The following is a 56501-nucleotide window of genomic DNA, read 5'->3' as shown; positions in this document are numbered from 1 at the left end:
ACGACGCGGGCGCCGGTGGCGAGGGCGGGCCAGAGCTCCTCGGCGTGGGTGTCGAAGCCGATCGAGGCGAACTGGACGATCCGGTCCCCGGGCGTGAGGGCGTAGCCGTCCGGGCCGGCCATCCAGTCGACGCGGGCGGCCAGCGCGGCGTGGTCGACGGCGACGGCCTTGGGGGTGCCGGTGGAACCGGAGGTGTAGAGGACGTAGGCGAGGCCGGCGCGGTCGTCGCCGGGAGCCGGGTCCGCGCCGGGAAGGACGCGCAGGCCCTCGCCGTCCTCGCTGCCCTCGCCGCCCTCGTCCGTCAGCAGCAGGACGGCGCCGGACTCGCGGACCATCAGCCGCCGCCGCTCCTCCGGGTGGGCCGGATCGAGCGGCAGGTAGCCGGCGCCGGCCTTCCAGATCGCCAGCAGGGCCGTCACCAGTGCGAAGGACGGGGCCAGCCGGACGGCCACCAGCTGCCCGGCGACCGGGCCGAGCCGTGCGGCCAGCTCGGTGGAGCGGCGGTCGAGTTCACCGTAGGAGAGGACCTCGCCGTCGCACTCCAGCGCCGGGGCGTCCGGCGTGGCGGCGGCCCGCCCGGCGAAGCGGGCGAGCACCGGGCGGGCGTCGGAAGGGGCCGCGGGACCGGTGCCCAGGGCCAGCAGCTCCGCGCGCTCCTCGGCCCCGATCAGCCAGTCGCCGTGCAGCGGCACCGTGGCGTCCTCGACGGCGGCGGCGAGCAGTGCGCGGCAGCGGGTGCCGAGCGCGGCCACCGTCTGCGGGTCCAGCACCTCCCGGTCGAAGCAGAAGGAGAGCGTCAGACCGCCGTCGGGGGTGCGCCAGCTGTCCAGCAGCAGATCGGTCTTGGCGCGCTCGAAGCCGGAGTCCATGGAGGCCGTGCGCACCCTGGCGGGCAGCGGGGCGCCGCCGCCCTCGCCGGCCAGGTCGTACTGGCTCTGGTGGACGAACACCGCCTGGTAGAGCGGCGCCGCCCCGGCCTCGGCGGGCAGGTCCAGGTGGACGGCGAGCCGTTCCAGCGGGACGTCCTGGTGGCCGAGCGCGCCGAGGGTGGCGGTGCGCACGCGGTGCAGCACGGTGCGGAAGCCGGGCTCGCCGGTGAGGTCGGCGCGGAGCACGCCGGTGCGGGCGAAGTAGCCGGCCAGCGCCTCGTGCGCCGCCTCGGTGCGGCCGGCGAGCGGGGTGCCGACCACGAAGTCGTGGCTGCCGGTCCAGCGGGCGAGCACGCACTGGTAGGCGGCGAGCAGCACCATGAACGGGGTGCAGCGCTCGCGCCGGGCCAGCGCGTCCAGGGCTGCCGTCAGCTCCGGGTCCAGCGCCACCGTGGCGAAGCCCGCCGGGTGCTGCGGCTCGGCCGGGCGGGGGCGGTCCAGCGGCAGCCGCAGCCGGCCGGTGCCGGCCAGCTTCTCCGCCCAGTAGCGGAACGCGGCCTCGGCGCCGCCCGCCGCCGCGCGCTCCTGCTCGGCGCGCGCGACGTCGCCGTAGCTCAGGGCGAGCGGCGCGAGATCGGCCGGGGCCTCGCCGGTCACCTCCCGGTACAGCGCGAGCAGCTCGCGCCAGAGGATCCCGAACGACCAGCCGTCCGAGACGATGTGGTGCACCACCAGCGCGAACGCGTGCTCGTCGGGGCCGGCGGAGACCAGGACGGCGCGCAGCGGCGGGCGCCCGGCGAGCTCGAACGGCGCGTTGACGGCCGGGCGGCAGGCCTCGGTGAAGTCCTGCTCCGCGGCGCCGGGGGCGAGCGCGAGCAGGTCGAGCGGGACGGGCGCGGGCGGTTCGACCAGCTGCACCGGGGCCTCGCCGTCCAGGGCGAAGCGGGTGCGCAGCGGCTCGTGCCGGGCCGTCAGCCGCTCCAGCGCGGTGCGCAGCGCGGCGACGTCCAGCGGGCCGCTCCACCGGCGGCACAGGTACATGTTGAAGCCGGCGTCGGCGGGGTGGAGCTGCTGGAGGAACCAGAGCCGGCGCTGTTCCTCGGTGAGCGGGTGGACGGCCTCGGCGGGGCGGGCGCCGCCCGCGGTCCGGTCGGTGGTGGTCATCGGGCGGCGGCCTCGGTTCCGGTACGGCGCGCGGATGCGGCGGATGCGGCGGATGCGGCGGGTTCGGCAGGTGAAGCGGGGACGGCGGGCACGGACACGGGCGCGGACGCCGAAGCGGGCACGGCGGGCACGGGCGCGGGCGCCGGCGCGGCCCCGGTGCGGGCCGAGAGGGTGGCCAGGCCGACCAGGTCGTCGGGCTCGGCGTCGGGCACGTCGCGGTCGAAGTGGCGCAGCGCCGGGACGGCCAGGCAGACGGCCACCAGCAGCGCCATGGCGAGGCCGAACAGCAGGTAGAGCAGGCCGATGCCGCGGCCCTCGCCGGTGCCGATCAGCCGGCCGACGGTACCGGCCAGCGCGCCGTTCTCCTCGATCCACGGCTGGACCAGGCGCGGCCCGAGCGGTGCGACCACGGCGAAACCGATCGGAAGGGTGGACCAGGCCACCATGGTGTTGACGGCGATCACCCGGCCGTGGAAGCGCAACGGCACCTTGGTCTGCACGATCGTCGCGTAGACGCCGTTGACCAGCCCCAGCCCGTACGCCATGCCGAAGGCGCCGAGCGCCACCGGCCAGACGCTCGGGCGCAGGCCGGTCACCAGGCAGGCGGCCGCCAGGCCGAGGGTGGCGAACAGCACGCCGCGCAGCCGCAGCCGGCGCGGCCCGCCCCAGACCAGCAGGGTCAGCCCGCCGAGCACGGCGCCGAGCCCGGCCGCGACCGAGACCCAGCCGGCCGCCGCCAGCGGGGCGAAGGAGAGCACCAGCGGGGTGGTGAGCAGGAACAGCGGCGACAGGAAGATGTTGAGGGCGGCGAAGAACAGCAGCATCGCCCGGAAGTGCCGGCTGCCGAGCGCCCGCCGGAACCCGGCCCGGATCTCGGCGGCGACGCTCTCGCGCCGCCGCGCGGCCATCACGTCGGGGAAGCGCACGGCCAGGGTGACACCGGTGGCGACCACGTAGCTGGCGACGTCCATCACGAGGATGCCGCCGAGGCCGATCGCCGACAGCAGGCCGACGGCGAACAGCGGGACCAGGAACTGGGCGAGGCCGAAGGCCATCTGCACGACGCCGTTGGCTCGGCCGAGGAAACGTTTCGGGACCAGCTGGGGCACCGCCGAGTTCCAGGCCAGCCGCTGGAAGGTCAGCGCCGTCGACAGCACCGCGATCAGGACGTAGGCGTGCCAGACCTGCAAGGAGTCGGTGAGGTAGAGGAGCAGCATCACCGCCTGGGTCAAACCCGCCGCCACGTCGCCGTACAGCATGATCCGGCGCCGGTCGCCGCGGTCCACCAGGGCGCCCGCGAGCGGCGCGGTGAGGATGCCGGGCACCAGGCCGCAGGCGGCCAGCAGGCCGAACTGGGCGAGCGAGCCGGTGGACAGGTAGATCCACACCGGCAGGGCGAACTCGGTGAGCGCCGAGCCGATCATCGAGATCTGCTGGCCCGCCGCGACGCCGAGGAAGCGGCGCATGGTCGGCCGCACGGGCCGCGCGGCCGGGGCCTGCTCGGGGGCGTCCCCGGGCCGGGAGAGCCCGGCCAGCCACCAGGTGGCGCCCTCGGCGCGCCGGTGCCGCTCCTCGGTGCCGTCCGCCACCGAGCGGTGCACGGTGGTGAGGATCTCGGCGAGCTCGGCGGCCCGGTACTTGAGGTAGAAGTGGCCGGCCTCGTCCAGCACCACCACGCCGGTGGTGTCGCTGAGCCGGTGCCACTCGCGGTACCGCTCCTCGTAGAACTCGGTGGCCGGGTCCCGGTCGCCGCAGACCGCGTACACCGGGGCGGAGATCCGGCCGTCCGCGATCCGGCCGTCCTCGATGCCCTCGAACAGCCGGGTGAAGTACTGCTCGGCCTCCCGGGTGCCGATCCGCCGGTTGGCGACCATCAGCCGCAGCTGCTCGGTGCCGACCTCGTCCGTCTCCAGGCCCGCCGCCGCCAGGGCGTTGATCATGCCCTGGTCGCTGCGCAGCCGGTCGGCGGTGCGGGCCCACCACTCGCCGACGGCGGCGCCGCGTCCGCGCGGCCGGGCGAAGGGGAAGATGCCGCCGAGGTGGACGGCCTCGATCTCGCGGCCCGCCGCCTCCACCCGCCGGGCGATCTCCACCGCCAGCCGGACGCCGACGCCGCAGTGGCCGTACAGGACGACGCGCCCCTCGACGTTGTCGAGGATCTCCTGGGCGCAGCCCGCGGCGACCTCGTCGACGTCCATCGCCTCCTCGCCCAGCTCGTGGCCGGGGACGGCGAGCGAGTGCAGCGCCCAGTCGTCGGGCAGGGCGTCGGCGAGCGGCTTGTAGATGAGCGCGCTGCCGCCGCCGTACGGCGCGCAGACCAGGCTCGCGGTGGCCTTGCGGCCGGGCGGGGTGAGCAGGTGCAGCAGGCTGCGCGGGCCGCGGTCGGCGTGCGGGTCGCTGACCAGGGCGGCCAGCCGGCGCACGGTGGGGTACTTGAAGAGGTCCATCACCCCGACGGGGGTGGGGAGGTCGGGGTAGGCGCGGCGCAGCTTGGCGACCACCTGGGTGGCCAGCAGGGAGTGCCCGCCGAGCTCGAAGAAGTCGTCCAGGGCGCCGACCCGCGGGACGCCCAGCAGCTCCGCCCACAGGTTGGCGACGAACTCCTCGGCCTCGCCCTCGGGTTCGACGAACTCGCCGCTCGCGGCGGGCTCCTCGGGCTCGGGCAGGTTGCGCCGGTCGACCTTGCCGTGGGCCAGCAGCGGCAGCCGCTCCAGCACCACGAAGCGGGCCGGGACCATGTAGTCCGGCAGCACCTCGGACAGGGCCTCGCGCAGCTCGGCCGCGGCCGGGGCGGGGCCGTCGCCCGGGTGCTCCAGGTAGCCGACCAGGGTCTGCCGCAGCCCCTCGCCGCGGGCCAGCACGACGGCCTGGGTGATGCCGGGCAGGGCGGTGAGGGCGGCCTCGACCTCGCCGGGCTCGACCCGGTAGCCGCGCACCTTGATCTGGTCGTCGGCCCGGCCCAGGTAGTCGAGCGTGCCGTCGGTGCGCCAGCGGGCCAGGTCGCCGGTGCGGTAGAGGCGGTCGCCGTCCGCGCCGAACGGGTCGTCGACGAAGCGCTCGGCGGTGAGGTCCGGGCGGCCCAGGTAGCCGCGGGCCAGCCGGTCGCCGCCCAGGTACAGCTCGCCGGTGACGCCCGGCGGCACCGGCTGCATCGCCTCGTCCAGGACGTGGCAGCGGGCCCCGGCGAGCGGGGTGCCGATCGGGGTGCTGCCGGGCCCGGCGGCCTCGGCGGTGACCTCGTGGACGGTCACGCCGACGGTGGCCTCGGTCGGCCCGTAGTGGTTGAAGACCGCGCACCGGCCGAGGGCGGCGAGTTCGGCGGCCCACGGCCAGGCCGAGGCCTCGCCGCCGAGCACCAGCGCCCGGCGGGGCAGCAGCCGCTCCATCGGGGCGTCGGCGCCGAGCGCCGCCAGGTGGGAGGGCGTCATCTTCAGGTAGTCGAGCCGCAACGCCTCGATGCGCTCGGCCAGTTCGGCTCCGGCGATGCGGCGCGGCAGCAGGTGGACCCGCCCGCCGGTGCTCAGCGCGAGGTAGAGCATGGTGATGCTGAAGTCGAAGGAGAGCGACTGCAGCAGCCCGTAGCCGGCGCCCGGCTCGATCCGCAGCCGTTCCCGCACCCCGGCCAGGTAGTTGAGGATCTGCCGGTGTTGGACGGCGACGCCCTTGGGGGTGCCGGTGGAGCCCGAGGTGTAGATGACGTAGGCCAGGTGGTCCGGCCCGGAGACCTCCTCCAGGGGCTCGGGGTCGCGCTGCGCCGGATCGACGTCCAGCAGCAGCGCGGCGCCCTCGTGGCCGGGGAAGCGCTCGCGCAGCGCCGAGTCGGTGAGCAGCACCCGCACACCGGCGTCGGCGACCAGCTGGGCGAGGCGGGCGGGCGGCTGCTCCGGGTCCAGCGGCAGGTAGGCGCCGCCGGCCTTGAGCACGCCGACCAGGGCGACCGCGAGTTCGGGCGACTGCTCCAGGCAGACCGCGACCCGGTCGTCCGGTCCGACGCCGAGCGCCCGCAGCCGCCGGGCGAGGCCGTTGGAACGCTCGTCCAGCTCCCGGTAGTCGACGGTGCGGCCCTCGAACTCCAGCGCCGGGCGGTCCGGGTGGGCGCGCGCGGTGCCGGTGAGCAGGGCGGTGAGGGTGGGCGGGCCGTCGGCCGGGTCGGGCAGCGCCGGGCCGGCGGCCCACCGCTCCAGGACGTCCTGCCGCTCGCCGGGGGTGAGCAGCGGCAGCCGGGAGACGGGCCGCTGCGGGTCGGCCACCGCGGCCGTGACCAGCAGCTCGAAGCGCTCGACCAGCTGTCGCACGGTGGCGGCGTCGAACAGGTCGGTGCGGTAGGTGAGCAGCCCGTACAGGCCGCCGTCGGACTTCTCGCGCAGGTAGAAGGCGAGGTCGGTGCGGGTGGTGGCGGCCTCGTGCCCGAAGCTCTCGGCGCTCGGCGCGCCGGGGGAGCCCGGGTCGCCGGCGGCGCCGCGGTCCCCGTAGTTCTGGAAGGCGAAGCTGACCTGGAAGACGGCGGAGCGGCTGACGTCGCGCTCGATGTCGAGGTCGGCCACCATCTGCTCGAACGGCACCTCCTGGTGGGTGTACGCGTCGAGCGTCGTGCCGCGCACCCGGCGGAGCAGTTCGCCGAAGGTCGGGTCGCCCTCCAGCCGCGCCCGGATCGGCAGCATGTTGACGAAGAGCCCGACCACGCCCTCCAGTTCGCGGTGCAGGCGGCCGGCGACGGCCGAGCCGATCGCGAAGTCCCGCTGACCGGCGTGGCGCCCGAGCAGGGCCTGCAGGGCGGCCATCAGCACCATGTAGCCGGAGGCGTTCGAGGCGCGCGCCAACGCGGCGACGCCCCGGCCGAGTTCGGGGCTCCAGTGGAACTCGGTGGCGGCCCCCTCGAAGGTCAGCACCGGCGGCCGGGGCCGGTCGGTGGGCAGCTCCAGGGCCGGGACGTCGCGCAGCTCCTCGCGCCAGTGCGCCCGGGAGGCGGACAGCGCCTCGCCGGCCAGGCGCTCGCGCTGCCAGCGGGCGTAGTCGCCGAACTGCACCGGGAGGTCGGGAAGCCGGTCCGGGGTGCCGTGGGCGTGCCGGGCGTACAGGGCGTCGAGCTCGCGGTGCAGCAGGTCGAGCGACCAGCCGTCGCTGACGATGTGGTGCATGACCAGGGCGAGCACGTGCTCGTCCGGGCCCGTGCGCACCAGCAGGGCGCGCAGCAGCGGCCCGGCGCCGAGGTCGAAGGGCTGCGCCACCCGGGCGCCGAGCTCCCGCGCGGCGCGGGCGGCCGGGTCGGGGTCGTCGGTGGCGTCGACGAACTCGGCCGCGCACGGCCCGGGTTCGGCGATCCGGACCGACGCGGTGCCCTCGGGGTCGGCGGGGAAGGACATCCGCAGGGCCTCGTGCCGGGCGATCAGGTCGGCGAGGGCGGCGTCCAGGGCGGTGCGGTCGAGCGGGCCGCGCAGCCGGCGGGCCGGGGCGAGCGCCCAGGCGGTGGAGCCGGGGGCGAACTGGTCCATGAACCAGAGCCGTTCCTGGCCGCTGGAGAGCGGCACCTCGGCGCCCGGGGGCCGGGCGGGGACGGTGTTCGCGGGGGCGGGGCCGGGGGCGTCCGCCGGGCCGGCCGCGGCGGCGCGCAGCCGCTGGGCGAGCAGGGCGCGTTTGGTCGCGGACAGCCCGGAGGCGGGGTCCTGGAGGTCGGTCATCGGGTGTTCCATTCGGCGCACGTCGGGGCGGTGGCGGGGCGGGCCCGGGGCGGGATCGCCGGGGCCGGGCCACCGCGGGGGAGGGGGGCGAGGGCGCAGGGAGGGAGGCGCGGGAGCGGGTGCGGGAGGCCCGGGCGGGCCTCCCGCGGGTCAGCGGAGTTCGCGGACGGCCGCGGCGATGCCGAGCGGGGTCGGGGTGGCGAAGAAGACGTCGAAGTCCAGCTCGACGCCGAGCAGGTCGCGGATCCTGGCGGTGATCTGAATGATCGTCAGGGAGTGTCCGCCGAGCTCGAAGAGGTCCTCCTCGGGGCCGAGGTCGGGCAGCCGCAGCACCTCGGACCAGACGCCGAGGACGGTGGTGAGCACCTCGTCGTGCTCCTGTCCGCCGGCCGGCCCGGCGGGCGCCTCGACGGGCACCGGCGGGACGGGCAGCGCGCGCCGGTCCAGCTTGCCGTTGGGCGTCAGCGGCAGCCGGTCGAGCACCAGGAAGCGCTGCGGGACGGCGGCGCCGGGCAGCGACTGCTGGAGGAAGGCCCGCAGGTCGGCGGGGGAGGGCACGGCGCTCCCGGCGGCGGTGCTTCCGGCGGTGCCGCTCCCGGTGGCCGGGACGAGGTAGCCGGCGACGAACGGCTCCCCGTCCTCCCCCTCCCGGTGCACCGCGGCGGCGGCCTCGGCGACGGCCGGGTGGGCGAGCAGCGCGGACTCGATCTCGCCCAGCTCGATCCGGTGGCCGCGGATCTTGACCTGGTCGTCGAGCCGGCCGAGGAACTCCAGGTCCCCCTCCGGGCTCCAGGCGACCAGGTCGCCGGTGCGGTAGAGGCGGTCGCCGTCCGCACCGAACGGGTCGGCGACGAAGCGCTCGGCGGTCAGTTCGGGCCGTCCGAGATAGCCCTCGGCGAGCCCGTCGCCGCCCAGGTACAGCTCGCCCGGCACCCCGACGGGCAGCGGCCGGCGCCGGGCGTCCAGCACGTACGCGCGGGTGTTGGCGATCGGCCGGCCGATCCGGACGGTCTCCGGGGCGGGCGGCAGTTCGGCGCAGGTGGACCAGATGGTGGTCTCGGTCGGCCCGTAGACGTTGAGCAGCCGGACGGTGGCGGCCCGCAGCTCGCGGGCCAGCGGCAGCGGCAGGGCCTCGCCGCCGACCAGGCCGGTGAGTCCGGCGGGCAGCGGCCCGGCGCCGAGCAGGACCCGCCAGCCCGAGGGGGTGGCCTGGACGTGGGTGACGCCCTCGCGCTCGACCAGGGCGCGCAGCCCGGGCCCGTCGACGGCCAGGCCGTCCGGGGCCAGCACCAGCCGGCCGCCGGTGGTCAGCGGCAGCAGCAGTTCGAGGGCGGAGATGTCGAAGGAGAGCGAGGTGAGGCCGAGCCAGACGTCCCGGGGGCCGGAGCCGAGCCGCTCGGCGAACGCGCCCAGCAGGTTGACCAGCGCCCGGTGGCCGATCTCCACGCCCTTGGGGCGGCCGGTGGAGCCGGAGGTGTAGAGCACGTAGGCGAGCGGGCCGGGGGCGTCCGCGGCGGGGGCGGCCGCGGCCGGTGCGGGGGCGTCGCCGTTCCCGGGGAGGCGGAGCACCGCCGGGGCGGCGGCGGCCACCTCGGGCGCCGGTTCGCGGTCGGCCAGCAGCAGGGCGGCGCCGGAGTCGGCGAGCACGAAGGCCAGCCGCTCGGCCGGGTAGCCGGGGTCCAGCGGCAGGTAGCCGGCGCCGACGGTGTGCACGGCGAGCAGCGCGGCCGGCAGGTCGGCGGTGCGGGTGAGGTGCAGGCCGACCAGGTCGCCCCGGCCGATGCCGGCCGCGCCGAGCGCGCCGGCCAGCCGCTCGGCGCGCCGCAGCAGCGCCCGGTAGGTCAGCCGCTGCTCGCCGGCGACCACGGCGAGGGCGTCCGGGGCGGCCTCGGCCTGCTCCCGGACCAGGTCGAGCACGGTCCGCTCCCGGGGGTAGGCCCGGGCGGTGGCGTTCCAGTCGGTGGTGACCTGCCGCTGCTCGGCCGCGTCCAGCAGCGGCAGGTCGCCGAGCGCCGTGCCGGGGTCGGCCGCGGCGGCGGCGAGCAGGGTGGCGTAGTGACCGGCGATCCGGCGGGCGGCGCCCGGGGCGAGGACGGCCGGGTCGTACTGGAGGGAGAACTCGACCGCCTGCGGGTCCGCCACGGCCTGGAGGTGCAGGGTGTTGCGGGCCGCGTGGTGGAAGACCGTCCAGTCGACCCGGGTGGTGCTGCCGGGGAAGACCGGGTCGGCGGTGGTGCGGCGGCGGTAGCCGAAGGAGACCGGGGCGAGCCCGGCGCGGGGGGTGAGCCCGGCCACGGCGGTGCCGAAGGGGACGGTGCGGTGCTCCGCGAGGTGCCGGACCTCGGCGCGCACGGCCCGGACCCACTGCGCGAACGGGGCGTCCGCGTCGGTGCCGGCCGGCGCGTACACGGGCAGCTCGTTGACGAACAGACCGATGGCGCCGCGCTGTTCGGGGCGGCGGGTGGAGACCGGGACGGAGACCGGGACGGCCTCGCCGCCGTAGCGGCGCAGCAGGCCGTGCAGGGCGGCGAGCAGGAACTCGAAGACGGTCACCCCGGTCTGCCGGGCGGCGGCGTCGAGGGCGGCCCGGGCGGGGCCGTCCAGTCGCCAGGTGACGGCCTCGCCGGGGCCGGCGTCGGTGGTGGCCCGGGCGCCGCCGGGCAGCACGGGGTCGGTGGCGGCGGCCCAGCGCGGGCCGTGGAACGCGGCGGCGGCCTCGGCCGCGGCGGGATCGGCGGGCCCGGCCGGCTGGGCGGGGTCGGTGACGGGCTGCGGTGCTTCCGCGGCGACGGCTCCGGCGGGCGTCCCGTCCGCGAGCGCGGCGGCGTACCCGGCGGCCAGGTCGGCGGCGAGCACGTCCTTCGAGGCGCCGTCGAACACCGCGTGGTGGGCCACCACCAGCAGTTCGGCGCCGCCGTCCGGCCGCTGGTGCAGGGTGAACCGGGCGAGCGGCCCGGCGGCCAGGTCGAAGGGGAGGGCGAGCTCCTCGGCGAGCCGCTTGGCGAGCGCCTCGCCGCTGTCGGCGGCCGTGTCGAGGACGGTGAGCGCGGGCGCCCGCCCGGCGGGGACCAGGTGGAGCGTGCCGCCCCGTTCCACCAGGGCCGAGGTGAGGGCGGGGTGCCGGGCGACGGTCGCGGTGACGGCGCGGGCCAGCGCGTCGGTGTCGATCCGGTCGAAGGCCAGCCGCAGCGCGAGGTGGAAGACCTCGGGCACGTGGGTGAGCCTGCTGGTCAGCCAGATCCCGTGCTGGGCGGGGGAGGCGGGCCCGGTGGCGTCCGTCGCTCTCGCGGGGTCCCCGGCGGCGGAGGAGGGGCCGGGCCGGTTGGGGGAGTCGGACATGCTGCGCTCGATTCGGGAGTCGGAGACGATGCTGCGGGGCACCCGTCCGAGCGGTGGCCGTGGCGGCGCGGACGCGGCACGGCGCGGTCGGACGGCGCGGCTGCCGAAGGGTGGCCGGCCCGCCCCGCGGACCGGTCGGCAGGACGCCGAGGCAGGGCCGGACCCGACTCCCAGGTGTCCCCCCTGATGCGTCGGACGCTCCGATCCTCTCCCCCGTTCGAAGATCATTGGCCTGGACCTGCCGTGAGATTTCCACAGACCACATGCCTCGTCAAGGGTTGTCCACGACCTGGCCGGAGCCTGCCGACGGTTCGTCAACTACCTTCCGTGTCCGGGCGGCTGGTCCGCCTTGAGGGGTCCCGGTCAAGGGTGGGGCGGACGGTCGCGGCGAGGGGTGCCGAGCGGGGCCAAGTTGTCTGTACAGCTCGGGGTTCACTGTCCGTCATCGACGCGCCATCGAACCCCCCCGTTCCCGTCCATCTGGGACCCGTACACATAACGGGTCTGGACCAAAGCGTCCGACCACCCCCGCTGTGTACAAGGAGCCACCCCCGATGAGTCCGAAGCCCGAACTGTCGCGCCGCACCCTGCTCGGCGGCGCGACGGCGGCCGCCGTGCTGTCCGCCCTCCCGCTCAGCGTGCGCGAGGCGCTCGCCGCGCCGGCCCGCCCCGGCCGGCTGGCGGACATCCAGCACGTCGTGGTGTTCATGCAGGAGAACCGCGCCTTCGACCACTACTTCGGCACCCTGCCCGGCGTCCGCGGCTTCGGCGACCGCGCGGCGGTGCGCGGCGTCAACGGCCGCTCGGTCTTCCACCAGCCCGACCCCAGCCGCAAGGAGGGCTACCTGCTGCCCTTCGCGATGAACGCCGCCCACACCAACGCCTACCAGCAGGGCGCCCCCGCGTTCGGCTTCGTCGACTCGATGAAGGCCTGGAACGACGGCCTCGCCGACGGCTCGGTCACCCGCCGCTCCGGCGGCTGGCTCGGCCAGGGCTACTACGAGAGCGCCGACATGCCCTTCTACCACGCGCTCGCCTCGGTGTTCACCGCCTGTGACGCCTACTACGCGTCGGTGCAGTGCAACACCAACACCAACCGCGACCACTTCATGACGGGCACCAGCGGCGGCACCGTCCGGGACACCCCGGTCACCGACAACACCGAGATCCCCGGCGGCTACGAGTGGACCACCTACGCCGAGCGCCTGGAGAAGGCGGGCGTCAGCTGGAAGACCTACCAGGCGCTGGACAACTTCGACGACAACGCGCTCGCCTGGTTCACCCCCTTCGTCAAGGCCAAGCCCGGTGAGCCGCTCCACGAGCGCGGCATGCGCGCCGTCGGCGACCCGGCCAAGAAGAACGACCCCTTCGCGATGGGCGACGCCCTGGTCGAGGCCTTCGCCGCCGACGTCCGGGCCGACACCCTCCCGCAGGTCTCCTGGATCGTCGCCCCCGCCGCGCTCTCCGAGCACGCCAACTACGCGCCGCCGAACGGCGAGCACCTCACCGCCCGGCTGCTGGCCGCCCTCGCGGCCAAGCCCGAGGTGTGGCAGAAGACCGTCTTCATCCTCAACTACGACGAGCACGGCGGCTTCTTCGACCACAACCTGCCGCCCGTCCCGCCGCTGGCCACCGGACGCGGCAAGTCCACCGTGCCGGTCGACGGCGAGGTGGTCGTGCGGGTCGGCAAGGGCGGCTCCGCCTACCACCGGGTGGTGAGCCAGGACGGCAGGTACCGGGTGAAGGCCGCCGACGGCTCGCTCACCTGGTCCGACACCCTGCCCGCCGGCGAGAGCGTGGTCTCCGGCCCCTACCCGATGGGCCTGGGCGTGCGGGTGCCGATGATCGTCGTCTCGCCGTGGACCCGCGGCGGCGTCATCGACTCCACCGTCTACGACCACACCTCGGTGCTGCGCTTCCTGGAGCAGCGCTTCGGCGTCCAGGAGCCCAACATCAGCCCCTGGCGGCGCTCGGTCTGCGGCGACCTCACCAACGTCTTCGACTTCTCCGGCCGCGACCCGCGCTGGCCCGAACTGCCGGACACCAGCGGCAACCGGCAGAAGGTCGTCGACACCGGCAAGCTGCCCGCGCCCACCGTGCCCGACCCGCAGGTCTTCCCGCAGCAGCAGCGCGGCACCCGCGCCGCCCGCCCGGCCCCGTACGACCTGATCGTCAAGCCGCGCCTCAAGGGCGACCAGCTGACCGTCGACCTCATCAACCAGGGCAAGCAGGGCGCCGTCCTCGCCGTCTACCCCGAGCCCGGCACCCCGCCGCGCCACTACACCGTCGGCGCCAAGTCCCGGCTCTCCGACGTCTGGACGGTCGGCCCGGACGGCTACGACCTGCGGGTGCACGGCCCCAACGGCGCGCTCTGGCACCTGCGCGGCACCGTGGACGCGCCCTACGAGATCTCGCTGTCCGAGGAGAAGAACGGCAAGGTGCTGGAGGTGGACGTGATCAACCGCTCGCGCACCGCCCAGACCTTCCTGGTCGGCGACCTCGCCTACGGCGACGGCCTGCGCGAGGTCCGGGTCGCGGCCGGCGACGACAGGACCGTCAACGTCAAGGTCGGCCCCGAGGGCTGGTACGACGTCGCCGTCGGCGTCCGCGGCGAACTGGGCTTCCGCCGCCGGATCGCCGGCCGCTTCCCCTGGGACGGCGAGCACCTGCTCACCGACCCGGCGATGGGCCTGGCCGACCCGCTGGCCGTGGACGTCGCGCTCAAGGCCGCCTCCACCACCATCGACGAGGCGATCCTGCTGCCCGGCCGCCCGGCCCGGGTGACCGCCCGCTTCACCGCCACCACCGCGCTCACCGCGCTGGAGGCGCAGCCGGTCGTCCCGGCCGGCTGGACGGTCACCGCCGTCACCGCCGCGCCCGCCTCGCTCGCCGCCGGGGCCACCGCCACCGCCGAGTGGGACGTCACCCCGCCCGCCCGGCTGCCGGACGGCGCGACCCACCGGGTGCTGGTCACCGCCCGGGCGCAGGCCGGCGACCGCTTCGCCGTCGCCGACGGCGAACTCGCCGCCCGCACCGCCCCGGTGATGGCCGGCCACCTGCTCGGCGAGGACTTCGAGTCGCTGGCCGGCGCGCTCCAGCCGGTCGGCGGGGTGCTCGGCTGGACGGCGCAGGCACCGCAGGGCTGGTCGGTGGTCAACGCCCCGGGCATGCCGCAGGGCACCACCCGCCTCCAGGGCTGGACCTTCCACACCAAGCGCGAGTGGTCCAACCCGGCCGGCCAGGACCGCGGCAACTTCACCCGGGGCCTGGGCATCCTGGCCGTCGCCGACCCGGACGACTGGGACGACACCGGCTCGCCGTCCAAGAAGGGCGTCTTCGACTCGACCCTGGTCTCGCCCGCCGTGCCCGTCCCGGCCGGCGCCACCACCCTGTACCTGGGCTTCGACTCGCACTACCGGCAGGAGGCCCCGCAGAAGGCCGCGGTCACCGCGGTCTTCGACAACGGCGCCGAGACCCGTCTGGTGTTCTACAGCTCCGACGCCACCGGCAACGACAACGCCGGCAAGGACGTCCAGAACACCTTCGTCGCCAAGCAGTTCGCCGTCCCGGCGGGCGCCCGCAGCGTGACGCTCAAGTTCCGGATGTACGACGCCGGGAACAACTGGTTCTGGGCCGTCGACCACATCCGCCTGGACGTCGCGCCGATCACCGGCTGACGCCCCGCCGCCCCGCCCGGCCCGCCCGCCCCGCCCGGCCCGCCCGTGTCCCCGGATCCCTGGGCGCGGGCGGGCCTTCGGTTGCCGCCGACGCGATGGGTGCCCCGGCGGCCGGACCGGAAAGTCACTGTCCGTGCCGATGGGTGCGCCGGTAGGAATGGGTGGCCGGCGCGGACCGTCCGCGCCGTGGAGAGGAGCCGCTCCGTGTCCCGTCTTCGTGCCGCCGCCCTGGCCGTCGGCTGCGCCGCCGCCGCGCTGACCCTGACCGCCACCACCGCGCACGCCGCGCCCGGCGACATCCAGACCGTGTGCGGCAGCCAGCTCACCCCCTCCGGCTGGGTCGACGTGCAGTGGTGGAACGACTTCAGCTGCGGCTCGACCTTCAGCCCCAACACGAAGAAGATCGAGCAGGTCGACGGCCTGCCGATCGGCACCACGCTCAACGTCTGCGCGTCGGCGCTGCCGCCGGCCGGCTGGGTGCAACTGTCCGAGTTCTACAGCAGCAGCTGCCGGTACTCGGTCAGCCCGAGCTTCAACAACAACTCCTGGCAGATCAAGCGCGTCGCCTGACGCCCCGCGGGCAGCGTGCCGACGGCCCACCGGCCCACCACCGGTGGGCCGTCGGCGTGTCCGGGCCCGGCCGGGGTGCCGACGGGTCGTGCATATGCCGCGAACAAGTGCGCCGGCGCACTGTCAACCGTCGCGAACGCGACGCGTGCGCGGGCGCACCGGGCCGGAAAGCCACTGCCCGTGTCATGTTCCCGCCGATAGGAATGGGTGGCCGGCGCGGACCGTCCGCGCCGTGGAGAGGAGCCGCTCCGTGTCCCGTCTTCGTGCCGCCGCCCTGGCCGTCGGCTGCGCCGCCGCCGCGCTGACCCTGACCGCCACCACCGCGCACGCCGCCCCCGGCGACACCCAGAACGTCTGCAGCAGCCAGCTCACCCCGACCGGCTGGGTGGACGTCCAGTGGTGGAACGACATCAGCTGCTCGTCGACCTTCAGCCCCAACAAGAAGCAGATCAAGCAGGCCGCCGGGCTGCCGATCGGCACCACCCTGAACGTCTGTTCCTCCACGCTCCCGCCGGCCGGCTGGGTGCAGCTGTCCGCGTTCTACAACAGCAGCTGCCAGTACTCCGCCGTCCCGAGCTTCAACAACAACTCCTGGCAGATCAAGCGCGTCTCCTGACGCCCCCGCCGCCTCCCGGGCGGCCGCCGACGGCCCGCCGGTTCCGCACCGGTGGGCCGTCGGCGCGTCCCGCGCCCCGGGTCGGCACACTGGTCGCACCCCGTCCGCCGCCCGTCCCGGGAGACCACCGCCATGCACCAGCGCCTGCTGCGCCTCACCGGCGCCGCCACCGCCGTCTACGGACTCGCCGTCGCCCGCCGGCCCGCCCTGCTCGCCCGCCCCTCCGGCCTCACCGCGCCCGACGGCTCGGTGCCGGCCGAGGTCGCCGCCTGCCTGCGCCCGCTCGCCCTGCGCGACGCCGCCTGCGGCCTCGCCATGGCCCTCGCCCCGAACGACGCCGCGCTGCGCACCGCCACCGCCGTCCGGATCGCCTCCGACCTCGGCGACGCCGCCCTGCTCGCCACCGCCCTCCCGGCCCGGCGGCACCGGGTGATGGCGGTCGCGGTCTCGGTCGGCTGGGGAGCGCTCTCGGTGGCCGGACTCCTGGCGCGGCCGCGAGGTCTCTCCGCCCGTCAAGTCTCTTGACGGTCGAGAGATATGATCCGGGCTGTCCGCCACCCCGCCGCATCCCGGAGGGCGCCCCGCCATGCCCGCTGACCGTCCCGCCGCCTCCGCCGACCCGGCCGCACCCCCCGCCCGGCCGCGCCGCGCCCGGCTGCTCGTCCCGCTCGCCCTGCTGATCGTCTGGCTCGGCCTCGGCGGCGCCTTCGGCTCCTACGCCGGCCGGCTCGGCGAGGTCGCCACCAACGACCGGGCCGCCTTCCTGCCCCGCAGCGCCGAATCCACCGAGGCCGCCCGGCTCGGCGCGGACTTCCGGGCCGGGGACGCCCTGCCCGTCATCGTCGTCTGGGAGAGCCGCACCGGCCCCCTCGACGACACCCGGCGCGCCGCCGCCGCCCAGGCCCTGCACGACGCCGCCGCGCTGCCCGGCGCCACCGGACGCGTCTCGCCCGCCCTCCCCTCCGCCGACGGCCTCGCCGTGCAGGGCGTCGTCCAGCTGCGCGCCGACCTCGGCCGCGAGACCGGTGACACCGTGCGCGCCGTCCGCGCACTCGCCGAACGCGTCCCCGGCACCACCGTCGGCGTGGCCGGACCCGCCGCCATCCTGGCCGACCTCGGCGGCGCCTTCGCCGGCATCGACGGCCTGCTGCTCGGGGTCGCGCTCGGCGTGGTCCTGCTGATCCTGCTCGCCGTCTACCGCGCCGTCCTGCTGCCCCTGCTGGTCATCCTCGGCGCCGTCTTCGCCCTCGGCATCGCCTGCGCGCTGGTCTACCTGCTCGCCGACCACGGCCTGGTCACCGTCGACGGCCAGGTCCAGGGCCTGCTGTCGATCCTGGTCATCGGCGCCGCCACCGACTACGGCCTGCTGCTCTCCGCCCGCTTCCGCGAGGAACTGCACCTGCACGGCGACCGGTTCGCCGCCATGCGCACCGCCTGGCGGCAGTCCGTCGAGCCGGTCACCGCCTCCGGCGCCACCGTCGCGCTCGGCCTGCTGGTACTGCTGCTCTCCGACCTCACCAACAACCGGGCGCTCGGCCCGGTCGGCGCCATCGGCATCGGCTGCGCCGTGCTCTCCGCGCTCACCTTCCTGCCCGCCGCCCTGGTGCTGGCCGGGCCCGCCGCCTACTGGCCGGCCCGCCCGGCCGCCGACGGCCGGGCCCCGGTGCACCCGGTCTGGACCCGGGTCGCGGCGCTGGTCGCCCGCCGCCCGCGCGCCCTGTGGGCGGCGAGCCTCGCCGTGCTGACGGCGCTGGCCGCCCTCGCCCCCACCCTGGACGCCGGCGGCGTGCCGCAGAGCAAACTCTTCGTCAAGGCCCAGCCCTCGGTGGCCGGCCAGCGGCTGCTCTCCGCACACTTCCCCGGCGGCAGCGGCAACCCGGCCGTGGTGATCGCCGCCGCCGACCGCGCGGAGGCCGTCACCGCCGCGGCCGCCGCCGTTCCCGGGGTGGCCGGCGTCCGCGCCACCACCGCCGGTGCGCCGGGCGGCGCACCGCTGGTCGTCGACGGCCGGGTCCGGCTGGAGGCCACGCTCACCGACCCGGCCGACAGCGACGAGGCGATCGCCACCGTGCACCGGCTGCGGCAGGCGGTGCACGCCGTCCCCGACGCGCGGGCGCTGGTCGGCGGCTACACCGCGCAGCAGGACGACACCCGCACCACCGCCGCGCACGACCGCACCCTCATCACCCCGGTCGTGCTGCTGTGCGTGCTCGCCGTCCTCGTCCTGCTGCTGCGCTCGCTGCTCGCGCCGGTGCTGCTGGCCGCGACGGTCGCGCTCTCCTACCTGGCGACGCTCGGCGTGAGCGCGGTGGTCTTCCCGCACGTGTTCGGGTTCTCCGCCGTGGACCCCTCGGTGCCGCTCTACGGGTACGTGTTCCTGGTCGCGCTCGGCGTCGACTACAACATCTTCCTGATGACCCGGGTCCGCGAGGAGGCGCTGCGCTCCGGCACCCGGGAGGGGGTGCTGCGCGGGCTCACCGCGACCGGCGGGGTGATCACCTCGGCGGGCGTGGTGCTGGCCGCGACCTTCGCCGCGCTCGGGGTGATCCCGCTGGCCTTCCTCGCCCAGATCGCCTTCATCGTGGCCTTCGGCGTGCTGCTGGACACCCTGCTGGTGCGCTCGCTGCTGGTGCCGGCCCTGGTCCGGGACCTCGGTGACCGGGTCTGGTGGCCGGCCCGTACCGGCCGCGCGGCGGCCGGCCCGGCGGCTCCCGCCCCGGCGGACCCGCGGCCGTCGGGTGAACGGGTCGGCCCGGGGGTGTGAGCCGCGCGCGCGACGAGGCGGGCCCCGGCACCCCGGGGGCCGCTCTCCGCGCCGCGGCGGCACCGTTAGGCTGAACGGGTCGGCCCGACGTCGTACGCAACCGGAGAACACGCCTTGGCGGAGCAGGGGGAGCAGCAGAGCTCGCACGGCACACCGGAGCTCGGCCGGCTGCTGCAGGACCTCGCCTCCGAGATGAACCTGCTCGGCCACGGTTTCGCCGCCGCCAGCGGCCTGCACACCACCGACGTGCAGGCCCTGCTCGCGATCATGCGGGCCGGGGACCCCACCGCGGCGTCCCCGGGCATCACCCCCGGGCGGCTCGGCGAGGAGCTCAACCTCTCCTCGGGCGCCGTCACCGCGGTGCTGGACCGCCTGGAGCGGGCCGGGCACATCCGCCGCACCCGTGACGCGGCGGACCGCCGGCTGGTCCTGGTGCACTACCTTCCCGGCGCCGGCCGGATGGCGGCCGAGTGGTTCGCCCCGGTCGCCCGCCGCACCGAGGCGGTCCGCGCCGAGTTCACGCCCGGTGAGCTCGCCGCCGTGGCCCGTTTCCTCGGCCGGATGACCGGCGAGCTGGAGGAGCTGCGCCACTCACGCTGAGCCGCCCGCCGGCCCGTCCCGGGGCTCGCGGAGGGCCTGCTCGGTGATCCGCCGGGCCATCCCGCCGAACACCACGGCGTGGAACGGCGCCACCGCCCACCAGTACGCGTGCCCGGCCAGCCCGCGCGGGTGGAACAGCGCCCGCTGCCGGTAGCGGCTGCCGCCCGCGCCGTCCGGCGCGACCGTGAGCTCCAGCCAGGCCGGCCCCGGCAGCCGCATCTCCGCGCGCAACCGCAGCAGCCGCCCCGGTTCGATCTCCTCCACCCGCCAGAAGTCGAGCGACTCGCCGACCCGCAGCCGCGCCGGGTCCCGCCGCCCCCGGCGCAGCCCCACCCCGCCGACCAGCCGGTCGACCCAGCCGCGCACGGCCCAGCCGAGCGGGAAGGAGTACCAGCCGTTCTCCCCGCCGATCCCCTCCACGACCCGCCACAGCGCCGCCGGAGCGGCGTCCACCCGCAGCTCCCTGACGTCCTGGTAGAGGCTTCCGCCGGCCCAGTCCGGGTCGGTCGGCAGCGGGTCGCTCGGGGCGCCGGGCAGCGAGGCGGAGGACCAGCGGGTGGCGACGTCCGCGTCCCGGATCCGGCGCAGCGCGAGCCCGACCGCCGCGTCGAAGCCGACCATGCCGCCCGGGGGCGGCGGCAGGTACCGGTCGAGGTCGTGCTCGCCGCGGACCACCTCGTGACGCAGCGACTCCACCAGCGGCCGGGCGATCGAGCTCGGCACCGGCGTCACCAGGCCGACCCAGAGGCTGGAGAGCCGGGGGGTGAGGACGGGGACGGCGAGGATCAGCCGGCGCGGCAGCCCGGCCACCGCCGCGTAGCGCTCCATCATCCGCCGGTAGGTCAGCACCTGGGGCCCGCCGATGTCGAAGGCGCGGTTCACCTCGGGCGGCAGCCCGGCGGCCCCGACCAGCAGCCGCAGCACGTCCCGCACGGCGATCGGCTGGATCCGGGTGTCCACCCAGCGCGGGGTCACCATCACCGGGAGGCGCTCGGTGAGGTACCGGAGCATCTCGAAGGAGGCCGAGCCCGAGCCGATGATCACCGCGGCCCGCAGTTCGGCGGTCGGCACGCCGCCGGCCCGCAGCACCCGCCCGACCTCGACCCGCGAGCGCAGGTGCGGCGAGAGCTTGCCGGCCGGCACCCCGGCGGGCGCGAGTCCGCCCAGGTAGACGATCCGCCGCACCCCGGCCGCGGCCGCCGCCCGCCCGAAGGCCTCGGCGGCGGCCCGGTCGGTGGCCTCGAAGCCGGGGCCGGTGCCGAGCGCGTGCACGAGGTAGTAGGCGACGTCGATCCCGGCGAACGCGCCGGCCAGGCTCTGCGGGCGGGTGACGTCCCCGGCGACGGCCTCGACCCGCCCGCGCCAGGGGTGGTCCCGCAGCCGGTCCGGGTCGCGGACCAGGCACCGCACGGTGTGCCCGGCGTCCAGCAGCTCCGGCACCAGCCGGCCGCCGATGTAGCCGGTGGCCCCGGTGACCAGGCAGTGCAGCGGGCCGGCGGGGACGAGGGGGGCGGGGTCGGTCACGGTGGCTCCCGGGCAGCGGTCTGCGGCTGGTCGCCACGATGATCTCCGCAGCGCGGCCGGCCCGCACCGGGGCGGCCGGGGACTCGCCCGTCCGGCCCAGGGCGGTCCGGGCCGCCGGGGGACCGGCGGCGGACCCTCGGCGGCTGCGCAGCGCGTCCACGGTCTCCGAGTCCGGGCCCGGCAACGGCGGGTTCGTCGCCCGGCGCGGCAACGTGGCCGTGGCGTGCGTCGTCGGGCCTCGGCCGGTCCGGCCCTCCTGAGGGCGGGCCGGGTGGTGCCTCTCCGCCGTCACGCGGGCCCACCGCACGGGGCCGCCCGCGCGTCGCCCGTTCGGCGCAACGCGGTCCGGCCTGGTGGCGGGGTGCGGTGGGGCGCGGGCGGGGTGGCCCGATGCCGTCCGGTGCCGTCCGGAGCTGTCCGGGGGAGGCGGCGGCCGGGTGGCGGGTAGGCGACGGGTAGGGCCGGAGGGGCCCTTGGTCCCGCCGGTTCAGCCCCTTGGCCCCTGGCGGAGCGCCCGGCCGGGGGAGATGCTCCTGGTACAGCCGATCGGACGACAGGGGTCCGGTCGGACCACGCCTGCGGACGAGGTGAACCGGCGTGCGGCATGCCACCGTCGAATCAGTGATGACCAGTCCCGTGGTCCAGGTCGCCCCCCAGACCGGCTTCCGGGAGATCGTCGCGCTGCTGGCCGAGTACGACATCACCGCCGTGCCGGTGGTGGACGGCGACGGCCGGCCGCTCGGCATCGTCTCGGAGGCGGACCTGCTGCTCACCCTGGCCGCCCAGGAGGACCAGGGGAGCCACATGCCGCCGCCGGAGCTCCCCCGGACCGGCCCGGGCGGCGCGGTGACCGCCGCGGACCTGATGACCGGCCCGGTGGTGTGCACCACCCCGGACGCCAGTGTGGTCGTGGCGGCCCGGATGATGAGCCGGCACGGCGTGAAGCGGCTGCCGGTGCTGGACCCGGACGGCCGGGTGTTCGGCATGGTCAGCCGGGGCGACCTGCTGCGGGTCTTCCTGCGGGAGGACCGGGTGATCCGCCGGGAGATCGTGGAGGAGGTGCTCGGCCGGATCGAGGGGGTGAGCCCCGCCGAGGTGGGCGTCGAGGTCGACCAGGGGCGGGTGGTGCTCAGCGGTACCGTGCCCGAGCCGTATCTCGTCCCGATCGTGCTGAACCTGTGCCGTTCGGTGGACGGCGTCGTCTCGGTGACCGACCGGATGAGCGCCGACAGCTTCGGTGACCTGGGCCCGGAGAGCGGTTCCCCGATCGGACCGGGGGAGGCGCGCGACGGCGACGCGCGCGACGGTGGCATACGCGAAGGTGATGCGCGCGACGGCGACGCGCGCGGGAACGACACGCCCGCGCCGATCGGCTGATCCCGCGCGCCGCGCGCGCCGCGCCGGCTCCCGCGCGTCGGGTCGGCGTCCGCGCCGTTCGGCCGGGTGTCCGGCCGGACTCGGAGCGTCCGCTTCGAATATTGCGCTGCGTACCGGGTATCTCACTCGGCGTGTGCGGCGGTAGCGGGCCGCCGCGCCGCCGGGTACCGGGGAGGCAGCCGTGGCCGTCGTGTTCGACGCGGACTTCACATCGACCAGCCAGTGGGTCGCGGGGCGCAGCAGCGCCTATCCGCGGATGGGGCCGACCAACCGGGGTGACCACAAACTCGACTTCCTCGGCCGCGCCTACTGCCCCGGCGGCCTGTTCACCGCGACCCGGCGGCAGGGCGGCGAGCTGTGGACGTGCAGCCTGCTCACCACCGAGGGCAGCCCGGAGGGCTTCCAGGTCCGCACCGGCGACACCCTCAGCGCACGGGTCACCCTGCCCGTCGAGGTGGGCGCCTGGCCGGCGATCTGGACGTGGCGGGACGGCGGCAACGAGATCGACGTGTTCGAGTACCACCCCGACAACCCGGACCTGCTGGAGATCTCCAACCACGTCCGGGGCGGCTACCGGTACTGGCACGGGGCCGACGCGGGCATAGCCCCCGGCGCCACCTTCGGCCTGCGGACCGTCTTCGGCGCGCACTCGGTGGACTGGTTCGTCGACGACACCCTCGTGCACGCCGACCGCCGCGGCGTCGGCAGCGGCTGGCACGCGTACCTGATCGTCAACCTCTCGGTCTCGGACGGCACCTACCACGCCCGGCCGCCGGCCTTCGGGCCGGACCGGCTCGGCTGGACCTGCCACAGCCTGCGGGTCGAGCGCGGCGGCGCGGGCACCGGGGCGCCGCGGCATCCGTGAGGCGGTGCTCGCTCGTGCGGCGCCCGTGATCAGGATTCGGGCGGGAACATCGCGGTGATCAGACGGCGCGGCCCCGAGCGCTGGAACCAGACCACCCGGCGGTACGGGCCGATGTGGGCGGGGTGCGTGACGTAGAGGTCGTCGCGCGGTGCGGACTCGTTGCCGGGCGCGAGCGCGGCGTCCAGGGCGTCGGCGGCGATGGAGCGCAGCAGCGCGTGCGCGGTCGCCGCCGCCGCGGCGGGCACGATGGCCAGTGCGGTGAGTTCGAACCAGAGCGCCGTGGAGACGTAGGCGATGGGGGAGTGGCCGAGGGCGGGGTGGGGGCGGTGGTCCTGGTAGCGGAGCAGTACCCCGGCCGCGACGAGGCGCTCGCGGTCGTCGGCCGGCGGGTGGTGGTTCATGGGGCGAACGCTACCCGGCCCGGTCCGGGTGGGGCCGGTGCCCGGGGGTTTCCCGGCCCGGCGGGCGTCGGGCGGCGTAGGCTCGCGGGTTCCGCGTGCCCTGCCGCGGCCCGCTTCGCGGCGGCGCCGGTTTCCCGGCGCTGCCGGCTGCCGGCTGCCGGTGCGGTTCGCTTCCTGACGCCGCTCCGACGGGCACGGGCGCACGATGGTGGTGGGGCGCCGATCGCCGCGGTGCGGGCCGGTCGTCACGGCCGTTGCCTGCTCGCCGGGGTGGTGAGGAGGTCGTGATGACGCACTGGAACGGCCATGGCTACGGCCATGGGTTCGGAGGGTGGGGCCTCGGGCTGATGGCGCTGGGGCTGCTGCTGGTGCTGCTGGCGCTGGTGGCCGTCGCGGTGGTCCTGGTCCGGCAGTCGCGGTCGGCCGCGCCGCCGTCCAGAGGCCCGTGGGCCGCCGGTCCGTCGGGCCCGGCCGGGCCGGTGGGCGGGGCGCCGCCGGTGCCGGTGCCCGAGCAGGTCCTCGCGGAGCGGTTCGCGCGCGGTGAGATCGACGCGGAGGAGTACCGGCACCGCCTGGCGGTCCTGCGGGAGGCTCACGGCGGGCCGGGCGGTGGGCCGGGCGGTGGGCCCGGTGGCGGTCCACCGCCGGTTCCGCCCGCGCCGCCCCAGCCGCCCGAGAGGCCGGCCGGCTGACGCCCGGGGCCCCGCCGCGCACCTGCGCGACGGGGCCCCGGCGGGCGCCCGAAGGTCGACAAGTCGACCAGTCGTCCCTCGACCGCCCGTTTGCGGCTTCCGCCTACTCGACGACGAGCTCGACCGGGATGTTGCCCCGGGTGGCGTTGGAGTACGGGCACACCTCGTGCGCCTTCTTGACCAGCAGCTCGCCGGTCTCGCCCGCGAGGGCGTCGGGCAGCTCCACCCGCAGCACCACGGCGAGGCCGAAGCCCTCGCCGTCCCGGCCGATGGACACCTCGGCGGTCACCGACACGTCGCCGGTGTCCACCTTCGCCTGTCGGCCGACCAGGCCCAGCGCGCTGGCGAAACAGGCGGCGTAGCCGGCCGCGAAGAGCTGCTCCGGGTTGGTGCCCTCCCCGCTGCCGCCGAGGCCGGGGGGCATCGCCAGGGCGAGGTCCAGCCGGCTGTCGGAGCTGACGGCCCGGCCCTCCCGGCCGTTGGCGGTGGCGACTGCGGTGTAGAGCGCGTCCATGTCCGTTCCCTTCCGTCCTGCGGTTCGACGTCTCGGTGCGGCGGTCCGGCGGGCCGCCTGCCGAGGACAAGTAGAGCACGCAATTCAATTGCGCACAACTCAATGGTGCGTGCGGCGTCGCTACCATGGAGCCATGAGCGCCACGACCGAGCTGCCCGAGCTGCCCGACCTGCCCGACGACGCCGATCTGCTCCGCCTGGACCGGCAGATCTGCTTCTCGCTGAACGCCGCCTCCCGCGCCTTCGGGAGCGTCTACCGGGTGCTGCTGAAGGACCTCGGCCTGACCTACCCGCAGTACCTGGTCATGCTGGTCCTCTGGGAGCACGGCGACCTGCCGGTCAAGCGGATCGGCGAGCACCTCCGGCTCGACTCGGGCACCCTTTCCCCGCTCCTCAAGCGGCTGGAGGCGGCCGGTCTGGTGCGCCGCGAGCGCAGCCCCGAGGACGAGCGCTCGGTCACCGTCAGCCTCACCGGCGAGGGCTCCGCCCTGCGCGAGCGGGCCGGCCGGGTGCCCCGCCGGCTGCTGGCTGCCACCGGTCTGCCCGTCGAGGAGATGGCCGCGCTGCGCGGCCTGCTGGACCAGGTCACCCTCGCGCTCGACACCGCCGTGCCCGGGCTCGCCGCGGAGGGCTGAGCGGCCGCGGGGGTCGGGGGGTCGCCGGACGGGTCCGGCCCCCGGCCGCCCGGGCGTGCGGTCCGCCGGTCACCGCTCGGCCCCGGCCCGCCGGTGGTTCAGTCCCCGGCCTGCCGGTCGCTCAGTCCCCGGCCTGCTGCCAGGGGCCGAAGGGGCTGTCGGCTCCGGGATCGGCCTGCCGCGCGGTGCGCAGGACGGCATCCGGCCCGAGCGCCAGGACGACGCGGCGGCCGGCGGCGTCGAGCGCCACGGCCGGCGCGCCGACGATCAGCCGGCCGAGGTCGGACCACTGCGTTCCCGAGCCCCGCTGGGCGGCCGGCCGTGACGCCAGGCTGACCCCGCCGGCGTCGTTGCGGATGACCACGGTCGTCCGGCCGTCGGTTCCGGTCACCGAGGCCACGCCCTCCAGGCCGGCCGGGCCGCCCATCGACTCGGGCGTGGTGGTCCAGGAACCGTTCGGCCGGACGGAGCGGGTGACGACCTGTCCGGTGCCGGCCTGGTGGAAGTAGAGCTCCAGCCGGCCGTCGGCGGTGCGGCCCGCGGTCACCGGCCCGGCCGGGGCCGGGCCGAGGAAGGCGGCGTCCCGGGCGAAGGGGCCGCCGGGCACCGACTGCCGCCAGTGCCCGATGCCGTCCGTGGTCGGCGCGAACAGCTCGACCCGGCCGTCGGCGGCGAGGACGGCGGCCAGGCCGTCCCGCACCCGGGTGCCGCCGAGGTCGGCCCAGTCGGCCGGCCAGCCGCCGTCCGGCAGCCGGGTCAGCGCGCTGACGCCGCCGCCCGCGTTGCGGACGAAGACGGTCAGCCGCCCGTCACCGCCGAGGACCGGGACGGGACTGCCGACGAATCCCGGGGTGGCGGGGTCCGGGTTGCCGAGCACCGTCCACTCGCCCCAGCTGCCCGGGGCGGTCTGGGCGACGGTGACGACCCGGTCGTCGTCCAGCCGGACGCCGAACAGGTGGAGCAGCCCTGCGGAGTCCCGCACCACGCCGAGCCCGGACGCGAGGCCCTCGCTGCCGGGGACGGGCACCGGCCCGCCCCACGCGCCGCCCGGCTCGGACTCGCGCCAGACCTGCACCCGGCTGTCGAGCACCGCGAAGGCGTTCAGCGCGCCGCTGCCGTCCTGCGCCGCCCAGGCGGTTCCGTTCGACCAGCGCGGATACTGACGGGCCGGGAAGTCCGCGTAGAAATGCGCCTCGTCCGGATCCGGCAGGGGATCGTGGGCGCCGGAATACCATCCGCCACCACTCGCGGGGCGCTTCGGGCCCAGATAGGCGAGAAAGGTCTTCTTCTTCTCCTTCGCGGTGCTCGCGGGGAGATTCGGCGGGTCCATCCGGACGTTGTAGTCGCGGTAGTTCCGGAGCATCACCCGGCCGTTTCCGTCCGGTCCGTGATATCCGAGTGCGGCCTTTCCGGCGAATCGCGCGGCGGCGATGTGATCATTGTGATCGGCCGGATTGAGCGGGTCCCGGCTGTACCCGTACGGCACGCGCGGGTCCTGGGCGCGCAGCACGGTCGGGCGGAACCGCTCCATCAGTTCGGTGAGCGTGGCGACGAGTTCGTCGTGGGTGTAGTCCTGGTTCGCGTACGCGGGGTCGCACGCCCCGTCCGCCGGGAGGCTGCCCAGCGTGGCCTGGTGGGACGGCCCGCCGGGGCCCTCGTTGAACAGGGTGTCCAGGGTGGCCCGGTTGCCGCCGGCGGGGTAGTTCGCATCGCCGCCCTCGTGCAGCCGGAGGAACACCAGCTTGATCTGCGGCGCCTGGTCCAGGGTGTCCACCTGGACGGTCTTTCCGCTGCTCAGCCGTAGTGCGGCGGTGTTCCAGGTGGGCTCGCTCACGCCGGCCAGCCGCGCGTGCGCGGCCCGGGCGCCGGTGTCCCGGCTCGCCGAGTAGGCGCACGGGCCGGGGAACGGGGTGCCCGTCGTCTCGCCGCCGGTCAGGTAGACGGTGACGGACGGCGCCGCGTACTGCCGGCTGAGGTCCGGGTTCATGAAGAGGATGTCGTCGTCCTGGTGCGCGACGATCTGCAGGAACGATTCGGCACCCGTTGCGGCGGGCGCGACGGCTGCGGCCGGTTCGACGAGTGCCCTCGGGGCGGCACCGATGTGCATCTGGGGCGCGGCCAGGGCGGCCGACAGGACCGCCCCCACGGCTTTCGGAAGTTGCATGCGCCCCCCGGTCTCCTCGCCCCCGAGCAGGAGATCGGTGGTATCGCCCGTCGGCCCGGAACGGACTATCCCCAAGGTGATCGGCCGACGTCAAATCCCTGCTCGCGACCCCCGCCGATCGTCGGGGGTACGGGTCGGGCGTGGGCCGACAAAAAGCCCCTCACTCATCAAACGATGCAGAGCGCCCAAGACGTGGAATACCGCCGCAATCCGGACATTCGATCAAGGGGTCATTCCGCCGGGAGATCCGTGTGCGGACATTCCCGTTCGACCGGGGCGGTGATGCGCGGTGGAGGGGAATCGCTTTCCGCGGCCGGGGCGGGGCCCGGTGATCGGGCGGCCGCGGGCGTGCCGACGCCCGGCCGGGTTCGTCCCGGCCGGGCGTTCGGAGGGTGGAGCCGGCGGTCGCCGGCGGGCGGTCGTCAGCCGGCGGCCCGCTCGTTCAGGCAGAGGATGTTGCCCTCGCTGTCCTTGAACCAGGCGGCGCGCATGCCCTCGGCCTCCGCGACGCCGTCGACGGTCTTCAGCCCGGGCACGTCGTAGTCCTCGAACACCACGCCTCTGCCGCGCAGCGCGGCCATCTCGGCGTCCAGGTCCGGGACCTTGAAACTGGCCAGGGTGTGGGCGGCCTGGCCTCCGCTGGGAGTCTCGTAGATGCCGAACTCGGTGCCTCCGCACTCGAAGGTCAGGTCACCCTCCGGGCCGGTCTCGGTGAGCTTGAGGCCGAGGGTGTCGGTGTAGAAGGTCTTCGCCCGGGCCAGGTCTGCGGCAGGGATGATCGCCACCAGGGGTGCGTCTCCAAGCATGCTGATCGCCTCCTTGTCCCTCCAGCCTAGGTACGTCCGGCCGGGGGTGGCCATGCGGGACGACCGGCGGACGCCGGGCATGGCCCGGTGTGTCCGGCGGGCGACGGGGCGTCACGCCGGGGTGACGTCGCCGCCGCCGGGCGGGCCGCACGGAGCGGGATCGGCGGCCGGTGCCGGCCGGTCCCGGGCGGTGGCGGTCGCTTTCGGCGCTGCCGGGCGCTGTCGGTCGGTGCCGGTCGGTGTCAGTCGGTATCGGTCGCGGCGAGCACGGCCAGGCGCCGACGGTCCGGGGCGAGCACGGCCAGACCGATGTCCCAGGCCACCTGCTCGAACCACCACGTGCCGGCGCCGAAGCCGCGCCAGACGCAGTCCAGTGCCCGTGCTTCGACCTCGGCGACGGTGGCGCCCGCCGGGCTTCCGGCCAGCGAGGCCAGCGACCGCCAGGCCGCCAGCCGGCCGTAGGCGCCGTAGGAGCCGTGGTTGTACGCCCCTCCCGTCGACGCCGCGGCGAAGAGCACGCGCCATGCCTGGGCGGGCGTCCGGACGGTCACCGACAGCGGGGCCTCCTTCCCCGCTCCGTGCAGACACTCCAGTCCCAGGGCCAGGAGCACGGTCGGGACCGACTCGGGGTCCAGGGGTTCGGCGAGGTCGAACACGCGCGCCTCGATGCACCCGTTGGACTCTTCGGCCCAGTTCGCCACGGCCGCGCCCATCGCCTCGGCAGTGGCCGGTGTCGTCGCCTCCTGGGCCGAGGGGACACGCACGTCGGTGATCACCGCCGGTTCGCGGTTCATCGAGGACCCGTACGGCATCGAGTGGCCGCTGCCGCGGACGGAGTAGCTCGGCAGATCCGCGTGCGCCTCCACCTCGGACAGCGTCAGGGGCAGCCGGCCCAGCGGGTGCTGACTCCAGTGCGGCGACGTCACCCAGCCCGCGATCCCCGGCGTGTCCTCGACGACCACGCCCCTGAGGACCAGCTCCTGGACCAGGCAGGCCCGCAACTCCTCCGAGGACCGGCCGGTGAACGCCACGGCCAGGTCGGCCGCCCCGTGGCTGGAGGCGAGCAACGAGGCCGTGTAGGGCTCCGGCTTCCTGCCGGCGACCTCGTCCGAGGAGATCAGCCGCACCGCCTGGGGGACGTGCCCGGGAGCGGTGGTGGTCAGCAGCCGGAGCAGGTGGTCGAAGACGTACCGGTACTGCGGCATCCGCCCGGTGCCGTACGTCCCGGCGAGGGCGATGCCGAGGTCCGCGGCGAAGGCGGCGTCCCCCTGTGCGACCCGGTCGTCGATCACCGCCTCCACCTCGGTGACGTCCCTCAGTCCCGGCAGCTCCGCGACGATCTTCGCTATCTGGTCAGCCATGGCCCAGAGCCTATGCGTCCGGCCGCCCCGGCCCCTTTCCCCGGCCCCTTTCCCTGGTTCTGCCGTCACCAGGCGCCGGGTACGCGCTCCAGGACGCCGCCCGCGAAGACGTCGTACAGCGGCAGGGTCTCCAGGTGGACGTAGCCGATGTGACAGTCGCAGACCGGCAGGGGACAGGGGCGCGGGCCGAGCCGGGGCCGGTAGGAGCCGTCGTAGAGGTTGCCGAGTTCCTCGCGGACGAAGTGGCAGCGGCGGACCGTGCCGTCGCCGTCGACCGACACCACCGACTCGCCGGTGCGGCACGGACGGCCGGCGCTGGGGTGGGCGTGGCGGCTGAAGCCGAAGTGCGGGTCGAGGGCGGTCCAGTCGGCCGCCTCCGCGTCGGTGTAGGTGCGGCCCTCGGCGGCGTTGATCCAGAGGTAGACCGCCGGGGACAGCTCGGTGCGCAGCCGCCGGGCCGCCGCCAGGTGCTCGGGCTGCCCGACCACCCCGATGCTGTACCGCACGCCCAGGACGTCGAGCTCGCGGCACTTGGCGAGGAAGCGGTCGTGGCCGACCTGGCCGGGGTGGTAGGTGACCCAGAGCGCCAGGGAGCCGAGGTCCGCCTCGGCCAGCCAGCCGGTGCGGCAGCTGAGGTTGGTCTGGACGGCGACCCGGCGGACGTGCGGCAGCCGGCTCAGCTCGACCATGGCGCGCCGGTACCAGGACCGCACCAGCCCCTCGCCCCAGGGGGTGAACAGCACCGAGAGGGTGTCGCCGGTGCCGGCGCGGCCGGCCACCCAGCCGGTGAACCGCTCCAGCGCGGCCCGGTCGGCGCGCAGCTGCCCGGGGGTGTCGCGCCGCTTGGCGAACGGGCAGTACGGGCAGTCGTAGTCGCAGGAGGCCAGCGGGCCCCGGTAGAGGATGCTGAGGTCGAGGGGCCGCTCGGGCGGAGGGCCGGAGGCGGTCGGTCGGTAGGTGGCCGGTCGGTGGGTGGCGGCCGGTGCGGCGGTGGGCATGCCGAGGAAGGTCATTTCGCCTCGTATTCGGCCATCAGCGTGCGCACCTCGGGCGAGAACAGCATCGGCCCGACGGCGTCCGAGTGCGCCAGCCCCTCGGGGGACAGCCGCAGCCGCCCGGCACCGTCCGAGCCGTCGGTGCCGTTCGTGCCGTTCGTGCCGTCCGCGAGCCAGCCGCGGGCCGTGAACGCCGCCAGTTCGGCCGGGAAGTCCTCGCCCGGCGTGCTGCCGAACCGGGCCCGGTACTCGGCGAGCGCCACCCCCTCGGCCTGGAGCAGCGACTGCACGAGGTGCCTCCGGCGCGCCTCGGCCGGGGTCATCGCCCGGCCGACCACCGCACGGTCGAACGTCTCGGTGGCCACGTAGTCGTCGATGATCCGGCGCACCTCGGTGGCGTCCACCGCGTAGTCGAAGGAGTAGTGCAGCCGGGAGGTGTAGGAACGGGCGCCGCAGCCGAGACCGACCATGCCGTCGGTCTGGCAGGCGTACTCGCTCACCCCGGCCTGCGGGGCGGCCGCCCGGCGGAACATCCGCATCGACACCTGCTCGTAGCCGTGGGCGAGCAGGTGGTCGCGCCCGCTCCGGTAGAGCGCGAGCCGGCGGGCGTCCCACTGGGCCGGGCCCTCCGCCTCCCCGCGCCGGGCGAGTCCGGTCAGCGGGCGCACGTAGAGCGGGTAGAGGTACAGCTCCTCGGGCTGCCAGGCCAGCGCGGCATCCAGCGAGTGCAGCCAACTGGCCTCGGTCTGGCCGTCGATGCCGTAGATGAGGTCGATGTTGAGGACCGGGAACCCGGCGGCACGGATCCGGTCCAGCGCGGCCTCGACGTCCGCGCGCTTCTGCGGGCGGACCGCCGAGCGGGCCTCCGCGTCGACGAAGGACTGCACGCCCAGGCTCAGCCGGGTGGTGCCGCGCTCGGCGAGCACCGCGAGCCGGTCGGCGGTGGCGGTGGCGGGGGAGGCCTCGACCGACAGCGGGACCGCCCGGAGGTCGGCGCCCATCCGGTGCTCGGCGATGTCGCAGAGCCGCTCCAGCTCGGCCGCGCCGAGGTAGGTGGGGGTGCCGCCGCCGAACGCGGCGAGCGCGAACCGGGCGCCCTCGTCGAGCGCCGCCCGCACGGCGTCCGCCTGCCGTTCGAGGGCGTCCAGGTAGGCCGTGGTCAGGCCGTCCGGGCCGCCGATCCGGGTGAACAGGTTGCAGAAGCCGCAGCGCACCTCGCAGAACGGGATGTGCAGGTAGAGCGAGAGCGCGTGCTGCGGCTCGCCCGCCCACAGCTCGCGCAGCGCCGGGCGGTCCGGCAGCTCGCGGTACGCGGTCTTGTGGGGGTAGGCGTAGACGTACGACTGGTACGGGGGCGCGTACGGCGGGTCGTCGGTCGGCTGTACGGACGCGGATCCGGGTGCGGGCGCGGGCGCCGGGGCGGTGGTCATGCGGACTCCTCGGCGGGCGTGGCGGCGGGTGCGGGTGCGGCGGCGGGTGCGGCGGACGGCGGGGTGCTCGCGGGGAGCGTGAAGTGGGCGTACGGCACCGTCCAGACCACCTCGTGGCCGATCCGGTGGCCGGTGTAGCCGTCCTCCCCGTAGGCCGTGCCGTGGTCCGAGCAGACGACGGCGAAGCACGGCCGGCGGGCGCTCATCGCCGCGAACAGCCGGCCGATGTGGGCGTCCACGTACTCCAGGGCGGCGGCGTGGCTGGCCCGGCTGTCGCCGTGCTCGCGGGTCGCGCCGGGCAGGTGGAACCAGTTCGGCTGGTGCAGCGCCGAGACGTTGACGAAGAGGAAGAGCGGTCGGCCGGCGGGCTGTTCGGCGGCGACCTGCTCGGCCCGGGCGACCTGCTCCTCGAAGGAGGTCGGCGAGGGCACGCCCATCTCCGGCGACCAGTGGCTCTCCTGGAAGAGCCCGGGCAGCACCGAGCCCAGCGGGCCCTGCTTGTTGAAGAAGCCGACGCCGCCGATGCAGACCGTGCGGTAGCCGACGGAGGCGAGCGCGCCCGGCAGGTCCGGGGCGTCGAACACCCAGGTGCGCGGTGCGGTGCTCTCCGAACCGGCGAACCGGGCGGCGAACAGGCGCGGGTGCGGCCCGTCGGGCGAGGCCGGGGTCGGCAGGAAGCCGGCCAGGATCGCCTGGTGGGCGGCGTAGGTGAAGCTGCCGGGGGAGTGCCGCCGCTCCCACCGCCCACCGGGCAGGTGGGCGGCCAGGTGGGGGATCCGTCCGGCGGCGGCCAGTTCCTCGGCGACGTCGAAGCGCAGGGTGTCGAGCGTGACGAGCAGCAGGTCGTGGCTGCCGATCACGGCGTTCATGTCGGGGGAGCCGGCCGGGGCGGCGGGCGCCGGGGCGGGGGTGCTGACGCGGTGGTTCATCGGGGCTGTTCCGTACGTGGGTGGATCGTCGGTTCGGGTGCCGGCCGGGGCGCGCGCCCGCCGGGGGCGGCGCCGAGGGCGGCGAGTTGGGCGGCATAGGTGTCGAGGCCCTCGGCGGGGCCGCCGGGCAGTCCGGTGAGGCCGGGCAGCAGGTCACCGAAGGCGTTGACCTCGCCGACCACCGTCCGCCGCCACGCGGCGGTCGGCAGCACGTCGACGCCGACCACCGGGGAGTTCGGGAAGCAGGCGGCCGCCCGCTCCGCCGTCTCCAGGAGGTCGGGCCAGGCCGGTCCGGCGGCCTCCCGGGCCAGCTCCAGGCTGCCCCGGGCGCCGCCGAGGTGCAGATTGGTCATCGGCTGGGCACTGGTGCGGACCACCGCGTGGGTGGCCCGCCCGGCGACCACGACGACCCGCAGGTCGGCGGAGCGGCCCGACTGGGAGGCCTTCGGCACCCACTGCTCGACGTGCAGGCCGTCCGGGGCGAGCCGGTCGACCAGCTCCGCGACCAGCCGCTCCTCCCGGTAGCGGCGGACGCGCAGCGAATTGTGCAGCCGCCCGTCGGCGAGCTCCACCGAGGTGGTGGCCCGCAGCTGGCCGCGCGGACCGAACTCCAGCGCCACCACCCCCGAGGCGGAGGAGCCGTGGCAGGGTTTGACGAACACCCGGCGCAGGCCCTCGGCGTCCAGCCGGGCGCGGAGGTCCTCCCAGCCCGTGACGGCGGCCCCGCCGAGCGCGCGCGGCACCGGCACGCCGGCGCGCGACAGCAGCGCGTGCGCCCGCCGCTTGTCGAACATCACGGCGATCTCCTCCGGGTCCCCGAGCAGCCGCACCCCGGGGGCGCCGGCCAGCGCGCGCAGCGCGGCCGTCACCCCGGCGTACCAGGCGGCGCCGCCCTCGACCCGGGTCGGCGCGTACTGCCCGCCGAGCGCCGGTCCGCGCAGCAGCGCATCCACCGCTTCGTCCTCGCCGGGCGACTCGATCCGCAGCACGGTGCCCTCGGGCAGCCGGTACGCGCCGCGCAGCAGGTCGAGCCAGGACAGGACGGCGGGCTCGGGCAGCCCGGCGGCCCGGGCGGCGGCCGCGAACAGCGTCACCCGGCGGTGGCCGGGGTTGCCGAGCACGGTCAGCCGCCCGTCCGGCGGGAGCCGGTGCTCCGGCCGGGCGGGGCGCTCCGGCCCGGCGGGCTGCGGGGCACGGGCGCGGTCGGCGCTCCGGGGGCCGGCGCTCCGGGGGGTGGTCGTCAGCATCGGTGCCCGCCTACTCGGCCACCGCGACGTAGCGCCACTCGTCCTCGTCGTCCTCCTCCGCGTCGGAGAGGTCGACGTCCACGCCCGGAAGGGCCTGGCGCACCCGCTCCTGCATGGCCTCGGTGAGGTAGTGGTGGTGCAGGTCGAGGGACGTGAGGTGGGTGAGCGGCTGCCCGTCGAGCAGCGCCGCGGCGCCGTCGTCGCTCAGCACGCCCATCGCCAGGCTGAGCGACTCCAGCTGCGCCACCACCGGCGCGTGCGCGACGGCGGCCGCGATCTCGTCCTGGAACTCGCTGTTCTCCAGGCCGAGGTGGCGCAGCGACGGGAGCCGGGTGCCGGCCAGGATCGGCGCGAGGTCGCCGATCGTGGCGTCACCGCCGTACTCGTCCGCGCCGAACCACAGCTCCAGGCGCTCCAGCGCGGGCAGTTCGCACGCCGCGACGGCCTGCACCACGTCGTCCGGCAGCCCGCCGCTCTCGAACCTCAGACCGGTCAGCCGGTCGTGGCGCACCGGGTCGAGGCGCAGGCCGTTGCCGCCGCGCACGACCAGCTCGGTGAGCCCCGGGAAGGCCTTCAGGACCGGGGTGACGTCCGACATCTCCAGCCAGGAGATCTCGCAGTCCTCGGAGGTCACATCGGCGATGAACAGCGCCTCCAGGGCGGGGAACCGTTCGGCGTCGGCGACGATCCGGGCGAGCGTGTCGGCCACCGGCCCGTAGTCCCGCATCCACCAGGGGCCGATGAGCAGGGCCCGGACGCCGGCCGGGTCGACCGCGCCGAGGAAGGCCGACCAGAGCTCGTCGAAGCCCTGCTCGGCGCCGTAGCCGACCGACAGCCGCCAGGCGGCGGCGTCCGCCGCGGGCAGCTCGTCGGTCAGCAGACGCCGCCGGTGCCTGTCGGGCTCGTTGAGCGAGAGGTTGACGACCGGCAGGTCGAGGAAGCGGTCGGCGTGGTTGGTGATGAACACGGGTGCCCCCCTGGGCGGCATGGCTGGTGCTGGTGCTGGGTGGATGCGGACGGCGGCGCTGGAGCGGACGGGAGGAGCGGGTCGACGGCGGGCCGGCCCGCGGGCTATTCGGCCACGGCGACGTAGCGCCACCGGTCGTCCGGCTTGCCGGCCTCGGAGAGGTCGATCGCCACGCCGGGCAGCGACTCGCGCAGCCGCTGCTGCATGGCCTCGGTGAGGTAGTGGTGGTGCAGGTCGAGGGACGTGAGGTGGGTGAGCGGCTGGCCCTCCAGCAGCGCCGTCGCGCCCTGGTCGGTGAACACGCCCATGGACAGGTTCAGCGACTCCAGCCGGGGCACCACCGGGGCGTGCGCGAGGGCGGCGGCGATCTCGTCCTGGATCTCGCTGTTCTGCAGGCCGAGGTGGCGCAGCGCGGGGAAGCGCGCGCCCTCCAGGAACGGCTGGAGGTCCTCCAGCCGGGTGGTGCCGCCGTAGTTCGCCACCCCGAGCCAGAACTCCAGCCGCTCCAGCGCGGGCAGTTCGCTCGCCGCGACCGCCTGCGGCACCGCGGCGGGCAGGCCGCCGGACTCGAACCGCAGTGCCCGCAGGTGCTCGTGCCGCACCGGCCGGAGCCCGACGCCGTCGCCCTCGACCGACTCCTCGGAGGCGCCGCGCACGACCAGCTCGGTGAGCAGCGGGAAGGTCGTCAGGACCGGCGTCACGTCGGTCATGTCGATCCAGGAGATCTCGTTCTCCTCGTACGTGATGTCGCCGATGAACAGGCCGCGCAGGGCGGGCAGCCGCTCGGCGGCGCCGAGGATCGCGGCCAGCGGCCCGGCGAAGCTCTCCGGTCCGTCCTGCGACCACTCGCCGACCACCACGGCGGTCACCCGGGTGCTGTCCACGCGGTCCAGGAACTGCCGCCAGCGCGCCGCCCAGTCCTCCTCGGCCTCGAACTCGACGGCGATCTTCCAGGCCGCGGCGGCCGGCTCGGGCAGCTCGGAGCCTCCGTCGACGGCCGCGACGAAGTCGAAGACGGGAAGGCCGTGGAACTCCTCGATGTGGTTGTTGACCGTCATGCGCTGCTCCTCGGAGGGTCGGTGCGGGCCGAACAAGTGTCTACCAGCCCCGACCGACAATCCGGTGCCGGGGGCCTCGCCCGGGCGCGTTGTACGCTCCCTCCCCGGCAGTCCCCGGGCGTCCCGCCGGCCCCGTGCGGCACCGCCGTCACCCGGGCACCGGGCGTCGTTGTCGGACCCCTGCCCTAGGGTCCGTGGCGTGGGATTGCGCTGCGTCGTCGAGTCGGTCAGGGAGGGCTGATGTTCCGTCAAGGAGATGTGCTGATGGTGCCGGTGGTGGAGGAGGCGGTGCCGGCCCGGGTGGGGTCGCTGGCCGCGCAGCCCCGGGACACCCGGGGGCGGCTGGTGCTGGCGCTGGGCGAGGTCACGGGCCACGCGCACGCCGTGGTCGGCCCGGGGGAGCTGCGGCGCGAGTCGGGGGAGCTCGGCACGGCGTGGCTGCACCTGCCGGAGGGCGGCCGGGTGGTGCACGAGGAACACGCGGCCATCCCGCTGCCCAAGGGCTGGTACCGGGTGGTCCGCCAGCGCGAGTACGTGCCGGGCGCGGTGCGGATGGTCGCGGACTGACGGACGGCGGCGCGCCGGGGCGCGCGGACGAGGGACATGGATCGGGGCGGGCGCGCGGCGCCCGCGGCACGGCCGGGCGGGGTGCCCGGGCGGGAACGGAGAGTGTGATGGTGACTGGACAGACGGCACCGGCCCCCGCGGCGGGCGGGGCGGCCGGGGTGACGGCCCGCTGGCGGGCGGCGGCGGCCGCCACCGGCCCGGCGGACCGGGCCGGCGTCGAGCGGGCGGTGCGGGCCGCGTACCGGGCCGTGGGCCTGGCCGAACCGGCCGCCGTCCGGTGGTTCGGCTCGCCGCTGGCGGCCGTGGAGGCGGCGCTGGAGCTGCGGGCGGCGGGCGCCGTGACGGTGCGCGAGGCGGTGCGGACCCTGCCGTGGGACGCGGTGCGCCGGCAGGCCGTCGAGCGGACCGGCGCGGTCGGCTGGGCGCCGTTGTGGGCGCTGACCGGCGCCGAGCTCGGCCCGGTGACCAACGCGCTGGCCGACCGGATCCGCGGGGCCGTCCTCGACCGGCTCGCGCCCGAGCCGGACACCGAGAACGACGAGGACGACGTGATCGAGGCCGCCCGCGAGCGCCGGACCACGGTCCGGATCGCGCTGCTCGACGCCGTGCGCGGTCAGCACGACGCGCCCTGGTTCGCCGCCTTCGAGGCGGCCGGGGTGCTGGGCACGGCGCCCGGCGCGCCGGGCGGCCCCGAGGGCGGGGCGATCGCCGCGCTGGCCGAGGTCGCGCGCGGCGCCGGCTGGTGGTGGCCGTACGCGGACGTGGTGCTGATCAGCGAGCGCCCGGTGGCGCTGCACCGCGACGAGGCGGGCCGGCTCGACCACGCCGACGGCCCGGCCCTGGCCTACTCCGACGGCTTCGACCTGCACGCCTGGCGTGGCATGCCGGTGCCCGCCGACTTCCTCGCCGGGCTCGGCGACGTCACCGTCGAGCGGATCCGTACCGAGGAGAACGCCGAGCTGCGCCGCGTCCTGCTGGAGCACTACGGCTACGAGCGCTACCTGTCCGACGCCGGAGCCGTCCCGGTGCACCAGGACGAGACCGGCCGGCTCTGGCGGATCGACCTGCCCGCCGACGAGTCGGTGGTGATGGTCGAGGTGGTCAACTCGACCGCCGAGCCCGACGGCACCTTCCGCACCTACTGGCTGCGGGTGCCGCCGACCACGATGACCGCCCGCGCCGGGGTGGCCTGGACCTTCGGCATAACCGAGGCGGAGTACCACCCGCAGCGCGAGACCTGAGCGCGTGGTGCTCCGCCGTACGGCCCGCTCCGGTCGGCGGCGCGGGACCGGGCCCGGTCACCGGAAGGCGGCGGCGTTCCGCCGGGCCCATCCGGCGAACGGGGTGGCCGGGCGCCCCGGCAGCCGTTCGGCGGCCGCGCCTGACGCCCGCCCGGGCGCGCGGCACCGCCCGCGCCTGGGACGGGCGCGGGCGGTGCGGGTTCGGTGCAGCGGTGGGATCAGTGGACGTCGATGCCGTCGAAGGAGCCGATGACGGCGTCGCCACCGACGTTGGTGATCTCGCCGCCGGCGAGCTGGTTGCCGGTGCCGATGACGGTGATGGTCGTGGTGTTGACCGTCACCTCGTCGGCGAAGGCCTGGGTGGGCAGGGAAACGGCGCCGACGGCGGCGAGGAGGACGGCGAACGTACGGACGGTGCGGTACATGATGGTTATCCCTTCGTGGACCAACGGTACTTCGAACCCTAGATACCGGCGCCGCGTCATAGAAAGGAATGTCACCCGAACGGGTTGCTGAACGTGTCGTCCGGGCCGAGCCCGTCGTTGAGCAGGGTTTGCATCGAATGGAGGGTCACTCGGCGATCGTTCTAGCGGATGATCATACGGCTGGCCTGGGGCGGAAATGACGAGTCCGTCACGCGGATGTCCCGATCGAGTGCATGCGGCCGCGATCCCACGCCACCGGCCCGGCGCATCGCCGATGATGCTGCCATGTCGGGAAGAGTGATGGCATGGGCGGGCGGAACCGTGGCGGTGGCTGCCGCGGGCGGCCTCATCGGGTACTTCGGCAGCGTGGGGTGGGAGAAGTCCAGCTGGGTGGCCGGCGTGACGGGACTGTTCGTCGCCGTGGCCGCCCTGGCGGTGACCGTCTGGGGGTTGGTGCTCCAGCACCGGGCCGGAGGTGGGGCCGGGGCCGGCGGTCAGCACGTCGCGGCGAACGTGCGAGGGTCCGTGAACCTGGTGCGGGGAGCGGACGGCAACGTCAGGATCAAGAGCGGTTCGCCGGGCGCTCCACCCCCTCCGGGCACCACCCCGGCCGCGTACGCGGCTCCCGTCGGGAACCAGTCGGTGACCGGTGACATCTCCGGCCCGGTCAACCTGATCGACGGTGCGCAGGACGTCGAGCTGGAGTGATGCCCTGGAACGCGCCGGACGGTGCCGGCCGGCCGGGCGGGTGCTGGACCCTGTGCGCGATCGCGTCAGCCGGTGCCGACGGGCCGTCCGGCGCGGGCGAGCAGGACCGGCTGGAAGAAGCCGGTGGCGGCGGGCGGCTGCCACTCCACGGCGGTGAAGCCCGCCTCGGCGGCGAACCGGGCGAGCCGGTCCCGGGTGAGCGCCCAGTACGTGGCGCGGTGCACGCTCACCGGGCCCCAGTCCTGGTCGTTCCCGTCCGGCGGCCCGGTGAGCCGGAAGAGTTCCAGGTCGTACCGCTCGCCGTCCTCGTGCCAGTGCCACAGCTGGAAGGAGACGACCCGCCGGCCGTCGCCGTCCACCGACACCCGGGGCTCCGTCGCCGTCGGCCGGTCCCGCCGGAGGTCGTCGTAGGGGCGGGTGGAGAGCATCAGCAGTCCGCCGGGGCGCAGCACCCGGCGCAGTTCGGCGAGAGCGGCGCGCACGTCCGTGGCGGTGAGCAGGTGCGGCAGCGCGTTGTCGGCGCACACCACGGCGTCGAAACGGCCGTCCGGGCAGGGCAGCCGGCGCATGTCGGCGGCCGCGGTGGGCAGGCGCAGCCCGCGCGCCGCCGCCTCGCGCGCGGCCCGCGCGGCGGACACCGGGCTGAGGTCGGTGCCGGTGACCCGGTGACCGCGCGCGGCCAGCCCGAGCGCCTGGGTGCCGATGCCGCAGGCGCAGTCGAGCACGTCCGCGGGGGCGTCGCCGAGCCGGGCGCGCAGGAGCGCGTCGAGACTCGCGCCCTGCTCGGCGACGCTCGCCTCCCAGTCGGCGTACACCAGGTGGTAGCCGGCGGCCAGCCGGTCGTAGAAGCGGGTGAGGGAGCGGAGCGGGGCGACGGAGGGACCGGTCGGACCGGTCGGTTCGTCGTCGCGGCCAGGATCACTCATGCGGCCACGGTACCGGTGCCCCGGTCAGTCCCTCCCGGGCCGGTAGACGGTCAGGGCCCGGTGGGCCTTGGCCAGCCGGAGGGCGCCGGCGGCCGGAACGGACTCGCCGTCGACGGCGATCCGGTCGGCGTCGCCCAGGGCTTCGAGGTCGAGGGCCCGGATCCGGGCGGCGTGGTACACCCGGGAGCGGGCGAGCGTCCCCGACAGGAACGCGGCGGCGAGCCGGGTCCGGGCGAACGGCCGTCCGCCGTCGACCACCCGGACGTCCAACAGGCCGTCGGCGAGGCCGGTCCGGTGAGTGGGGGCGAAGCCCGGCGGGTCGTAGGCGCCGTTGCCGGCGAACAGCAGCCAGAGCCGGCGCTCGCGCCCGCCGGCCCGGACGGTGACCGGTTCGGCGCTCGCCAGCACCCGGGCGGTGGCGACCGCGAGCGCCGGCCACTTGCCCAGCCGGTCCTCGAACGCCTCGCGCACCCGGACCAGTTCGGGGTAGACGCCCAGGCTGAACGTGTTGAGGAAGTGGCGGCGCTCGGTGTCGTCGGCGGCCAGGCCGAGGTCCACCCCGCACGCCCGCCCGGCGGTCACGGCGGCGGCGGTCGCCTCGATGCCGTCGATGCCGAGGTCCAGCGCGAAGTGGTTGAGGGTCCCGCCGGGGAAGACGGCGAGCGGCAGGTTCCGTTCGACGGCCAGCCCGGCGGCCAGGTTGACGCTGCCGTCGCCCCCGCAGACGCCGAGCGCTCCGCCGGCCTCCGCGGCCCGGTCGGCGGCCTCGGCGAGCAGCGTGGGCAGGTCGTCCCCGGGCCCGCAGAGCCGGACGTCGGCCCGGGGAAGCAGCGCGCGCAGGGCGGCAGCCGTCTCCTCGGGGCCGTCGGAGGTCAGCGCGCCGTTGCCGGAACCGGAGTTGACCACCACCGACAGGCCCGCCCCCTCGGGCAGCGCCGGGGCCGGCCGGCGCGGCGGCGCGGCCGACGGCGGCACGTCGCTGGAGCGGGGCCACCAGCGCAGGGTGAGCGCCGCGAGCGAGGAGCCGAGCGCGAACCCCGCCAGGACGTCGCCCGGGTAGTGCGCTCCCGTGTACACCCGGGAGGCCCCGACCGCGAGCGCCACCGGGGCCACCACGGCGGCCGCCACCGGCGATTCGATCGCGACGGCCGTGGCGAAGGCCGCGGCGGAGGCCGAGTGACCGGAGGGGAAGGAGGTGGTGACCGGCTGGCGGAGCAGCCGCCGGGCGGCCGGCACCGGGTCGAGCAGCGGACGCGGCCGGCGGGTGAGCTGTTTGGCCGCCACATTGGCCACCGACGACGCGAGGGCCAGCGAACCCACCCCGCGCAGGGCCGCCCGCCGCCCGGACCGCCCGCCGACGGCCCCGAGCACCGCGGCCGCGCCGAACCACAGCACCCCGTGGTCGGCGGCCCGGCTCAGTCCGCGCAGCCACGGCCCGAGCCGCGACCCGGCGCCGAACGGGCGGCGGGCCACGGCGATCCGCTGGAACAGGGTCTGATCGATCACGTCCAGTCGCCTCATCCGCCCTACCCTAGGCCAACTCCCCCCGATCACGCCGGGCGAGCGGCGCCGGAGCACGGCCCCGGCCCGGACGTCGCGGTCACCGCACAGGTCCTCGGGGCGCGGTGGACCACCCGTGAGGGCATCGGCCGGTGCGCGGACCGACCGTACCGGGGACGCGTGGGGCCAGCGGCTTCCGGCTGGAGTACGACGGCTTCCGGCTGGTGCCGGACCTCGGCCACGCGACGTTCCCGCGACTGCCGGAGCACTGCCCCGGCGGACACGTGGACGCGGTCGTGATCACGCACGAGCACCCCGACCACTGAGCGGACGTCGGTCCGCTGTGCCGCGCGCGCCTGCCCCTGTACTGCGCGCCCGGCGTGATCGGAGGACCTGCTCGACGTCCCCGACGTGCACCCGCTTCCGTCGAGCCACCGGGTGGGACCGTTCCGGCTCGACACCGCGCTGTTGCCGTATCACGTTCCGCACGCCGGAGTGCGGCTGACCGCGCCGGGTCCGACCCTCGCCTGCAGCGGCGACGCGGGACCGGACCCCGCCCTCGCCCGGCCGGCCGCGGAAGCGGACCTGTTCATCGCCGGCGCCACGCTCCAGGGACCGTCCGCCGACGGTGGCGACCCCCACCCGACGAGTGCCGTGGAGGCCGGGGCAGGGGCGACCCGTCGCGGGGCCCGGCGGCGACCGCACGCGCTCGACCGCAGACGCCCGGAGCGCCTTTCCGGGCGAGGTGATCGCGGCCGAGGAGGGGATGGTGCTCCCGCTGCAGGCCCGACCCGGGGTACTGTCCGCACCGGGCTGAGTACGGGTACTCAGGCGCCGTCCGGCGGGCCCGCGCAGACTGGCCGACAGGACCCCCGCACCCGTCACCGAGGACCGACGTCACCGCCATGCTGAGCCGCGCCTCCGCCCTTCTCCTGCCCGCCTTCGGCCGCCTGCAGATCACGGCCGAGACCGCCGACGGCGCCCACGTCGCGGCTGGTGCCGACTCCGCCGACTCCGCCGGCCCCGCGCCGGGCAGCATCGTCGCCGCCAACCACACCTCGCTCGCCGACCCCGCCGTCGTGCTCGCCGCCCTGCACCGGCTCGGCGCCCGGCCGGTGGTCCTGGCCACCGCCGGGCTGTGGCGGATCCCCGTACTCGGCCCGGCACTGCGCCGGGAGGGCCACATACCCGTCCACCGGGGCACCGCGCGGGCGGCGGAGTCGCTCGACGCGGCGGCCGAGGCACTGGCCGCCGGGCGGGTCGTGCTGATCTACGGCGAGGGCGGGCTGCCCCGCCGCCGCGACTCCGGGGAACAGCCGCCCCGCCCGTTCCGCAGCGGCCTGGCCCGGCTGGCGCGGGCCACCGGAGCGCCGGTGGTCCCGCTCGGCCAGGCCGGGTCCCGCCGGCTCACCTCCGGCGGTCCGGTGAAGCAGCTCGCCGGCCTCGCCACCGCGCCCGTCCGCCGCCCCACCCTCCACGTCCACCTCGGCGCCCCCCTGCGCCTCCCGGCCGACACCGCCGAGGCAACCGCCCGGGCCCACCACGCCGTCACCGCCGCCTGGACGGTCGCCGCCCGCCGCGCCGGGTGGGATGCGGGGTCACCCGGGGAGCCGTGAGCCGGCCGGCTCCGGACCACCGCCGGCCGGGCCGATCGCCGCACTTCCGTGACCTCTGCGGCAAGGGGCTGATCGCCGCCCGGCCGTGGGGCGGGTCCGGGGCGGACGGGGCAGGATGGGCGGCATGGAGCGTACGTTCGAGGAGCTGGTGGACGAGGCGGCCCGGGCCCCGGTCGACGGCTGGGACTTCTCCTGGCTGGACGGCCGGGCCACCGAGGAGCGCCCGTCCTGGGGCTATCAGCGGATGCTGGGGGAGCGCCTGGCGCGTGCCTCGGCGGCGTTGGACGTGCAGACCGGCGGCGGGGAGGTGCTGGCCGGTGTCGCGGACCGGTTCCCCCGGACGATGGCCGCCACCGAGGCGTGGCCGCCGAACCTGGCCCGGGCGAGCGCCGTGCTCCACCCGCTCGGCGCCGTCGTGGTGGCGGACCCGGACGAGCCCCCGCTGCCGTTCACCGACGACGCCTTCGACCTGGTGACCGGCCGTCACCCGGTGACCGTGTGGTGGGCGGAGATCGCCCGGGTGCTGCGCCCCGGCGGGAGCTACCTGGCCCAGCACGTGGGGCCGGCCTCGGTGTTCGAGCTGGTCGAGTTCTTCCTCGGGCCCCAGCCGGAGGCGCGCCGGGCCCGGCGGCCCGAGGACGCCGCGGCCGCCGCCCGGGCCGCCGGGCTGGAGGTGGTCGACCTGCGCTCCGAGCGGTTGCGGGTCGAGTTCCTGGACATCGGCGCGGTGGTCTGGTTCCTGCGCAAGGTGATCTGGATGGTGCCGGGTATCACCGTCGAGGCGCACTGGGCGCGGCTGCGCGAGCTGGACGCCCTGATCCGGGCGGAGGGGCCGTTCGTCGCCCACTCCGCCCGGTTCCTCATCGAGGCGCGCAAACCCTGACACCGCCCCGGGCCGCCGCTCCCCGGCACCGCTCCCCGGCACCGCTCCCCGGCACCGCTCCCCGGCACCGCTCCCCGGCACCGCCCCCCGGCACCGGCCCCCGGCGCCGGGGAGACCCGGCCGGCCTACCCCTCGGCGACCAGGTCGAGGTACTCCTCGCTCCACAGGTCCTCGTCCCCGCCGGGCAGCAGCAGGACCCGGTCCGGCCGCAGCGCCTCCACCGCCCCCGGGTCGTGGGTGACCAGCACGATCGCGCCCGGGTAGCCGCCGACCGCCGCCAGCACCTCGGCCCGGGAGGCCGGGTCGAGGTTGTTGGTGGGCTCGTCGAGCAGCAGCACGTTGGCGCCCGAGTGGACCAGCCCGGCCAGCGCGAGCCTGGTCTTCTCGCCGCCGGACAGCACCCCGGCCGGCTTGTCCGCGTCGTCGCCCCGGAACAGGAACGCGCCGAGGACGTTCCGCACGTCGCCGTCGCCGAGCCCGGGCGCGGCCGAGGCGAGGTTCTCCCGGACGGTGCGGCCCGGATCGAGGGTGTCGTGCTCCTGGGCGAAGTAGCCGAGCCGCAGCCCGGGCCCGGGCACGACGCGCCCGCCGTCCGGGGCCTCCCGGCCGGCGAGGATCCGCAGCAGGGTGGTCTTGCCCGCCCCGTTGGGGCCGAGCACGACGAGCCGGCTGCCCCGGTCGACGGCGAGGTCGAGCCGGTCGAGCACGACGCGTCCGCCGTAGGACTTGGTGAGCGAGACCGCGCCGAGCGGCATCCGGCCGCAGGACGCCGGCTCGGGCAGCCGGATGCGCGCGGTGTGCTCGGCGCGGCGGACGGGTTCGAGCGCGGCGAGCATCCGGTCGGCCCGGCGGGCCATCGAGCGGGCGGTGACGGCGGTGGCCACGTTGGCCCGCATCCGGTCGGCCTGGGCGTGCAGGGCGGCGGCCTTGCGTTCGGCGTTGGCCCGCTCGCGGGCGCGCCGGCGCTCGTCGGCCGCGCGCTGCGCCAGGTAGGCGGCCCAGCCGGTGTTGTGGACGTCGATCGTGGCGCGTTGCGGGTCGAGGTGGAACACCCGGTTGACGGTGGCGGCGAGCAGCGGCACGTCGTGGCTGATCATGACCAGCCCGCCCGGGTAGCCGGCCAGGTAGCCGCGCAGCCAGCCGACGGCGTCCGCGTCGAGGTGGTTGGTGGGTTCGTCGAGCAGCAGGGTGCCGTGGTCGGCGAAGAGGATCCGGGCCAGCTCGACCCGGCGCCGCTGGCCGCCGGAGAGTGCGCCGAGCGGGCTGTCCAGCACCCGGTCGGGCAGCCCGAGGCCGGCCGCGACCCGCGCGGCCTCGGCCTCCGCCGGGTAGCCGCCGCGGGCCTGGAACTCGGCCTCGGCCCAGGTGTAGGCGGCCATGGCGCGGCGCTGTCCGCGCTCGTCGGCGGCGGTGGCCATGGCGTGCTCGGCGGCGCGCAGCTCCTGGACGGCGGTGTCCAGGCCGCGCGCGGACAGGATCCGGTCGGTGACGCTCACGGCCGGGTCGGCGGCGCGGGAGTCCTGCGCGAGGTGGCCGACCGGGCCGGTGCGGGTGACGGTGCCGGCGGCCGGGCGCAGCCGTCCGGCCAGCGTGGCGAGCAGGGTGGTCTTCCCGGCACCGTTGCGGCCGACCAGGCCGATGCGGTCGCCGGGGGCGATGTGGAGGGTGATGTCGGACAGCAGCAGGCGGGCGGCGACGCGCACGTCGACACCACGGGTGGTGATCAAGGGGATGACGCTCCGTAACAGCAAACGGACACACGGGTGGCGTGGAGGCGGGTCCGTCGGCTAGGAGATGCGGGGCGTCGACATGGGGCCGAGGGTAGTCCGCGACGCGGGGCGGACGCACGCGGTTTTCCCGGGGACCGGGTCCGCCCCGCCCCGGGCGGCGCCGCCCGGACGGCGCACGGGTGACGCGGCGTCAGGCGGGGGCGGTGCCGCCGGACGCGCCCGGCGGAGGGCCGCCGCCCGACCCCCGGTCGAAGGAAGCCTCCGGCGGGTACTAGACTCGTGGAGGTTGTGAAGGCACCTCGTTCGGTGAGGCGTCGCCACGGACACAGGCCACTGACCCCACGACGTCGAGAGACGCCCAGGGTCAGGACAGGTCTCCCCGGCCTAAGGGGTGACCCCAAGTGGCTGCACCCCGGGAAGCCGGGGCGCTACGCCGTGGCGTGCCAAAGCTCTGACGAGATCAGGGGTGCCCACCCGCCGTCGTGGCGCCCGCGTGCGCCCGCCCCGGTGCGTGGATCCTCCTGATGGCCCGGGAACGGCGACCCTTCGAGGGCGCCCCGACGGCGAGGAGGTGAGAGCAGTGGAGTGCAGTGGCAGTCCGGGTCGAAGTCGGCCCCGCCCCAGGACGTCCCTCACTCTTCCCGGCACCCGGCACCCCTCCTCCCGTACCGCTCCCGACCCCCGCCGCCGCACCGCCCGCCGCTGACCCCGGTGCGGCCGTGCGCGGCCCGGGCGCCGTGCGCGGTGGAGGACGGCCGGGCGCCTCCCGCCCGCCCCCGCACCCGTGACCTGCCACGTCCGGGGTGCGGCGGCCACCGAACCGCGGAGGTACCCCGACATGTCCGACTGGCGTGTGCGCGCCGTGCGCGCGAGCAAGCGTCCCTTCTCCCGTCCCGTCTCCCCGTCCGGCGGCGCGGCGCCCCTGCCCGCCCCCGAGCACTCCATGGACCCGCGCCCGGACCAGCCGGCCGAGCAGGTGAGCCTGGAGCGCTCCGTCGTCGACGCGGCCGTCTACCGCGACGGCCACCGGGTGCAGTCGTCCGCCAACCTGGCCGACGTCTACCGCGAACTGCCCGGCAAGCCCGGCACCATGGCCTGGATCGGGCTCTACCGCCCCGCCGAGGCCCAGCTGCTGGAGGCCGCCGAGCGGTTCAACCTGCACGAACTGGCCGTCGAGGACGCCATCGTCGCCCACCAGCGGCCCAAGCTGGAGCGCTACGGCGACACCCTGTTCGTGGTGCTGCGCGCCGCCCGCTACCTGGACGACGTGGAGGAGGTCGACTTCGGCGAGATCCACCTGTTCGTCGGCCCCGACTTCGTCCTCACCGTCCGCCACTCCCAGGCCCCCGACCTCTCCGCCGTCCGCCGCCGTCTGGAGTCCGACCCCGAACTGCTGGCGCTCGGCCCCGAGGCCGTCCTCTACGCGGTGCTCGACGCCGTCGTCGACGGCTACGCCCCGGTCATCGCCGGCCTCCAGCACGACATCGACGAGATCGAGACCGAGGTGTTCGGCGGCGACCCCCAGGTGTCCCGGCGCATCTACGAACTCTCCCGCGAGGTCATCGAGTTCCAGCGCGCCACCCGGCCGCTGCTGGAGATCATGAAGAGCCTGGAGGCCGGTTTCGGCAAGTACGGCACCGACGAGGAGCTCCAGCGCTACCTGCGCGACGTCGCCGACCACGCCACCTACGCCGCCGAACGGGTCGACGGCTTCCGCCAGATGCTGCAGAACATCCTCACCGTCAACGCCACCCTGGTCTCCCAGCGCCAGAACGAGGAGATGAAGCAACTCGCCGAGGCCGGCCACGCCCAGAACGACGAGATCAAGAAGATCTCCTCCTGGGCGGCCATCCTCTTCGCCCCCACCCTGATCGGCACCGTCTACGGCATGAACTTCGACGAGATGCCGGAACTGCACTGGGCCTTCGGCTACCCCTTCGCGATCGCCCTGATGGCCCTCGTCTGCACCAGCCTCTACCTGATCTTCAAGCGCCGCGACTGGCTCTGACGGCCCGCCGGTCCGGGGCCGGGCGGGGACGCGCGGCGGCTGCTCCGGAGGACTGCCGCCGCGACGGGTTCCCGGCCGGGTGGGGCGATATGACGGGCAGTCATGCCGAAGGGGCGGGCTGCGCGTGTCAACTCCCGGGGCGGCACTGTCGGGTCCGGTTCGGACGTTCATGAGGATGAGGCCGCGCCGCCACGGGACCTTCTGAAGACGGAGATCGGATCCGCCTGCCGGTGCATGGGCCGGTGGTCGGTGTGCCTGCTAACTTCCGGACCATGGGATCACGTGGAGCACGTGGGATGGCGGCGCAACAGGCGATCGGGGGGATCCGGGAGCTCGCAGCGGCGGGGCTGACGGCCGAGAAGGTGTTCCGCAGAGCCGACGAACTGCTCCGCCCGCTCCTGGAGTACGACGCGGTCTGCTGGCACTCGGCGGACCCGGCGACCGGGCTGGTGACCTCGGTGCTGAGCGACGACCTGAGCCTCGCCGGGTTCGCGGACGCCGTGCGTCTGGAGGTGTGGGCGGACGACGTGGCGACGTTCCCCGCCATCCGTCGCAGCGGCGTCCGCGCGGAGACGCTCAGCCGGGCGACCAAGGGGCGGTTGGCGGACAGCGCGCGGTTCCGCGAGCTGATCGGCCCGGCCGGCTTCGGCGACGAACTGCGGGCGGTGTTCGACGCCCACGGCGGGATGTGGGGCTGCGCGGCGTTCATGCGGGCGGCCGACCGGGGGCCGTACCTGGCCCAGCAGCGCGAGTTCGCGGACCTGGCCGCCCGCCACCTGGGCAATGCGCTGCGGGCCTGCCACGTGCCGCCGGTCACCGGGGACGGCCGGTGGGAGACGGAGCCGGGCGGGCCGGGGGACGACGGCCCGGCCGTGGTGGTGCTCGGTCCGGCGAACCGGCCGCTCGCGCTCTCCGGCCCGGCGGAGGAGCTGCTGGGGCGGCTGGCCGACCCCAGCCGGACCTCGCTCGGCGTGCCGACGGCGTTCGCGGTGGCCGCCGAGCACGCCCGCCGGGCGGCGCGCGGACTGGCCGCGCCGCAGTGCAAGATCCGGGTGCAGGACGGCGGCGGCCGCTGGTACGTGCTGCACGGCTCGGCGCTCAAGGGCGGCAGCGAGGGCGAGGTGACGGTGGTGGCGACCCCGGCGACGCCCGCCGACGCGATGCCGCTCTACCTCTCCGCGTACGGGCTGACGGCGCGGGAGCAGGAGGTGGCGCTGCTGCTGGTGCGCGGGTGCGACACCCGGGACGTGTCACGGCTGCTGGCGATGAAGCCGTACACCGTGCAGGACCATCTGAAGTCGGTGTTCGCCAAGGCCGGGGTGGCGAGCCGCCGTGAGCTGGTCGCGCGGATCATGCTCGCGGGCGGGACGGCGTAGCGGCGGCACCGGGCCGGGCGGCCGGACCGGGTGGCCGTGGTGGGCACCGGTGCACGGGTGTACGTTCTGACGGGTCGGCGGGAACCACCGTTCGTTAGCTGACAACGGGGGGTCCCGCGGCGGGGCCCGCCGGGCCGTCCGGAGGGGGCCAGGGATGAGCATCGAGGAGACCGCGGGTTCGGCGGGCAGCGGTGAGGCCGGTACGGGCTCCGGCCCGACGAGTCGCTCGGCGAGTGGCCGGGCGAGTGGCCCGGTGGGCGGTCCGGTCGGCGGTCCGGCGAGTGGTCCGGTCGGCGCGGCGGGACCGGAAACGGGGGAGGCGAGGGCCGTCGCCGCCCCGGTGGCCGCCGCGACCGCGACCGCCGCCGGGGGCCCCGGGGGTCCCGGCGGTCCGGGTGGCCCGGGCGGGCCGGAGGAGAACGGCGAGGACGGCCGGGAGGACGGCGCCGGCAGGGGCAGGGGCAGGCGCAGGAGGACCGTCAGGAAGAAGCGGCCGCTCTGGCAGGAGCTGCCGATCCTGATCGGCATCGCCCTGCTGCTCTCGCTGGGCATCAAGACCTTCTTCGTCCAGGCCTTCTCCATCCCCTCCGGCTCGATGCAGCACACGCTGGAGAAGAACGACCGGGTCCTGGTCGACAAGTTCACCCCCTGGTTCGGCGCCGAGCCGGAACGCGGCGAGGTGGTGGTCTTCAAGGACCCGGGCGGCTGGCTGGACACGGTGCCGCGGGAGAAGGGCAACGCCCTCGCCGAAGGCATCCGTACGGTCTTCAGCACCGTGGGCCTGCTGCCGTCCGACGACGAGAAGGACCTGATCAAGCGGGTGATCGCGGTCGGCGGCGACACGGTGGAGTGCCGCCAGGGCAGCCCGGTGAAGGTCAACGGGGTGGCGCTGGACGAGCCGTACCTCTTCCCGGGCTCGACGCCGTGCGACGACGCGCCGGTCGGCGAGGTGACCGTCCCCAAGGACCACCTCTGGGTGATGGGCGACCACCGCAACGACTCCCGCGACTCGCGCTTCCACGTCAACGAGCCGGGCAACGGCTTCGTCCCGGTGAAGAACGTGGTCGGCCGGGCGTTCGTGATCGCCTGGCCGCTGTCGCGCTGGGACACCCTGCCGGTGCCGGACACCTTCGACAAGCAGGGCCTGGCGTCGGGCGGCGCGCCGCGCGGCGAGGCCGGGCCGGCCGGGCCGTCGGCCCCGGAGGCCGTCGCGATGGCCGCGGTCGTCCCGTTCGCGCTCCGGGGGTGGCGCCGGGCCCGGCGGGCGGGGGGCGACGGCCGCTGACGTCCTCCGGTGCGGCCCGGGGGAGCCCGGTGCGCCGGGACGCACCGGGCGGTGGTTCGAGGCCACCGGGGCGGGATTGGACCTGTTCCGCTTCCGCCGCACCGGGCCAGCATGGGGGCATGAGCGACCACCACGGGCTGCGCCCCGAGAGCCGGATCGTCCACCCGCCCGTCGAGGAGGCGGCCGGCAGCCGCCCGCTGGGCGTGCCGCTGCACCAGGGCCACGTGTTCGCCTTCCCCGACAGCGACTCCCTCGCGGACGCCTTCGGCGGCCCCGGCGGGGCGTACTTCTACAGCCGCTACGGGAATCCCACCGTCCGCTCGCTGGAACGCGCGGTGGCCGACCTGGAGGGTGGCGAGGAAGCGCTGGCCGCCGCCTCCGGCATGGGCGCGATCACCACCGTGCTGAGCGCGCTGCTCCGCTCCGGCGACCACGTGATCGCCCAGCAGAGCCTGTACGGCGGCACCTTCGCGGCGCTCGCCGACCTGGCCGCGCGCTGGGGCGTGAGCGTCACCCACGTACGCGGCGACGATCCGCAGGAGGTGCGCGCCGCGCTGCGCCCGACCACCCGCCTGCTGTACCTGGAGACCGTCTCCAACCCCACCGCGCGCGTCACTGACCTGCCCGGGCTGATCGGCGCGGCCCGCGAGGCCGGCGTGCTCAGCGTGGTGGACAACACCTTCACCACCCCGCTGCTCTGCCGCCCGATCGAGCACGGTGCCGACCTCGTGATCCACTCGGCCACCAAGTACCTCGGCGGCCACTCCGACGTCCTCGCCGGGCTCGCCGTCTTCGCCGACGCCGAACTGCACCACCGCGTCTGGCACCACGCGGTGGAACAGGGCGCCGCGCTCGACCCGTTCGCCGCCTGGCTGACCCTGCGCGGCATGCAGACCCTGGGCCTGCGGGTCCGCCGGCAGAACGAGACCGCGCTCGACCTGGCCGGCCGGCTCGCCGCGCACCCGGCGGTCGCCCGCGTGCACCACCCGGGCCTGCCCGGCCACCCGGACCACGAGCGGGCCCGCCGGCTGCTGCCGGACGGCCAGGGCGGGGTGTTCGCCTTCGACCTGGCGGGCGGGCGGCAGGCCGCCCGCACCTTCGTCGGCGCCGTCCGGCTCGCCTCGCTCGCCCCCTCGCTGGGCGGCGTGCACACCCTGGTCCTGCACCCGGCCAGCACCTCGCACCGCCAGCTGTCGGACGACGAACTGGCCGCCGCCGGCATCGGCCCGGGCACCGTCCGGATCGCCGTCGGCATCGAGCACCCGGAGGACATCCGGGCCGATCTGGAGCAGGCCCTCGCGGGACTCTGAGCCGCCGCGACGACGCGACGACGCCGCAGCGAGGCACTGCGGCAAGGCACTGCGGCGAGGCACTGCGGCGAGGCAGGGCCGGGCCGGGGCCGGGGACATCCCAGGATCGTGGGATGTCCCCGTGACGGCGGAGGCTGCCAGGATTCGGCGCACGGAGCCGACCCCCGATCGGGCGCCCGGGCCTCCACCGCGCGTCGTCCGCGCGGAGCCGGCGCCGCAGCGCCCGCCCGTCTCGAAGGAGTGAGTCACACCCATGAGGATTCGCCGACTGGCCGCCGCCGCGGCCGCCGCGGCCGTGCTGGCCCCCGTGCTCGTCCTGGCCACCGGGACCCAGGCGAGTGCCTATCCCCGGCCGCTGTCGAAGATGGAGCGCTGCACGGCGGCGTGGAACGTCAACTACTGGGCCGGCGGCGAGGCCTTCGCCCGCACCCAGTGGGCCGCCTGTATGGCCTGACCCGACCGCGCGGGCCCCGGCAGCGGCCGGGGCCCGCCGGGCCGCCGGGGCCCTCAGTGGCACGCGCCCGGGGGCTCGACGGAGCGGACCGCCCCTCCAGGGCTCGTCCTCACACCCCCGTCGTCCCGCTCGGAGGGAGGGCGGGCGGCGTCCGGGCGCGTGCACCGCAGGGCGGAGGCGGGGGCACCTCCTCGCCGGAGGCCGGGGCGCGTCGCCCGGCAGGCGGGGGTGTGAGGGCGGGTCCTACGGCCGCTGCCGGGGCCGGGCCGCCAGGACGGCGATGTCGTCCTCCGCCGGGCCGGAGGTGTCCGGGCCGACGCCGCGCAGCGCGGCGTCCAGCAGGTCGTCCAGCGACCCGGCGGCGGGCAGGCGCAGGGCGGCGAGGCGGGCCAGCGACACGTCGATGTCCTCCCCGCGCCGTTCCACCAGGCCGTCCGTGTAGAGCAGCAGGGTCTCGCCCGGCAGCAGGTCGCGCCCGGTCTGCTGGTAGCCGCCGAGCCCGGTGCCGAGCGGGGGCCCGGTGGGGATCCGCAGCAGTTCGGTGGGCCGCCCGGGCGCGATCAGGGCCGGCGGGAGGTGGCCCGCGCTGGAGAACGTCCAGCGGCCCCGGCCCGGGTCGGCGAGGGCGAGCAGACAGGTGGCCGGCCGGGCGGACTCGTTGGCGGCGATCACGGTGTCCAGCTGACGCAGGATCCGGTGCGGCGGAAGGTCCGTCCCGGCGACGTCGCGCAGGGTGGCGCGGTAGCTGCTCATGTCGACCGCCGCCTCGACGCCGTGGCCCATGACGTCGCCCATGACCAGCAGCGTCCGCCCGAACGGCAGCCGGACGGTCTCGTACCAGTCGCCGCCGACCACCGAGCTGGCGCCGGACGGCAGGTAGCGGGAGGCGAGTTCGAGGTTCTGGTGCGGATGGCCGGGCTCGCTGAGCAGGGCGCGCTGGAGGTCGAGCGCGATGCCCTGGGAACGGCTGTAGCGGCGCGCGTTGTCGATGCCGGTGGCGGCGCGTGCGGCGAGGTCGCCGACCAGCACCGCGTCGTCGGGCCCGAAACCGGGGGAGGCGGCGGTGCGGGCCAGCGTCAGCAGTCCGACCACCCGGCCCCGCGCGGTCAGCGGCACCACCAGCAGCGAGCTCACCCCGGCGGCGCGGTACGCGGCGGCCGAGGCCTGGTCGGGCGCGGCCTCTGCCAGCTCCCCGGCGGTGCGCGGCGCGAGCAGTACGGCGACCCCGGAGGCCAGCGCGCGGGCGGCCACCGATCCCTCCCGGTGGCGCACCGACTCCCCGGGGCGGGGCAGGCGGTCGGCGGCCGGGCGCAGCCCGTCCGCGAGGTCGAGCGCGGCCCGGTGGAAGCGGCGCCCCGGGGTGCGACCGGTGCGGGCGTCGGCGTCCGGCGGCAGCACGTCGACGGTGGCGAGCTCGGCCAGCCGGGGAACGGCGAACGCGGCCAGCTCGGCGCAGGTGGTGCCGACGTCCAGCGTGGTGCCGATCCGCTCGGCGGCGGCCTCCAGGAGGGCCAGGCGCGTCCGGGCCCGGGCCAGTTCGTGCCGCAGGTCCTGGACCGGCTCGGGGTCGTCCAGCACCAGGACCAGGACGCCGGTGACGCGGCCGCCGGAACCCAGCGGCCGGTACCGCACCCGCAGGCCGGCCGGTACGGGCGGGCCCGGACCGTCCGGCGCGCCGGTGGCGCACTCGCGGTCGCGCCCGTCGGCCAGGACGCGGCGCAGCGGGGCGACGGCGCCCGCGAACGCCGTCGCCCCGGCGGGCCGGCCCAGCAGGTCGGCCCGGCGCAGGCCGGTGACCGTGGTGAACGCGGGGTTGAGGTAGCGCCAGCGCAGGTCCGCGTCGAGCAGGGCCACTCCGGCCGGCAGGACGTCGATCAGCTCACCGATCGGATCCGGGTCGTCGCTGTCGGTGGTTCCGGCGCCCGTGGCGGCGAGCGCGGCGGCCGCCGCCGCGAGCGCCGCCCTGTCCGCGCCCGCCGTGGTGCCGCCCTCTCCTCCGTCGTCGTGCCCGAACCGCATGGCTCCATGATCACGCGTCGGGGCGCGGCACGCCCACGCAGTGGCCGGTGGTTGACCGGTCGGCGGGTTTCCGCTAGAGGCCCGCCCGGGGGGGCGCCCAGGCCCCGGCCGGCCGCTTGAGCTTGGCCCAGACGCGCTCCAGCGCGGCGATGTCGGCGTCGTCGAGGCGGTCGTCGAAGACCTCGGCGAGCGCCGCGCGACGGGTCGCGTCGGCGGCGGCGAACAGCTGCCGGCCCTCCGGCGTCAGCGCGATCCGCACCGAGCGGGCGTCGGTGGGGGAGGGGGCGCGCTCGACCAGGCCGCGCGCCTGCAGCGCGTCGGCGACCCGGGAGACCTGACTGCGGCTGAGCAGCGTCTTGGCGCCCAGGTCGGAGGCGGCCACCGGCCCGTCCTGGGCGTGCAGCCAGAGCATCACCTCGAACCAGGAGAGCGGCAGGTCGTGGGCCCGGGTGAGGGCCTGGTCGACCCGGGTGCTCAGGGTGGTGCCGGCCCAGACCAGGCCGTAGAAGGCGTGGTCGCGGGCGGTGAGGTCTCCCAGGGTGAGGTCGGTGCGCTGCGCCATGCCGGTCAGCCTACCTTTTTGCGTGTGCGTGCACGCATCCTGCTATGGTGTGTGTGCACGCACATAAGTCCTGGGAGAAGGAGCCGCCGTGACCGGCGACCGCATCGACCGCATCGTCCTCATCACCGGCACCTCCAGCGGCATCGGTCTCGCCGCCGCGGTGGCCGCCGCCCGTGCCGGTTTCCGCGTCGTCGCCACCATGCGCGACCCCGGGCGCCGCGGTGCGCTGCTGGAGGCCGCCGGGGCGGCCGGGGTCGCCGGCCGGGTGGAGGTCGCCCGGCTCGACGTCACCGACGCCGGGTCCGTCGCCGCGTGCCTGGCGGGAGTGCTCGACCGGCACGGCCGGCTGGACGCCGTGGTCAACAACGCCGGTGCCGGGCGGGTCGGCACCGTCGAGCAGGACGGCCTCGGCCCGGTCCGCGAGGCCATGGAGGTCAACTACTTCGGCGTGGTCGAGGTGACCCGTGCCGCCCTGCCGCACCTCCGGGCGAGCGGCGGGCGGGTGGTGACCGTGACCAGCGTCGGCGGGGTGGTCGGCCAGCCCTTCAACGAGGCCTACTGCGCGGCGAAGTTCGCCGTGGAGGGCTTCATGGAGTCGCTCGCCCCGGTCGCCGCGACCGTCGGGGTCGCCGTCACCGTCGTCGAGCCCGGCGCGGTGGCCAGCGAGTTCGTCGCCAGCCAGGGCATCGACCTGCCCGCCCTGCTGGAAGCCGCCGGCCCCTACGCGCCCGCCCTGGACGCCTATGCGGCGCGCACCCGGGCCGCCTTCGACCAGGCGCAGACCCCGGAGCAGGCCGCCGGGGCCGTGCTCGACGCCCTCACCGCCGAACGGCCGCCGTTCCGCCTGCAGACCTCCGAGCGCGCCCGCGCCTTCGTCGGTGCCAAGCTCGCCGACCTCGACGGCTCCGCCGTGCAGGGCCTCACGGCCGGCTGGGTGGCCTGAGCCGGCGGTCGGCGCCCCTCGGGGGCGCGGGTGAACGGCCTGCGCGGGAAGCGTGAAGCGAAGGTCGTCATGTTCACCTGAGGATCATTGACCCGCCGTCGGCGCCGCTGGAACGATGCGTGGCTGTGACTACGCGCGTCAACCCTCTCTCCCGCCGGCTGGTCGCGCCGTTGCGGTGGGCGGCCCTGCTGTCGCTGCTGGTGTCGGCCGGAGTGGCCTCGACATGACGGAGCCGATTCCCGGGGCGGCGGCGCCCGCACCGGCCGGGGCCGGACGCGGGCCGGGGCTGCCGGCCCCGCTGGTGGCCCTGTGGAGGGTGACGGACGGCCTGATGACCGAGGCCGGTGTGACGGTGTACCCGGCCGGGTGCATCGGCGAACGCAACGCCACCTACGAGGTCGCGCGGTACGCCCCGGGCTTCGTCCTCGTCGGCGACGACAGCGGCGGCCGGGGGTTCCTCCTGCGCACCGACGACCCGGGCTCCGCCGTGTACGCATCGGACCTGGGCGATCTGGAGCCCGGGGACTTCGAGGTCGAGTCCGCGGACTTCGCGTCCTGGATCGAGTCGCTCCGTCCCGGGCTCCTCCGCTGACCGAGGCCGTTCACGGCCCACGACCGCCGTGGCGGGGAGCGGCGCCCGCGCGCGGGAGGGTGCCGGGCGGGCCCCCCCCGGGCCCGCCCCCCCCCGCCGCCCCGGCCCCGGGGGC

The 56501-nt window shown here is 76.1% G+C and carries 44 protein-coding genes and 1 riboswitch (1 of these 45 running past the window's edge); of the genes, 23 read left to right on the top strand and 21 right to left on the bottom strand.

Annotated elements, in window-relative coordinates; translation table 11 throughout:
• The 3 genes from ACFXAM_RS06930 to ACFXAM_RS06920 form a co-directional block, all read right to left on the bottom strand.
• Positions 1-2033, bottom strand: partial view of an amino acid adenylation domain-containing protein gene (locus ACFXAM_RS06930; RefSeq protein ID WP_380288174.1) — the 5' portion only. It extends 1150 nt beyond the left edge of the window; the window shows 2033 of its 3183 coding nt (coding positions 1-2033); its start codon is at positions 2031-2033; its stop codon lies off the left edge, out of view.
• Positions 2030-7711 carry an amino acid adenylation domain-containing protein gene (locus tag ACFXAM_RS06925; RefSeq protein WP_380288172.1) on the bottom strand — a complete coding sequence of 1894 codons (5682 nt, stop codon included), beginning with the start codon at positions 7709-7711 and terminating at the stop codon, positions 2030-2032. The genes ACFXAM_RS06930 and ACFXAM_RS06925 overlap by 4 nt, the downstream gene beginning before the upstream one ends.
• Positions 7712-7861: 150 nt before the next feature.
• The gene (locus ACFXAM_RS06920) at positions 7862-11050 is read right to left on the bottom strand and encodes an amino acid adenylation domain-containing protein (RefSeq protein ID WP_380288170.1); all 3189 of its coding nucleotides are present in this window, start codon (positions 11048-11050) and stop codon (positions 7862-7864) included.
• Positions 11051-11604: 554 nt separating this feature from the next.
• On the opposite strand from ACFXAM_RS06920, the gene ACFXAM_RS06915 reads away from it, so the two are divergent.
• The 6 genes from ACFXAM_RS06915 (at position 11605) to ACFXAM_RS06890 (ending at position 19277) form a co-directional block, all read left to right on the top strand.
• Complete coding sequence (locus tag ACFXAM_RS06915) at positions 11605-14727, top strand: phosphocholine-specific phospholipase C (RefSeq protein WP_380288168.1); 3123 nt, start codon at positions 11605-11607, stop codon at positions 14725-14727.
• Between the two features lie 204 nt (positions 14728-14931).
• Positions 14932-15297 carry a hypothetical protein gene (locus ACFXAM_RS06910; protein WP_380288166.1) on the top strand — a complete coding sequence of 122 codons (366 nt, stop codon included), beginning with the start codon at positions 14932-14934 and terminating at the stop codon, positions 15295-15297.
• Between the two features lie 250 nt (positions 15298-15547).
• On the top strand, positions 15548-15913 hold the full coding sequence (locus tag ACFXAM_RS06905) for a hypothetical protein (protein ID WP_350562929.1): 366 nt from the start codon (positions 15548-15550) through the stop codon (positions 15911-15913).
• 132 nt (positions 15914-16045) lie between these two features.
• A complete protein-coding gene (locus ACFXAM_RS06900; RefSeq protein ID WP_380288164.1) occupies positions 16046-16438 on the top strand; it encodes a hypothetical protein in 393 nt (130 codons plus the stop codon).
• Positions 16439-16499: 61 nt separating this feature from the next.
• Positions 16500-18677 carry an MMPL family transporter gene (locus ACFXAM_RS06895; protein ID WP_380288162.1) on the top strand — a complete coding sequence of 726 codons (2178 nt, stop codon included), beginning with the start codon at positions 16500-16502 and terminating at the stop codon, positions 18675-18677.
• Between the two features lie 114 nt (positions 18678-18791).
• The gene (locus ACFXAM_RS06890) at positions 18792-19277 is read left to right on the top strand and encodes a MarR family winged helix-turn-helix transcriptional regulator (RefSeq protein ID WP_380288160.1); all 486 of its coding nucleotides are present in this window, start codon (positions 18792-18794) and stop codon (positions 19275-19277) included.
• On the opposite strand, the gene ACFXAM_RS06885 is transcribed toward ACFXAM_RS06890, so the two are convergent.
• Complete coding sequence (locus ACFXAM_RS06885) at positions 19269-20801, bottom strand: SDR family oxidoreductase (RefSeq protein ID WP_380288158.1); 1533 nt, start codon at positions 20799-20801, stop codon at positions 19269-19271. The two genes, ACFXAM_RS06890 and ACFXAM_RS06885, sit on opposite strands and share 9 nt — an antisense overlap.
• A 624-nt stretch (positions 20802-21425) precedes the next feature.
• On the opposite strand from ACFXAM_RS06885, the gene ACFXAM_RS06880 reads away from it, so the two are divergent.
• Both ACFXAM_RS06880 and ACFXAM_RS06875 read left to right on the top strand, forming a co-directional pair.
• The gene (locus ACFXAM_RS06880; RefSeq protein WP_380288156.1) at positions 21426-22178 is read left to right on the top strand and encodes a CBS domain-containing protein; all 753 of its coding nucleotides are present in this window, start codon (positions 21426-21428) and stop codon (positions 22176-22178) included.
• A 181-nt stretch (positions 22179-22359) separates the two neighbouring features.
• Positions 22360-23043 carry a beta-glucanase gene (locus ACFXAM_RS06875; RefSeq protein ID WP_380288154.1) on the top strand — a complete coding sequence of 228 codons (684 nt, stop codon included), beginning with the start codon at positions 22360-22362 and terminating at the stop codon, positions 23041-23043.
• A gap of 29 nt (positions 23044-23072) precedes the next feature.
• On the opposite strand, the gene ACFXAM_RS06870 is transcribed toward ACFXAM_RS06875, so the two are convergent.
• On the bottom strand, positions 23073-23444 hold the full coding sequence (locus ACFXAM_RS06870; RefSeq protein WP_380288152.1) for a hypothetical protein: 372 nt from the start codon (positions 23442-23444) through the stop codon (positions 23073-23075).
• 287 nt (positions 23445-23731) lie between these two features.
• On the opposite strand from ACFXAM_RS06870, the gene ACFXAM_RS06865 reads away from it, so the two are divergent.
• Positions 23732-24136, top strand: coding sequence for an SHOCT domain-containing protein (locus ACFXAM_RS06865; RefSeq protein ID WP_380288151.1), 405 nt, complete (start codon positions 23732-23734; stop codon positions 24134-24136).
• Positions 24137-24239: 103 nt separating this feature from the next.
• On the opposite strand, the gene ACFXAM_RS06860 is transcribed toward ACFXAM_RS06865, so the two are convergent.
• Positions 24240-24650, bottom strand: a complete 411-nt coding sequence (locus tag ACFXAM_RS06860) for an organic hydroperoxide resistance protein (RefSeq protein ID WP_380288149.1) — start codon at positions 24648-24650, stop codon at positions 24240-24242.
• A 133-nt stretch (positions 24651-24783) separates the two neighbouring features.
• Here ACFXAM_RS06860 and ACFXAM_RS06855 point away from each other — a divergent pair, with 133 nt between their 5' ends.
• The gene (locus ACFXAM_RS06855; RefSeq protein ID WP_380288147.1) at positions 24784-25284 is read left to right on the top strand and encodes a MarR family winged helix-turn-helix transcriptional regulator; all 501 of its coding nucleotides are present in this window, start codon (positions 24784-24786) and stop codon (positions 25282-25284) included.
• Between the two features lie 121 nt (positions 25285-25405).
• Here the strand turns inward: ACFXAM_RS06855 and ACFXAM_RS06850 are convergent, their stop codons facing one another.
• The 9 genes from ACFXAM_RS06850 to ACFXAM_RS06810 form a co-directional block, all read right to left on the bottom strand.
• On the bottom strand, positions 25406-27448 hold the full coding sequence (locus ACFXAM_RS06850) for a hypothetical protein (protein WP_380288145.1): 2043 nt from the start codon (positions 27446-27448) through the stop codon (positions 25406-25408).
• Between the two features lie 422 nt (positions 27449-27870).
• Positions 27871-28254 (bottom strand): VOC family protein, encoded by a 384-nt coding sequence (locus ACFXAM_RS06845; protein ID WP_380288143.1) that lies wholly within the window; start codon positions 28252-28254, stop codon positions 27871-27873.
• Between the two features lie 242 nt (positions 28255-28496).
• Positions 28497-29615, bottom strand: coding sequence for a DUF6183 family protein (locus tag ACFXAM_RS06840; protein ID WP_380288141.1), 1119 nt, complete (start codon positions 29613-29615; stop codon positions 28497-28499).
• A 65-nt stretch (positions 29616-29680) separates the two neighbouring features.
• Positions 29681-30613 carry an STM4011 family radical SAM protein gene (locus tag ACFXAM_RS06835; protein ID WP_380288139.1) on the bottom strand — a complete coding sequence of 311 codons (933 nt, stop codon included), beginning with the start codon at positions 30611-30613 and terminating at the stop codon, positions 29681-29683.
• Positions 30614-30624: 11 nt separating this feature from the next.
• The gene (locus tag ACFXAM_RS06830; protein WP_380288137.1) at positions 30625-32040 is read right to left on the bottom strand and encodes an STM4012 family radical SAM protein; all 1416 of its coding nucleotides are present in this window, start codon (positions 32038-32040) and stop codon (positions 30625-30627) included.
• Positions 32037-32909: an STM4013/SEN3800 family hydrolase gene (locus ACFXAM_RS06825; RefSeq protein ID WP_380288212.1), complete on the bottom strand. Its 873-nt coding sequence runs from the start codon at positions 32907-32909 to the stop codon at positions 32037-32039. The genes ACFXAM_RS06830 and ACFXAM_RS06825 overlap by 4 nt, the downstream gene beginning before the upstream one ends.
• Positions 32910-32965: 56 nt before the next feature.
• Positions 32966-34216 carry an STM4014 family protein gene (locus tag ACFXAM_RS06820; protein ID WP_380288135.1) on the bottom strand — a complete coding sequence of 417 codons (1251 nt, stop codon included), beginning with the start codon at positions 34214-34216 and terminating at the stop codon, positions 32966-32968.
• A gap of 10 nt (positions 34217-34226) precedes the next feature.
• Positions 34227-35204, bottom strand: coding sequence for an STM4015 family protein (locus tag ACFXAM_RS06815; RefSeq protein ID WP_380288133.1), 978 nt, complete (start codon positions 35202-35204; stop codon positions 34227-34229).
• 83 nt (positions 35205-35287) lie between these two features.
• Entirely contained in the window at positions 35288-36241 is a 954-nt protein-coding gene (locus ACFXAM_RS06810; protein WP_380288131.1) for an STM4015 family protein, read from the bottom strand.
• A gap of 240 nt (positions 36242-36481) precedes the next feature.
• Between ACFXAM_RS06810 and ACFXAM_RS06805 the strand changes: the two genes are divergently transcribed.
• On the top strand, positions 36482-36808 hold the full coding sequence (locus ACFXAM_RS06805; protein ID WP_380288129.1) for a hypothetical protein: 327 nt from the start codon (positions 36482-36484) through the stop codon (positions 36806-36808).
• A gap of 107 nt (positions 36809-36915) precedes the next feature.
• Positions 36916-38049, top strand: coding sequence for a DUF6745 domain-containing protein (locus ACFXAM_RS06800; protein WP_380288128.1), 1134 nt, complete (start codon positions 36916-36918; stop codon positions 38047-38049).
• 218 nt (positions 38050-38267) lie between these two features.
• On the opposite strand, the gene ACFXAM_RS06795 is transcribed toward ACFXAM_RS06800, so the two are convergent.
• Positions 38268-38474: a hypothetical protein gene (locus tag ACFXAM_RS06795; RefSeq protein ID WP_380288126.1), complete on the bottom strand. Its 207-nt coding sequence runs from the start codon at positions 38472-38474 to the stop codon at positions 38268-38270.
• A gap of 285 nt (positions 38475-38759) precedes the next feature.
• Between ACFXAM_RS06795 and ACFXAM_RS06790 the strand changes: the two genes are divergently transcribed.
• The gene (locus ACFXAM_RS06790) at positions 38760-39182 is read left to right on the top strand and encodes a hypothetical protein (protein WP_380288124.1); all 423 of its coding nucleotides are present in this window, start codon (positions 38760-38762) and stop codon (positions 39180-39182) included.
• Positions 39183-39247: 65 nt separating this feature from the next.
• On the opposite strand, the gene ACFXAM_RS06785 is transcribed toward ACFXAM_RS06790, so the two are convergent.
• Positions 39248-40108 carry a class I SAM-dependent methyltransferase gene (locus ACFXAM_RS06785; RefSeq protein ID WP_380288122.1) on the bottom strand — a complete coding sequence of 287 codons (861 nt, stop codon included), beginning with the start codon at positions 40106-40108 and terminating at the stop codon, positions 39248-39250.
• Positions 40109-40132: 24 nt separating this feature from the next.
• A complete protein-coding gene (locus ACFXAM_RS06780) occupies positions 40133-41629 on the bottom strand; it encodes a bifunctional phosphatase PAP2/diacylglycerol kinase family protein (RefSeq protein WP_380288120.1) in 1497 nt (498 codons plus the stop codon).
• 131 nt (positions 41630-41760) lie between these two features.
• Between ACFXAM_RS06780 and ACFXAM_RS06775 the strand changes: the two genes are divergently transcribed.
• From ACFXAM_RS06775 to ACFXAM_RS06765, 3 genes are all read left to right on the top strand, one after another.
• Complete coding sequence (locus ACFXAM_RS06775; protein ID WP_380288118.1) at positions 41761-41934, top strand: hypothetical protein; 174 nt, start codon at positions 41761-41763, stop codon at positions 41932-41934.
• A 579-nt stretch (positions 41935-42513) separates the two neighbouring features.
• Complete coding sequence (locus ACFXAM_RS06770; RefSeq protein ID WP_380288116.1) at positions 42514-43224, top strand: lysophospholipid acyltransferase family protein; 711 nt, start codon at positions 42514-42516, stop codon at positions 43222-43224.
• Between the two features lie 124 nt (positions 43225-43348).
• Entirely contained in the window at positions 43349-44107 is a 759-nt protein-coding gene (locus ACFXAM_RS06765; RefSeq protein ID WP_380288114.1) for a methyltransferase domain-containing protein, read from the top strand.
• A 125-nt stretch (positions 44108-44232) separates the two neighbouring features.
• Here the strand turns inward: ACFXAM_RS06765 and ACFXAM_RS06760 are convergent, their stop codons facing one another.
• Positions 44233-45834 (bottom strand): ABC-F family ATP-binding cassette domain-containing protein, encoded by a 1602-nt coding sequence (locus ACFXAM_RS06760; RefSeq protein ID WP_380288112.1) that lies wholly within the window; start codon positions 45832-45834, stop codon positions 44233-44235.
• Positions 45835-46128: 294 nt separating this feature from the next.
• A riboswitch (M-box (ykoK) riboswitch) is annotated at positions 46129-46310 on the top strand.
• A 365-nt stretch (positions 46311-46675) separates the two neighbouring features.
• Between ACFXAM_RS06760 and ACFXAM_RS06755 the strand changes: the two genes are divergently transcribed.
• From ACFXAM_RS06755 to ACFXAM_RS06735, 5 genes are all read left to right on the top strand, one after another.
• On the top strand, positions 46676-47845 hold the full coding sequence (locus tag ACFXAM_RS06755; RefSeq protein ID WP_380288110.1) for a magnesium and cobalt transport protein CorA: 1170 nt from the start codon (positions 46676-46678) through the stop codon (positions 47843-47845).
• Positions 47846-48141: 296 nt separating this feature from the next.
• Positions 48142-49221 (top strand): helix-turn-helix transcriptional regulator, encoded by a 1080-nt coding sequence (locus ACFXAM_RS06750; protein WP_380288108.1) that lies wholly within the window; start codon positions 48142-48144, stop codon positions 49219-49221.
• Between the two features lie 340 nt (positions 49222-49561).
• Entirely contained in the window at positions 49562-50506 is a 945-nt protein-coding gene (gene lepB, locus ACFXAM_RS06745) for a signal peptidase I (RefSeq protein ID WP_380288106.1), read from the top strand.
• Positions 50507-50625: 119 nt separating this feature from the next.
• Entirely contained in the window at positions 50626-51816 is a 1191-nt protein-coding gene (locus tag ACFXAM_RS06740; protein ID WP_380288104.1) for a trans-sulfuration enzyme family protein, read from the top strand.
• Between the two features lie 253 nt (positions 51817-52069).
• On the top strand, positions 52070-52270 hold the full coding sequence (locus tag ACFXAM_RS06735; RefSeq protein WP_380288102.1) for a hypothetical protein: 201 nt from the start codon (positions 52070-52072) through the stop codon (positions 52268-52270).
• A gap of 243 nt (positions 52271-52513) precedes the next feature.
• On the opposite strand, the gene ACFXAM_RS06730 is transcribed toward ACFXAM_RS06735, so the two are convergent.
• On the bottom strand, positions 52514-54289 hold the full coding sequence (locus ACFXAM_RS06730; RefSeq protein WP_380288100.1) for a SpoIIE family protein phosphatase: 1776 nt from the start codon (positions 54287-54289) through the stop codon (positions 52514-52516).
• Between the two features lie 73 nt (positions 54290-54362).
• Complete coding sequence (locus tag ACFXAM_RS06725; RefSeq protein WP_380288098.1) at positions 54363-54851, bottom strand: MarR family winged helix-turn-helix transcriptional regulator; 489 nt, start codon at positions 54849-54851, stop codon at positions 54363-54365.
• 88 nt (positions 54852-54939) lie between these two features.
• On the opposite strand from ACFXAM_RS06725, the gene ACFXAM_RS06720 reads away from it, so the two are divergent.
• Complete coding sequence (locus ACFXAM_RS06720; protein WP_380288096.1) at positions 54940-55794, top strand: SDR family NAD(P)-dependent oxidoreductase; 855 nt, start codon at positions 54940-54942, stop codon at positions 55792-55794.
• A gap of 223 nt (positions 55795-56017) precedes the next feature.
• Positions 56018-56386, top strand: a complete 369-nt coding sequence (locus ACFXAM_RS06715; RefSeq protein ID WP_380288094.1) for a hypothetical protein — start codon at positions 56018-56020, stop codon at positions 56384-56386.
• The last annotated feature ends 115 nt before the right edge of the window (positions 56387-56501 follow it).

The organism is Kitasatospora sp. NPDC059462 (assembly GCF_042749955.1).
GTDB lineage: Bacteria > Actinomycetota > Actinomycetes > Streptomycetales > Streptomycetaceae > Kitasatospora.
The sequence above is the reverse complement of the archived record's forward strand: the minus strand, read 5'-3'. Positions and strand labels throughout refer to the sequence as shown.

What these genes read in the sequence shown, in the direction of transcription:
- ACFXAM_RS06925 (WP_380288172.1), bottom strand. Translation starts at nt 7,711, where the DNA reads ATGACCGACCTCCAGGACCCCGCCTCCGGGCTGTCCGCGACCAAACGC.
- ACFXAM_RS06920 (WP_380288170.1), bottom strand. Translation starts at nt 11,050, where the DNA reads ATGTCCGACTCCCCCAACCGGCCCGGCCCCTCCTCCGCCGCCGGGGAC.
- ACFXAM_RS06915 (WP_380288168.1), top strand. Translation starts at nt 11,605, where the DNA reads ATGAGTCCGAAGCCCGAACTGTCGCGCCGCACCCTGCTCGGCGGCGCG.
- ACFXAM_RS06900 (WP_380288164.1), top strand. Translation starts at nt 16,046, where the DNA reads ATGCACCAGCGCCTGCTGCGCCTCACCGGCGCCGCCACCGCCGTCTAC.
- ACFXAM_RS06895 (WP_380288162.1), top strand. Translation starts at nt 16,500, where the DNA reads ATGCCCGCTGACCGTCCCGCCGCCTCCGCCGACCCGGCCGCACCCCCC.
- ACFXAM_RS06880 (WP_380288156.1), top strand. Translation starts at nt 21,426, where the DNA reads ATGACCAGTCCCGTGGTCCAGGTCGCCCCCCAGACCGGCTTCCGGGAG.
- ACFXAM_RS06870 (WP_380288152.1), bottom strand. Translation starts at nt 23,444, where the DNA reads ATGAACCACCACCCGCCGGCCGACGACCGCGAGCGCCTCGTCGCGGCC.
- ACFXAM_RS06865 (WP_380288151.1), top strand. Translation starts at nt 23,732, where the DNA reads ATGACGCACTGGAACGGCCATGGCTACGGCCATGGGTTCGGAGGGTGG.
- ACFXAM_RS06860 (WP_380288149.1), bottom strand. Translation starts at nt 24,650, where the DNA reads ATGGACGCGCTCTACACCGCAGTCGCCACCGCCAACGGCCGGGAGGGC.
- ACFXAM_RS06855 (WP_380288147.1), top strand. Translation starts at nt 24,784, where the DNA reads ATGAGCGCCACGACCGAGCTGCCCGAGCTGCCCGACCTGCCCGACGAC.
- ACFXAM_RS06850 (WP_380288145.1), bottom strand. Translation starts at nt 27,448, where the DNA reads ATGCAACTTCCGAAAGCCGTGGGGGCGGTCCTGTCGGCCGCCCTGGCC.
- ACFXAM_RS06845 (WP_380288143.1), bottom strand. Translation starts at nt 28,254, where the DNA reads ATGCTTGGAGACGCACCCCTGGTGGCGATCATCCCTGCCGCAGACCTG.
- ACFXAM_RS06840 (WP_380288141.1), bottom strand. Translation starts at nt 29,615, where the DNA reads ATGGCTGACCAGATAGCGAAGATCGTCGCGGAGCTGCCGGGACTGAGG.
- ACFXAM_RS06835 (WP_380288139.1), bottom strand. Translation starts at nt 30,613, where the DNA reads ATGCCCACCGCCGCACCGGCCGCCACCCACCGACCGGCCACCTACCGA.
- ACFXAM_RS06830 (WP_380288137.1), bottom strand. Translation starts at nt 32,040, where the DNA reads ATGACCACCGCCCCGGCGCCCGCGCCCGCACCCGGATCCGCGTCCGTA.
- ACFXAM_RS06825 (WP_380288212.1), bottom strand. Translation starts at nt 32,909, where the DNA reads ATGAACGCCGTGATCGGCAGCCACGACCTGCTGCTCGTCACGCTCGAC.
- ACFXAM_RS06820 (WP_380288135.1), bottom strand. Translation starts at nt 34,216, where the DNA reads ATGCTGACGACCACCCCCCGGAGCGCCGGCCCCCGGAGCGCCGACCGC.
- ACFXAM_RS06815 (WP_380288133.1), bottom strand. Translation starts at nt 35,204, where the DNA reads ATGCCGCCCAGGGGGGCACCCGTGTTCATCACCAACCACGCCGACCGC.
- ACFXAM_RS06810 (WP_380288131.1), bottom strand. Translation starts at nt 36,241, where the DNA reads ATGACGGTCAACAACCACATCGAGGAGTTCCACGGCCTTCCCGTCTTC.
- ACFXAM_RS06805 (WP_380288129.1), top strand. Translation starts at nt 36,482, where the DNA reads ATGTTCCGTCAAGGAGATGTGCTGATGGTGCCGGTGGTGGAGGAGGCG.
- ACFXAM_RS06800 (WP_380288128.1), top strand. Translation starts at nt 36,916, where the DNA reads ATGGTGACTGGACAGACGGCACCGGCCCCCGCGGCGGGCGGGGCGGCC.
- ACFXAM_RS06795 (WP_380288126.1), bottom strand. Translation starts at nt 38,474, where the DNA reads ATGTACCGCACCGTCCGTACGTTCGCCGTCCTCCTCGCCGCCGTCGGC.
- ACFXAM_RS06790 (WP_380288124.1), top strand. Translation starts at nt 38,760, where the DNA reads ATGTCGGGAAGAGTGATGGCATGGGCGGGCGGAACCGTGGCGGTGGCT.
- ACFXAM_RS06785 (WP_380288122.1), bottom strand. Translation starts at nt 40,108, where the DNA reads ATGAGTGATCCTGGCCGCGACGACGAACCGACCGGTCCGACCGGTCCC.
- ACFXAM_RS06780 (WP_380288120.1), bottom strand. Translation starts at nt 41,629, where the DNA reads ATGAGGCGACTGGACGTGATCGATCAGACCCTGTTCCAGCGGATCGCC.
- ACFXAM_RS06770 (WP_380288116.1), top strand. Translation starts at nt 42,514, where the DNA reads ATGCTGAGCCGCGCCTCCGCCCTTCTCCTGCCCGCCTTCGGCCGCCTG.
- ACFXAM_RS06765 (WP_380288114.1), top strand. Translation starts at nt 43,349, where the DNA reads ATGGAGCGTACGTTCGAGGAGCTGGTGGACGAGGCGGCCCGGGCCCCG.
- ACFXAM_RS06755 (WP_380288110.1), top strand. Translation starts at nt 46,676, where the DNA reads ATGTCCGACTGGCGTGTGCGCGCCGTGCGCGCGAGCAAGCGTCCCTTC.
- ACFXAM_RS06750 (WP_380288108.1), top strand. Translation starts at nt 48,142, where the DNA reads ATGGCGGCGCAACAGGCGATCGGGGGGATCCGGGAGCTCGCAGCGGCG.
- ACFXAM_RS06740 (WP_380288104.1), top strand. Translation starts at nt 50,626, where the DNA reads ATGAGCGACCACCACGGGCTGCGCCCCGAGAGCCGGATCGTCCACCCG.
- ACFXAM_RS06735 (WP_380288102.1), top strand. Translation starts at nt 52,070, where the DNA reads ATGAGGATTCGCCGACTGGCCGCCGCCGCGGCCGCCGCGGCCGTGCTG.
- ACFXAM_RS06730 (WP_380288100.1), bottom strand. Translation starts at nt 54,289, where the DNA reads ATGCGGTTCGGGCACGACGACGGAGGAGAGGGCGGCACCACGGCGGGC.
- ACFXAM_RS06725 (WP_380288098.1), bottom strand. Translation starts at nt 54,851, where the DNA reads ATGGCGCAGCGCACCGACCTCACCCTGGGAGACCTCACCGCCCGCGAC.
- ACFXAM_RS06715 (WP_380288094.1), top strand. Translation starts at nt 56,018, where the DNA reads ATGACGGAGCCGATTCCCGGGGCGGCGGCGCCCGCACCGGCCGGGGCC.